This window comes from Actinomyces oris, from assembly GCF_001937445.1.
GTDB classification, from domain to species: domain Bacteria; phylum Actinomycetota; class Actinomycetes; order Actinomycetales; family Actinomycetaceae; genus Actinomyces; species Actinomyces acetigenes.
The window spans coordinates 95,349-139,695 of sequence record NZ_MSKS01000025.1 but is presented as its reverse complement, the minus strand read 5'-3'; the positions used below and the strand labels follow the sequence as shown (position 1 = coordinate 139,695).

Below are 44,347 nucleotides of genomic sequence, written 5' to 3'. Positions count from 1 at the left end.
TACTGCACGAAGGCCCCACCCACCCGAAGTACCCCCAACCCTCCTCCAGGAGCACCCCGCCCTCGTGCAGTGCATCCAGACGACGCCGGCAGCCACCACAGTCACCGGGCCGGCCCCCTCCGACAGGCCCAAGCAGCAGCTCTCCCCTCCTCCAGACCCACCCCACCGGTGTCTTGAGATGCCAAGACATCCGAAACTCCCAGAAGACATGAGACAACACAGTCGTGAGCACCTACCGCCTGACCCCGGCAGGCACGTGTAGCCCCGTCGCCCGGCGGTCACTCCCCGACATGTCACACGCAGGCAACATGGTGCGTCCCTAGGATCGTCCTGTAGTGAGAACCCACCAGGAGGAACCATGATCAGGGTAGCGATCAACGGATACGGCAACCTCGGCCGCGGCGTCGAGCAGGCCATCACCAAGAACGCGGACATGGAGGTCGCCGTCGTCTTCACCCGACGCGACCCGGACAGCGTCACCACCCAGGGGGCTCCCGTCGCCCACGTCGACGACATGGCCGCCTGGGCCGACAAGGTCGATGTCTGCCTGAACTGCGGGGGCTCGGCCACCGACCTGATCGAGCAGACCCCGGCCGCCGCCGCCGTGTTCAACACGGTCGACTCCTTCGACACCCACGCCCGCATTCCTGAGCACTTCGCCGCCGTCGACGCCGCCGCCAAGGCCTCCGGCCACGTCGCCCTCATCTCCGCCGGCTGGGACCCGGGCCTGTTCTCCATGCTGCGGGTCCTGGGTGAGGCCGTCCTGCCCGACGGCGTCACCACCACCTTCTGGGGGCCCGGCGTCTCCCAGGGGCACTCCGATGCCCTGCGCCGCATCGACGGCGTCGTGGACGCCAAGCAGTACACCCGCCCGGTGGAGGCCACCGTCGCCGCGGTCAAGTCCGGTGACGACGTCGAGCTGACCACCCGCTCCATGCACACGCGCGACTGCTACGTGGTGGCCGAGGAGGGCGCCGACCTGGCCCGCATCGAGCGGGAGATCGTGGAGATGCCCAACTACTTCGCCGACTACGACACCACCGTCACCTTCATCACCGCCGAGGAGCTGGCCGCCGAGCACGCCGGGATCCCGCACGGCGGCTCCGTCATCCGCCGCGGGCACACCTCCGAGGGCGTGGCCGAGACCGTGAGCTTCGAGCTCCAGCTCGACTCCAACCCGGAGTTCACCGGCTCGGTCCTGGCCGCCACGGCGCGCGCGGTGGCCAGGCTGGCCGCCCGCGGCGAGACCGGTGCGCGCACCGTCTTCGACGTGACGCTCGCCGACCTGTCCCCGACGAGCCCTGAGGAGCTGCGCGCCCACTACCTGTGAGGCGGGCGGACAACCCGAGGCGTCCCGCCGTCGACACCGCGCCGACGGCGGGACGCCCCGGCTCCGGCTGAGTCAGTCGCGGATGAGGGGGACGTTGACGTCGGGCAGCTCGCCGCGGCGGGCGGCACGCAGGAGCCTCATCCCGTCGCGGGTGGCCTGCGCCGCTGTGATGAGCGGGCGGCGAGTGCTCAGGAGTTGGCGCCTGCCGCCGCGCAGGACGATCTCGCGGGCGGCCCGGCCCGCCGTGGCCACCCACCGGCGCTGCGTGGCCCGATCCAGGTGCAGCCCCGCGTACAGCAGCCGGTTGCGCACGTTGTAGTAGTAGTAGATGTCCGACTTGGCGCGGTCGGACTGGGCGTCCTCGGAGTGGGTGCCGCCCTCATCGTGGACGGCGACGGCGTCGCGCACCAGGGCCAGGCTGCCCCCGGCCGCCAGCACCCGGGCCGAGAAGTCCACGTCCTCCCAGTACAGGAAGTAGCGCGCGTCCAGGCCGCCAGCGGCCTCGAACAGGTCGGCGGACAGCGCCAGGCAGGCCCCCGAGAGCCACGGCTGGGTGCCGCCGGGAGGAATCGGGCGCGGTGAGCGGCGCGAGCGCATCGAGCCGTCGGCCAGGCACACGACGATCCCGTCGGAGACGACGCGGCCACTGGAGTCCTTGAGCACCGGCGCCACCAGGGCGAGCCGGTCCGCGTGCGCCCTGGCCGCCAGGCGGATGAGGCCGCCCCGGGCGATGACGGCGTCGGGGTTGAGCAGGACCAGCAGGTCGGCGCCGAGCTCGCGGGCCCGGGCCGCCCCCAGGTTCATGCCGCCGCCGAAGCCGGTGTTCGTCTTAGGCAGGACCGTCTCCCAGCCCCGCGAGGAGGCCAGCGCCACCAGCTCCTCGCGGGCGGCGGGCGTGGAGTAGTTGTCGACGACGATGATGCGGGCCTCGGGGGAGTCCTCGGCCACGCGCGCCAGGGTGCGCTCCAGCAGCGCCGCCGAGTCGTAGCTGACGACGATGACCGCCGTGCGCGAGAGCAGGTCGCCGCCGGAGAGAGCCTCGGGGGCCTCAGTGATCTCGACGGCCTTGGCGGGGGCGCCGGTGGCGGGGCCGGTCGGATCGGCGGCCTCGGGGGTCTCGGCGCCCTGGGCGGGGTCGGGGGTGGCGGTCATCGGAGCAGGAGCCTTCCGGGTGCGGGGCGACGTCGTGGCTCGGGTGCTCCCGCCGTGGGGCGCACCCGCTTCGTGATAGTACCGTTAGACCCTGATATCACGCCGCGATCCGCCGGCAGGCGGGAGGAAGGACGGGGCTGGACGTGCACCTGACCATCGCGATGCTCACCTATCGTCGTAACGACTACCTCGCGCAGGTGATCCCCGAGCTGCTGGCGCAGGCCGACGACGTCTGTGACGTACAGACGACGGCGAGCGTGCTCATTGTGGACAACGACCCGCAGGCCGGGGCGCGGGCCGTCGTCGAGGCCGCTCGGGCGGCGTTGGTGGGCGAGCCGCCGGAGGCGGCGGAATCGTCCGGAGGGTCCGAGCAGGCAGTGCTGTCCGAGCCGTCCGGGTCGGCTGACTCGGACGCGGCGGCGACGTCGCGGCTGGTCTACGTTCACGAGCCTGAGCCGGGCATCGTGGCCGGCCGCAACCGGGCCCTGAGCCAGGCCCACGGCTCGGACGCCCTCATCTTCATCGACGACGACGAGATCCCCTCACCGGGTTGGCTCAAGGCCCTCGTGAGCACCTGGCGCGCCCAGGGCTGCGCCGCCGTCACCGGCCCCACGCCGCCGACCTTCGAGGTCGCCCCCTCGACGTGGGTCACCGCCTCGGGCGCCTTCGACTCCTGGGAGGCCGCCGACGGCGCCCAGGTCCGCAGCGCCGACACCGGCAACCTGCTCCTGGACCTGGCCGTCGTCGAGGGCCTGGGGCTGCGCTTCGACCCGCGCTACGGGCTCACCGGCGGGGAGGACTCCCTGTTCACCCGCCAGCTCACCCGCGCCGGCGGCGTCATCCGCTTCGCGGCCGGGGCGGTGGTCACCAAGCGCGTGCCCGCGGCCCGCGCCCGGCGCACCTGGGTGCTGGAGCGTGCCCTGCGTTCGGGCTCGTCCTGGGCCCGGGTGCGCATCGACACGGCCGGTCCCGCCGACGGCGGTGCCTCCGGCCGGCTCGCGCGCCTCAGGCTGCGCCTGGGCTATGGCGCCAAGGGACTGGCCAAGGCCGGTGTCGACGGGGCGCGCGCCGGCGTGGCCCGCATCCGCGGCGACGTGCCCGCCCAGGCCCGCTACGAGGTCTCCTCGCGCGGCGGACTGGGCATGGTGGTGGGCGCACTGGGCGTCCACGTGCGCGAGTACGGCCGCCCCCGCCGCAGGCGGAGCACGGTGCCGGCCGGCAGGAGGAACGCATGAACCGGCTGACGATTGCCATCCCCACCTTCCGCCGCCCGCAGGACCTCAAGCGGGCCGTCAGCGGGGTCCTGGAGCAGGCCCGGGAACTGGTCGGCGGCCTGAGCCCCGAGGCCCGCGAACCCGAGGGCGATGCGGTGGGTGCGGCGGATGCGGACGGGGGCACCGGGAGGGGCGTGAGCGACATCGAGGTCCTCGTCATCGACAACGACGCCCAGGGCACCGGGCGCGAGACCGCCCTCGCCGCAGCGGCCGACGTCGGGGTACCGGTGCGTTCCTCAGCGGAGGCACCGGAGGAGTCCGGGGGCGTGGGGCTGCGCTACGTCGTCGAGGAGCGGCCCGGTGTGGCGGCAGTGCGCAACCGTGCCCTGGATGAGACCGGCGGGCGCGACCTGCTCGTCTTCATCGACGACGACGAGGAGCCCGAGCCCGGCTGGCTCGCCGCCCTCGTGGGGCTGTGGGCCTCCACCGGCTGCCAGGCGGTGGCCGGGCCCGTCATCCCCGTCTACGACGTCGAGCCGGAGGCGTGGGTGCGTCAGGGCGAGTTCTTCGTGCGCAGGACCTGGCCCACCGGCACGGTCCGCCCAGTGGCCGCCTCCAACTGCCTGCTGCTGGACCTGGGATTCGTGCGCCGGGCCGGGCTGCGATTCGACGAGGCCTTCGGCGCCACCGGGGGAGAGGACACGCTCTTCACCCGCCGGCTGAGCGCCGCCGGCGGCGTCATCCGCTGGTGCGACGAGGCGCGCGTGCGCGACCACGTGCCGGCCTCGCGCCTCACCCGCCCCTGGATTCTGCGGCGGCAGCGCTCCCACGCCGCCACCTCGGTGCGCGTGGAGCTGGCCCTGGCCGGTGGTGGGGCTCAGCCGGCCATCCGGGCCCGGGCCGCCGCCGGTGGCCTGGCGCGCATCGTCGTCGGCGGCCTGCGGACAGCCGGCGGAACCCTCATCGGCAGCCCCCGGCACGCGGCTAAGGGGGCCCGGCTGCTGGCCCGCGGCCGCGGCATCCTGGCGGCCAGCGTCGGAGGCGGCGTCCACCGCGAGTACGACCACTGAGCGGCTGTCGAGCACCCCAGTCTCTTCTCTCCTTCCACCTTTGTGCCGAGCCGGGCATTTTTCGCGTGCCCCAACAGAAATTCCGTGGGGCTACGCGAAAAATGCCCGGCTCGGCGGCGGGGCAGGCGGCACCACCGCCCTTGCGGGGGGGCGCGTGGAGCCGGAGGGATCGGCTGCGGTTCTGAGGGGGCTGTACCTGGAGGCTTATTCACGGTTTCCGTCGAAGGTACTGTGACCTGCGAAGATGCTGGCATCGGCTGACTCTGTGAATCAGCCCCAAGGTGTTCTACGATCCCGACTTCGTGGAGTTCGACTAAAGGTCGGTTTGATCTGTGGTGGTTGGGTCTTCGGGTAAGGACTCAGCCGTGAGGGCCGCCGGAGCGGCACCGACGGGCTCACCACCCGGCTCGTCGTCGATGCCCAGCTGGGCGGCCTCGCGCAGGGGAGGTTGCAGGACGGCGGCCCCCAGCACGATCGGCAGGTAGGCGGGCAGCACCGTCCAGGGCCCCACGAACACGTTCTGCACCACGGTCAGGGCCGCGAAGAACAGCCAGGGGGTGGCCTTGAGTCGCCCCAGGTCACGCATCATCGCCGCCAGCGCCATCCCGGCGATGAGCAGCAGCAGCAGGCCGCCCGGGATCGAGGCCGCCGCCCACATGTCCATGACCCCCGAGTGCAGCTCGATGCGGCCGCCGAACATGAAGTTCTCCACATACCCGTTCTCCGGGTCATAGCCCAGGGCCGCCATGCCGCGCTTGGCCACCCACAGGTCCTCGAAACGGGGCTTGACACCGGCGCCGTACCCCCAGGGTCGGTTCTGGAACAGGGCCCAGGAGGCCCCCAGCTCGGGGCGGGCGGACAGGAGCAGCCCCGCCGAGCTCGAGGACTGGGCGATGGTCCGGTTCTGGGCGTCCTCGCCCAGGGTCCCGGACTCCGAGGCCATGACGACCCCGACCATCGCCACGATCCCCACGACCGCCAGAACGAGGATCTGGGAGACTGCCAGGCGCCGAGGAGTGGGCACGTGCCACCGGGCCCAGGACGCGAGGGCCTGCCAGATGACCGTGCCCAGGATGATGGCCAGGAAAGCCAGGGTGGAGCGCGAGTCGGAGACGAGGAAGACGGCGCTGAGCACCAGCAGGGCGGCGATCTGCACGAGCCGGCGCCGGTCGGCCACGAGGCTGAGGACCATGATCGTCACCGCCGCACCGACCCCGAACTTCCACGGGTTGGTGCTGGTCTGCAACAGGGGCAGTGAGTCCAGGAACATGCCGAAGCCGACCGCCAGGGCCGCGTGCCTGGTTCCCAGCCGGCGCGCCCCCCACACGAAGACGGCCACCGCGCAGGGCACGGCCAGCAGGCTCAAGGTGGTGACGCGGCGGGCCCAGGCCTCGACGGCGAAGCTGCTCTCGGCCAGCAGGGACATGATGTAGGCCGTACCCGCCGCCAGGATGGACATCACGAGCAGCAGCGAGAACCGGTGCGCCTTGCGTACGGCCGTCCAGGTGATGGGGACTGAGGCGAGCGCGACACAGTCCCCGACGCTCAGGGCGGCCGCCAGCTCGCGGCGCACACCCACGCAGACCAGCAGGACGACGGCGATCGCCATCTCCAGCCGGCGCCATGTCGCCACCGGTTTCCGGCCCGCCCCGGGATCCGTGTCCGACGGCGTCCGCGAGCCCCGGTGGGAGAGGGCCTGCGACCATGTCTGGGCCACGGCCGGTCAGGCGTCTTCCCGAGAGCGACGACGCCCGATGATGAGCAGCGGGTCCTCGACCTTGTCCTGCGGGTTCTTCTGACTCAGGAAGTACAGCAGGATCGCCATGATGGCGCCGGCGGCGAGCCCGATGGCGGTCCCGATCAGCGCGGTGGACACGGCCGACAGGCTCGAGGGGGAGGAGGGGGTCGTGGGGGAGTCCACTACCTTGAGGGTCGCGGTGGTGTTCCCCGCCTGCCCGGAGCTGGACAGGTCGCGGGCCACCGAGTCCAGGGCGGTCAGCTCGGCCTCGGCAATCTTGTGGGCGCGCTCGGGATTCGTGCTGGTGCACCGGATCTCCACCAGCGTGGTGCCGGTCTTGCTGGTTACCGACACGGACCTGCGCAGCTCGTCCTGGCTGATCCCCGTGTTCTTGGAGACCTCCGCGAAGGTGCTCTCCGAGGTCCCGATCTCCACCAGCGTCGGCATGACGGAGGTCAGGTAGTTGAAGGTGCTGGGGAGGTTGGCCTCACCGTTCTCCACGTACAGGTTCGCGTTGGCAGTGGAGGTGTACTGCGCCGGCGTCAACAGGCCGAAGACAGTGCCGATGATGGTGCCCAGCACAACGTGCATGACCACCAGGACTGCGTTCTTGCGCAGCGCGATGATGAGGGTTTCCGGGTCCATGGGTTCCGTTTCGGTGATTGCGGGAGCAACAGAATAGCGCGCGGTATGGAACGAGAGCCGGGCGCGGGAAGTGACTCACCTCCTTCCCGGGCACTTCTCAGAACTCGTTGGGTCGTTGAGGCCCGAGGATTGCAGGCACTCGCAGGGCGATCGACCGGTCGGGTAGTGATCAATGCGACGGACCTGCGCCAGGCGGAGCAAGACCGACGACGACGCGGGTGTGAGTGACTTCGGGGCGGCGCTCAGGGCTCGTTGGAGCCCTCGGTGCGCGAGTCGGTCCTCGGCTCCGAGGCGCTCTCGGAGCCGCTTGAGTCGCCTGCGGGGCCGGAGTGAAGGGTGGGTCTGGCCTTCATGCCGCGCAGGCCGTTCCAGGCGAGGTTGACCATGTGGGCGGCCACCTCCTCCTTGCTCATCGAGCGGTTCTCCAACCACCACTGAGCCGGCATGGCCACGATACCCACCAGCATCTGGGCGTACAGCGGGGCCGTGCGCGGGTCGAGGTCGTGGGCGGCGAACTGCGAGGCGAGGATCCCGGAGACCTCGATGGCGACGTCGGCCAGCAGTGTGGAGTAGGTGCCGGCTGCGCGGTCCGAGCCGGCAGAGAGGATGCGGAAACCGTCGGGGGAGTCCTCGATGTAGGTCAGCAGGGCCAAGGCGGCCCGCTCGGCGATCCGCGAGGCCGAGCCGGAGGCGTCGGATCCTCCTGGTGCGTGCCGGTCGGTCTCCGGCGCCGCCGCGGCGTCCGCGGCCGGGTCTGCGATCGCCGAGGAGATCGCGGCCGAGATCGTGGTGATCTCGCGGTCGACGACGACGGCGTACAGGCCCTCCTTGCCACCGAAGTGCTCGTAGACCACCGGCTTGGACACCTGGGCGCGGGCCGCCACCTCCTCCACGCTCGTGGCGTCGAAGCCGCGCTCGGCGAACAGCCCGCGGGCCACGGCGATGAGCTGCTCGCGCCGCTCGCTGGCACTCATGCGGGTGCGCTTGGCCGCCATGGTCTAGACCTCGCTGCTGCGGTCGGCCGGTCGGTCGGGGTGACGGCGCTGGGACCACCGGGTGAAGCGCGTCGAGGCCAGCGCCCCGGTGCGGCGGGCCAGTCGGTGGCTGGGGGCCTCGATGTAGCGCTGGAACAGCCAGGTCAGTGGCGCTGAGGCCAGCGGTGCCAGGACGAGCACCCACCACGGCGATATCGAGTGCGTCAGCAGCCGCAGCGAAACCACGACCGGTTCGTGCACCAGGTACAGGGAGAAGGACATGAGCCCCAGGTACTGCACGGTGCGCGAGCGCAGCAGGGCGCGCAGCGCTCCGGCCCGCACCACGAGGTGGACCAGGTAGGCCGCCGCCGCCAGGGTGACCGCGTTGGCCAGGCGCTGGGCCGTGTGGCTCTCCATCCCCGGCCACCAGGCCAGGGTGATGAGCAGCAGGCACACCAGGGCCTGCGTCGTCGCCCAGGGCCGGGGGCTCTCGGGGACCGGGGCGGGGTTGTGCCCCCAGGCCCAGCCCATGACCGCGCCGACGGTGAAGACCGGCAGATAGCTGCCCGAGCCGGGGCTGGCGGTGATGACCGGCACCGCCAGGGCAGCTGCGACCGGCAGCCAGGAGACCCGCCAGCGGGCGCACAGGGCCACGCCGAGGATCATCAGGGGCAGCACGAAGGAGAAGATCGCCTCGGCGTGCAACGACCACAGGACTGTGTTGCGGTAGGCGTGCTTGGGGATGAGCAGGTACTCCATGAGCATCTGGCGCGCCCCGAGCCCCGGGGGGTGAGTGTCGGTCATCCAGCGCCCCAGCGCTGGATCCTCCGAGCGCGGCACGAGCAGCATCGCGATGACCGCGAAGGTCGTGGAGGCAGCCGCCGGCAGCCACAGGCGCACGAAGCGCCGCGGGGCGTAGTCGACCCAGTCGAAGCGCCGCCCCTGGGCGTGGCGGCGGGCCACCGGGTAGGTCAGGGCCACGCCGGACAGGACGAAGAAGATGAGGACGGCCTCGTGGCCCGCCCACAGCAGGTGGAGGGGGCTCTGGGTGAGGATCCGGTTGAAGGTGCCGGTGGGCACGGTGCCGGGCCGCGCCCCGACCTCCGCCAGTGCGGGCACGGTCTCCAGGGCGTGGTGGATGAGCACGACGACGGCCGCCAGCCCACGCAGCCCGTCGAGCTCGATGAGGCGCACCGCTGCCGGCTTGCCGGAAGAGGGAGGGGGAGCGGAGGGGGAACTGGACATGCCCCCATCCTGCCCTGTCCTCCCGGCCGACCGCGAAGTCCGAGGAGTGTGGCATGCGCCCCGTGCAGGTGCGAGGCCCGGTGCCGGGCGCGACCGGGGCGCGCTGAGTTGCCGCGAAGGTGCCGAGTGCGACCGGGACGTGAGAGACTGTCCCGGCGTCTCGCCCCTCGCCGTCGGGCCCGGGCCGGGATGTGTCCTTCCGCCCTGGTGTAGCGGCAGCACGCAGGCCTTTGGAGCCTTGAGGCCCGGGTTCGAATCCTGGGGGCGGAGCGGCGTAGCATGAGCGGCGTTGGGGTTCCCTCGCTCTCACGCCCGACTGCGGTCATCCGGTCGCCGGCGGGATACGCGCCAACCGTCCATCCGTACCTGATTTCAGAAACCGTTGGAGTCCGTCCCCGGCCTCCGCCCGGTCATGGCCGGAGACGTCGGGAGCCCGGGCGCGAACCTGTGAGAAGAGGACACGTGACGCCAACCGCACCCGCCGCCGTCATCGTCATGGCCGCAGGCAAGGGAACTCGTATGCGATCGGTCACCCCCAAGGTCCTGCACCGGATCGGTGGTCGCAGCCTGGTGGACCACGCCGTCACCGCAGCCAGGGGGCTCGAGCCCCAGCACCTCGTCGTCGTCGTGCGTCACGAGCGCGACGCCGTCATCGCCCACCTCGCCGAGGTCGCCCCCGACGCCGTCCCGGCCGACCAGGACGAGGTCTCCGGCACCGGGCGGGCCGTCGCCTGCGGGCTGGCCGCCCTGCCCGAGGACCTGGACGGGCCCGTCGTCGTCACCAGCGGGGACGTCCCGCTGCTGGACACCGCCACCCTGAAGGAGCTGCTGGCCCAGCACAACGAGCGCGGGGATGCCGTCACCCTGCTGACCACCGAGCTCGCGGACCCCACCGGCTACGGGCGCGTCGTGCGCGAGGCCGACGGCACCGTCTCGGCCGTCGTCGAGCAGCGCGACGCCAGCGAGGCCCAGCGCGCCATCCGCGAGATCAACGCCGGCGTCTACGTCTTCGACGCCGCCCACCTGCGCACTGCCCTGGCGACCCTGGGCACGGACAACGACCAGGGTGAGGTCTACCTCACCGACGTCGTCGCCCATGCTCACCGGGCCGGGCGGTCCACCAGTGCGCTGGTCGTCGCCGACCACTGGCTCGTCGAGGGCTGCAATGACCGCGCCCAGCTCGCCGAGCTCGGCGCCGAGCTCAACCGCCGCGTCCTGGCCGACTGGATGGCCCAGGGCGTCGGCGTCGTCGACCCGGCCTCCACCTGGGTGGACGTCACCGCCGAGCTCGCCCAGGACGTCACCCTCGAGCAGGGCGTCCTCGTGCGCGGAACCACCCGGGTCGGCCAGGGTGCCCGCGTGGGCGCCTACGCGATCCTCACCGACGCCGTCATCCCGGCCGGCTGCGTCGTGGCCCCTTTCAGCCAGCTCGACGCCGACGCCGCCCAGGCCTGAGGCATGAGCGCTCCGCAGCTTCGGCCCCGACCGGTCGGGCTCTCACGGCCCTGCCGGCCGAAGCGATCACTGACCTTCACCTCCGTCTCCAACAGTCACATCGAGGGCCGCACCGGCCGTGAGAAGGGAACCACGTCATGACGGGCATCATTACCAAGGGTGAGAAACGGCTGGTCGTCGTCTCCGGGCGCGCCCATCCCGAGCTCGCCCGGGACGTGGCCAGTGAGCTCGGCACCGAGGTGCTGTCCTCCACGGCCTACGACTTCGCCAACGGGGAGACCTACGTCCGTTTCAACGAGTCGGTGCGCGGCTGCGACGTGTTCGTCGTCCAGTCCCACGGCGACCGCGTCAACGACTGGCTCATGGAGCAGCTCATCATGGTTGACGCCCTCAAGCGCGCCTCCGCCAAGCGCATCACCGTGGTGGCCCCCTTCTTCCCCTACGCCCGTCAGGACAAGAAGCACCTGGGGCGTGAGCCCATCAGCGCCCGCCTTGTGGCGGACCTCTACAAGACCGCCGGCGCCGACCGCCTCATGAGCGTGGACCTGCACACCTCTCAGGAGCAGGGCTTCTTCGACGGCCCCTGGGACCACCTGTGGGCCCAGCCGGTGCTCGTGGACTACGTGCGCACCCGCGTCGACCCCGCCAACGCCGCCGTCGTCTCCCCCGACGCCGGCCGTATCCGGGTGGCCGAGCGCTGGGCCAACCAGCTGGGCGGCACCCCGCTGGCCTTCGTCCACAAGACCCGCGACGTCACCCGCCCCAACGAGTCGGTGGCCAACCGCGTCGTCGGCGACGTCGAGGGGCGCTCCTGCGTCCTGGTCGATGACATGATCGACACCGGCGGCACCATCGCCAAGGCCGTCCAGGTGCTCCTGGACTCCGGCGCCAAGGACGTCATCGTCGCCGCGACCCACGGGGTGCTCTCCGGGCCGGCCGTGGACCGGCTCTCCACCTGCGGGGCCCGCGAGGTCATCGTCACCGACACTCTGCCGATCCCCGCCGGCAAGCGCTTCGACCAGCTGACCATCCTGCCGATCGCGCCGCTGCTGGCCCGGGCCATCAAGGCCGTCTTCGACGACGGCTCGGTGGCCTCCCTCTTCGACACTGTCGGCGTCGCCGGCGCCTGAGACCGGCAGGTCCGTGCGGGTCTCAGAACCCGCATGAGCCCGCCGCGCACCGACTCCGGCCTTCGTGATCCCGCCCTCGCCGGCCCCTGACCGGGGCCCGGTGAGGGCGTCTCATATGGAGCTAGCTCACCATGGCGGTGAGTCGTGCTCAGGGCGTGGAACACCCTTCAGATAACGATTATGTTGCAATCCGACCCTGTGGTCGCGTAGCGTGGTGCCGTCATCGATTTGTGTCCTTTTCGTTCTCTCTTCGTGTTCCGCATGAGTGGACGTGCTCCCAGAACTGACAGGCGCTACCAGTTAAATTAATCGTTATCACAGGCATTTGACCGGCGACTCAAGTGAGTCTTATTCGCCCTGATGCCAACGGTGTGCCGTGATCCGCCTGCGCGTTGCTCGCCATATGTACCGGAGGTTTCCGTGCGTCGTCTCTCCACCATCCCTCGTCTTGCCATCATCCTGTCCCTCCTGCCGCTGCTGCTCGCCTCGATGGTCGTCCTGACTCCCGCCGCACCGGTGGCCACGGCTCAGGAGGCCGACGCCGATGTCGATGGGAACGACCAGGGTGACGGCTCCGGCAATGTCGGCGACAACGGGGGCGGCGGTGCTGCGGGTACCGACCCCTCCGGTCAGTCCTCCCGGGAGCCCGCGTACACGGCCGCGCCCCTGCCCACGGTGCAGATCGACGGCGTCGCCTGGGGACAGCTCGTCGTCGGCGACGTGGTCTATGTCGTCGGCAGCTTCGACAACGCCCGCCCGGCCGGCGCCCCCAAGAAGCAGCAGCAGATCGCGCGCTCCAACATCCTGGCCTACGACCTCAACACCGGCAAGCTCATCGAGGACTTCGCCCCCACCCTCAACGGGCCAGGACGCAGCCTGGCCGTCTCCCAGGACGGCAAGACCCTCTACGTCGCCGGGGAGTTCGACAAGGTCAACGGCGAGTGGCACAGCCGCCTGGCGGCCTTCGACCTCACCCAGGGGCACGGAACCCTCATCTCCTCCTTCAGGCCCATGTTCAACACGACCGTCAAGGATATTGCGGTCGCCGGCGACACCCTCTACGCCGGGGGCTACTTCACCAAGGTGAACGGTCAACCGCGTGTCAGGCTGGCCGCCCTCAAGGCCTCCACCGGTCAGCTGTTGAACTGGACGGCCTCCGCAGAGGGCCCCAACGCCCAGGTCTACGCGATCGAGGTCTCCCCGGACCACTCCAAGGTCGTCATCGGCGGCTCCTTCTCCTCGGTCAACGGCTCGAGCAAACCCGGCTACGGGATGGCGCTCCTGAGCGCCTCCACCGGTGAGATGCTGCCCATGCCCGTCAACGACACCGTGCGCACGGCCGGTGAGCACGCCGCCATCTTCGACATCGCCGTCGACGACGACGGTTTCTACGGCACCGCCTACTCCGCCGTCGGACGTCTCGATGAGGCCAACCTTGAGGGGAGCTTCAGGGCGGACTGGGACGGCAACCTCATCTGGCTCGAGCCCTGCCACGGTGACACTTACGGGATCGCCCCCACCAAGGACACCGTCTACACGGTGGGGCACGCCCACTCCTGCGAGACCATCTACGGGTTCCCCAACATGCCCGAGGTTCGCAAGGACGGTCCGCACCCCCTGTACGTGCGGGCCATGGCCTTCACCAACAGCGCCGACATCACCATCCGCCACCAGGGCGTCGTCAACGGCTACCAGGACTGGTCGACGTCGGGCTACAAGAGCCCCACGATCATCGGCTGGTACCCGGATTTGGAGGCGGGCAAGTACACGGGCATGTCCCAGGCCGCCTACAAGATCGACGTCACCGACTCCTACATCCTCATGGTGGGTGAGTTCGTCGAGGCCAACGGCACGACCCAGCAAGGGATCGTGCGCTACCCCAGACGTGCGGGCCAGCCCACGCTGCCCCCCGAGGGCAAGGCCGAGACCCTGGCCGCCAAGGCGGAGGTGACGACCTCGGGCTCGGTGAGGGTCGGGTTCAAAGCCACCTGGGACCGCGACGACCCGACCCTGACCTACAGCCTCTACCGGGATGACGAGGCCACGCCGGTGGCCACCGAGAAGATCAGCGACACCCGCTGGGCGCTCAAGAGCCACAACCTGGAGGACACCACCTGCTCGCCTGGCGATCACACCTACCGCCTGGTGGTCTCCGACCCCAGCGGCAACACCATCACCGCCCAGATCCCGAGCGTCGCGGTCCCTAAGACGGCGCAGAACAACAAGGAGAAGCAGGACAAGAAGGCGAACGCCGAGAACGCGGACCAGGGCGGCAATAAGCAGGCCGACGACGACCAGGCCGACGACGAGGACGACAACTGAGCGGCTCGGGGCGTGGCCCCTGGCCGGGACCTGTTTAGCGGTTCGCTGCAGACGTCAAGGGCGGGTCCGATGTTTCAAGCATCGGACCCGCCCTTGACGATGGTACCGGTGGCCGGCTCACCAGGAGCGGCGCGTTGACTGCCTGCGGTGACCGGCTGAGGCCGCGGAGGCCGCCGAGGCTGAGGCGGAGTGCCGGGCCGCTGAGGAGGCCGAGGACGCCGAGGCCATCTGTTGGCTGGGCCGGATCGACGGCGGCGGAGGCGGCGGCGGGGCGTCCGGCGGATCAGGACTGCGGTGGCGCCCACCCGCCGACGCCGACACCGGCGTGAGATGGCGGGTCTGCTCGCTGGAGGACTCCTCGGACAGCGGCGTCACGAGAGTCAGCCGCGGCTTGGACATCCGCCGGCGTCGAGCCAGGGTCTGCCGGCGCGAGGGCGCCTGCTGACGCATCGACGTCGAAGGGGCGGTGGGGGAGCCGGTCTCGGAGGCCGGGGCCTGCGTGCGCGCCGCGGCGCGTGAGTCCTCAGCGCCGGCTGCGGGCTCGAGGGCCGAGGAATCCGCCTGGACCCGGCGCCGGCCCGTCGTCGTGGGAAGGGAGGAGGCGTCTTGCCAGCCGGTCGGCGACGCCGGGCGGTCTGCCGACGGCGAGGTGATGCGCCGCCGAGTGGGCACGCTCGGCGCGGAGCTCGACGTCGGCGCGGAAACACGCCGACGGCCGGTGGTCGGCGTGGAGGTGAGGGAATCGGTGGGGGAGGACATCGGGGCAGGTGCCTGAGTCGATGCCGGCGCCGGAGGGTACTGGTAGGAGGACCCCGCCAAGGGGGCGGAGGAGGCCGGGGAGGCAGAGGAGCCGGAGACGGTCTGCCCGGTGGGCAGGGCGGTGCTGCGGCGGGTGGGGCCGTCCGGTGCGCCCGGGAAACGGTGGCTCCCGGAGGCCGGGGCGGCCGTGTAGGGCTGCACCGCGATCGACGGGGAGGCCGGCACCGTCAGGTCGGCGGGGGTGGGCTGCGGCGGGGGTAGTGGCGCGTGCCGGTAGGGGGCGGTGACCTCAGAGGCCGACTGGGATGAGGCGGTCCCGGCCGACATGGTCCCGGCCGGGGTGGCCGGCGCGGGCCGGTCGGCCTGCTGACGCTGCATGGCGGAGGTGATTCCGGAGGTGAAGCTGTGCGCGGGGGCTGGGGTGGGGCCCTGGGTGGGGGGCTGTGTCGAGGACTGATCGGAGACCGAGGCCGCCGAGGCCGCAGACAGCGGCGCCGCACTCATGGAGACGGGGGAGTGCGTTGACGACGTGGCGGGCACCGGGAAGGCCTGAGGCGGCGTCGGCACCGGGGAGTCGACCGGCTCTTGTGCGGAAGACACCGGCTCCTGGGCGTAGGGCACTGGCTGGGCTGCCGAGTACGCGGAGTCGGAGAACGCGGGCATTGCGGTCGTCTGCTGCGGCGACTGCGGGGTCGGGAAGGCCGGGACCGGTGCGGATGAAGCCGTCGGTTGAGACGCCGGTGCCGGGGGTGCCGGGGTCGACGTCGAGGCTGGCAGCATGGGCGCCGAGACGGGAGACGGCATCGAGGTGGGGGCCTCCTGTGGGGCCATGGTGCCGGGAGCCTGGATGCCAGAGACCTCGGAGGAGGCCGGGACCTGGGATGGGGCCGGGAGCTGCTGATACTGGTAGGGCGGCTGCGCCTGCATCTGAGGCTGCGCGGGCGGCTGCTGGCTCGGTCGCAGCAGGTCCGAGGTCTTCTGCCTCAGGGTGTTCAGTGCGGCCGCCATACGCCCGGGACGGTTCTCGGCGCCACTGTCGCCGCCAAGGCCGCTGTCACGACGGTGACGGAACATCGCATAGGACACGGAGGCCAGAAGACCCAGCAGCAGCCCGGAGATCGCCGCGGCTCGGGCGCCGGGACGCTCCATGGTGGTGTTGGCCGTGGTGGCGGGCGAGGTGGTGCTCGTCGTCATGCCCAGGGCCTGCTTGCCCAGCAGCTCACCGGAGGAGAGCTCCTTGTTGAGCGAGTCGGCCGTCGCCTGGGCCATGTCGACAGCCTCCTGCTTGCTGCCGGCCTTGGCGGTGATGGACAGGACCAGGGTCTCGGGCGGGTTGGTGACCGTCAGCGCCTGCGCCAGATCGGTGGTCTCCATGTTCAGGTTGGCCGCCGCCGGATCGAGGACCTTCGGGCTCGTGGAGAGCTCCACGAGGGTCGGCATGAGGTCCTTGGCCTGGGTGGAGAAGGACGGGGTCTCCTTGGACTTGGGCTGGATGCCCAGGGTCGTGGTGGCCACTGCGACCGGCTTCGTTGCCAGGGCCACTCCCAGCCCGGTCAGGATGCACACGAGCAGGATGACGAGGCAGGCGACAAGGTTCCTGCGGATGGCGTGAAGGATCTGCGACGGCTGCACGCTGCTCCTCATCTGGTCTGGGGATGATCTGGATCTGATCGGTTCCGGCGGCCCGTTGGACACCGTGGGCCGTATGGCCCGGCGGATGCTGAAAGGTTACGGCCCAACCCTAACTGTAAGATCACGCTGAGGTCTCGGTGACTGTAGTAGCCTTCGCTGCGCCCCCGGCCACGCCTGGAATCCTCAGACGCGGGGGAGCGGGTGATGTGGTGAGTCTTTCACCGGAACCGTGTGACGGGCGAGGGCCCTGAGGACCCCCGCCCCAGCAGTGAAGAAGGCATCGGGGTCGGCCCTGCCGGGGCGACGTCGTCGGACTTCTTCCGGTTGCACCTGACCTTGGTCAGGGCCTCGGAGGCTCTCCCAGCATCTTCCCGGGTACTTCTTACGGCGGTCCTGTGGCGGCTCGCCGCCGTGCAGCTCCGTCCGCCGACAAACCACCTATCGACCACTGATTCGGCCGCCGTGACATCACCGCGGCCATGACAGGACAAGGGAGGAACGATGTCCTTCGCCAGGACCCTGTTCATCGTCCTCCCCATGGTGGCCTCCGCCCTGGCGGTCCTCATCTTCGTGGCCGACCGCATCCACCGCCGCCCCATCGTCGGGGCCGGCCTGGTCATGGGCGCCATCGGTTTCGTGCCGGTGTGGGTGATGATCCCCTTCGAGCCCAATGTGCCTCCGGCCACCCTGGCCTGCTTCCTGGTGATCCTCGCCCTCCTGCCCGGTTTCTCGTGGCGGCTGACCAGCGGTGACTTCATGGTCGCCACCGCCTGGTGCCTGGTGGGCCTGTCCGTCGCCGCGGGCTCGCCGCTCAACTACGTCCTGTCCGACGTCGTCTTCGGTGCCCTGCCCGCCTACCTCGCCGGACGGCTGCTCGTGGAGCGGCTCGGGCTGCGGCGCATGGCGGAGGTCCTGGCGGTCGTGTGGATCGCGGTGGCCGTGCTGGCGCTGTTCGAGGCCGTCACCACCATCAACCCCTTCAGCTACATCACTATCGACAACAACCTCTACGAGGAGTGGGCCCCGCCCCTGGCCCGGGGCAGCTTCACCCGCGTTGAGGGGGCCTTCGGGCACCCCATCGCCCTGGGAGTGTGCCTGGCGGCCGGGATCCCGCTCATCCTGGCCACGCGGTGGAGGCCCGGCTACCGGATCGCGGCCGGCGCCCTCGTCCTGGGGGCGACCATCCCGACCTTCTCCCGCTCGGCGATCGCCTGCGCCGTCATCGCCGTCATCCTCAGCCTCATGCAGGTGCACATCAATATCCCCGCCCTGTGGCGGATGAGCTTCCTCATGGTGCTGGTCGGTGTGGGCAGCGTGCTGCTGCCCTACGTCCTGGGTGTCTTCGACTCGGCCGGCCGCGAGCAGGAGGACTCGGCCGGCTACCGCGGCGACATCCTCGTCCTGGTGCGTCAGCTCAAGCCACTGGGACTGTCCCCGGTCTACCAGAAGGCAGGGGACTCGGTGTCCTGGGGCGGCTACAGCTCCATCGACAACGACCTGCTCCTGAGCGCGCTGCGCTTCGGCTGGCTCCCCGTGGTGCTCCTCATGGTGGGTCTGCTGGTCTACGGCGCCAGGGCCCTCACCCAGCGCTCCAACCCCGCGCAGATCGCCCTGCTCAGCCTCATCCCGGCCTACGGGACGGTCGCCTTCATCACTCAGATCGGCACCGTTGTGTGGCTCATCGCCGGCATGGCGGCCTCGGCGCAGGTCTCCGTCCTGCTGGAGAGCCGCAACCACACCGTGGGCGGGGGCGTGGGCGTCGTCGCCGGGAACGCCAACCCCTGGAACCGGATCCGCAGCCGGGACTGGTCCCGCCGGGCCTTCGCCGGCCGGCCGGTCCGGTCCACCAGTGGTGCCGAGGCGGGGAGTCACTAGACTCGCGGCCGTGCTTCTGACTGCGCTCCTGCCTCCGCTGCTCGCTGACGCCGACATCGCCCGCACCGTTCGCGCCGCCTCCTCCCGCTCGCGCACCGACCGCAGCCTCGTCGTCGCACCGGGCGCCCGGCCCGCCGTCCTGGCCGCCATGGCCCTGGGAGAGGAGGGCGTCCAGCGGGTCGCCGGCGGCGGCGCGCCGTCGGCCGGCTCCGCCGAGGCCTCCGGCACGCCGCTGCTGGTCGTCACCGCCACCGGCCGCGAGGCCGAGGAGACCGCCCTGGCGCTGCGCAGCTACCTGCTGGCCGACGACGTCGCCGTCATGCCCGCCTGGGAGACCCTGCCTCATGAGCGCCTCTCGCCGCGCGCCGACACCGTCGCTCAGCGCCTGTCCGTCCTGCGCCGCCTGGCCCACCCCGAGGAGGGCGGGGCGATCCGCGTCCTCATCGTCCCCGTGCGCGCCCTGCTGGCCCCCGTCATCGCCGGGCTCGGCGAGCTCGAGCCCGTCCACCTGGCCCCCGGCCTGGCCGTCGGCCTGGAGGAGACCGCCCGCCGCCTGGAGGCAGCCGCCTACACGCGCGTCGACATGGTCGAGTCCCGCGGCGAGTACGCCGTGCGCGGAGGCATCCTCGACGTCTTCCCGCCCTCCGAGCCCAGGCCGGTGCGCGTGGACTTCTTCGGCGACGAGATCGACGAGGTCTCCTCCTTCGCCGTCGCCGACCAGCGCACCATCGAGACGCTGGGTGCCGTCACCGCCACCGCCTGCCGCGAGCTGGTCCTCACCGACACGGTGCGCGAGCGCGCCGCTGCCCTGGTCGACGCCGTGCCCGGCGCCGCCGACATGCTGGAGAAGATCAGTCAGGGCATCGCCGTGGAGGGCATGGAGTCCCTCGCCCCGGTCCTGGTCGACGCGATGGTCCCGCTGCTGGACCTCGTCGGCGACCGGCTCACGGTGCTCCTGGAGCCCGAACGGGTGCGCAAGCGCGCCGAGGACCTGACCGCCACCACCACCGAGTTCCTCGCCGCCGCCTGGACCTCGGCGGCCTCCGGCGGCACGGTCCCCGTCGACCTGTCCGCCGCCGCCTTCGCCCACCTGGCCGAGGCCCGGGCCCTAGCCCTGTCCTCCAACCGCGGCTGGTGGTCCTTCACCGCCCTGGCCGCCGGCCCCGACACCACCCGCCTGGACCTCAGCGACCCCCACACCTACCGCGGCGAGCTCGAGCGGGCCGTGGCCGACCTGGGCCGGCTGGCCCGCCAGGGCTGGACCGTCGTCGTGGCCACCGACGGCCCCGGACCCGGCCGACGCATGGCCCAGCTCCTGGGCGACGGCGACGTCCCCGCCCGCATCGTCGACCAGCTCTCCGAGGTCGGCGAGCTCGGCCGCGACGGCGACTGGGCCCCCGCCCCGGCCGCTGTTGCTGATGACGCCGACGGCTCAACTGGTGCCGATGGCGCCCCGACGGCGGGCCCCGGCGACGGCGTCGTGCGCGTCACCCAGGCCAGCGCCGGCCACGGCTTCCTCGCCGAGGGCCTGCGCCTGGCACTCATCGCCGAGTCCGACCTCACCGGGCGGGCCGGCGCCGGCCCCCGCGAGCGCCGCAGCCTGCCGGCCCGTCGCGCCCGCCGCTCCGTGGACCCCCTGTCCCTGCACGCCGGGGACCTCGTGGTCCACGCCCAGCACGGGGTGGGGCGCTTCATCGAGCTGAGCCGGCGCACCGTGGGCGGAGCCCGCTCCTCGGCCACCCGCGAGTACCTCGTCATCGAGTACGCCCCCTCCAAGCGCGGCCAGCCCGGCGACCGCCTTCTGGTGCCCACCGACGCCCTGGACCAGGTCACCAAGTACGTCGGCGGCGACAGCCCCGCCCTGAGCAAGATGGGCGGCGCCGACTGGGCCAAGACCAAGTCCAAGGCCCGCAAGGCCGTGCGCGAGATCGCCGGCGAGCTCGTGCGCCTCTACGCCGCCCGCGCCGCCACCACCGGTCACGCCTTCAGCCCCGACACCCCCTGGCAGACCGAGCTGGAGGAGGCCTTCCCCTACACCGAGACCCCCGACCAGCTCTCCACCATCGACGAGGTCAAGGCCGACATGGAGAAGGCCCAGCCGATGGACCGGCTCGTGTGCGGCGACGTCGGCTACGGCAAGACCGAGATCGCTGTGCGCGCCGCCTTCAAGGCCGTCCAGGACGGCAAGCAGGTCGCGGTCCTGGTGCCCACGACCCTGCTGGTGAGCCAGCACGCCGAGACCTTCACCGAGCGCTACGCCGGCTTCCCGGTGACCGTGGCGGCCCTGTCCCGCTTCCAGGACGCCGCCGAGTCCGCCAAGGTGCTCGAAGGGCTGGAGAAGGGGAGTGTCGACGTCGTCGTCGGCACCCACCGCCTTATCACCGGCCAGGTGAAGTTCAAGGACCTGGGCCTGGTCATCATCGACGAGGAGCAGCGCTTCGGGGTGGAGCACAAGGAGACCCTCAAGGCGCTGCGCACCAACGTGGACGTCCTGTCCATGTCCGCCACCCCGATCCCGCGGACCCTGGAGATGGCGGTCACCGGCCTGCGCGAGATGTCCACCCTGGCGACCCCGCCCGAGGACCGCCACCCGATCCTGACCTATGTGGGCGCCTACGAGACCAAGCAGGTCTCCGCCGCGATCCGCCGCGAGCTGCTGCGCGACGGGCAGGTGTTCTTCGTCCACAACCGGGTCGAGGACATTGACGCCACCGCCGCGCGCCTGGCCGAGCTGGTGCCCGAGGCGCGTGTGGCCACCGCCCACGGGCAGATGAACGAGCACCAGCTCGAGGCCGTCATCGACTCCTTCTGGCGCAAGGAGACCGACGTGCTCGTGTGCACCACGATCGTGGAGACCGGGCTGGACGTGTCCAACGCCAACACCCTCATCGTCGACCGCGCCGACCGCATGGGCCTGTCCCAGCTCCACCAGCTGCGTGGGCGCGTGGGGCGCGGCCGGGAGCGGGCCTACGCCTACTTCCTCTACCCCTCGGACAAGCCGCTGACCGAGACGGCCCTGGAGCGCCTGCGCACCATCGCCACCAACACCGACCTGGGGGCCGGGATGCAGGTGGCCATGAAGGACCTGGAGATCCGCGGCTCGGGCAATCTGCTCGGCGGCGAGCAGTCCGGGCACATCGCCGGGGTCGGCTTCGATTTGTACGTGCGCATGGTCTCCGAGGCCGTGGCCGCCTACAAGAAGGCCCTGGCCCGCTCCGGGAAGGCCTGCGCCGACGCGATCGGCTTCGAGGAGGGCGATGAGGAGGACGTCGAGCTGCGCATCGAGCTGCCCGTGGACGCCACCGTCCCCGAGGACTACATCCCCCACGAGCGTCTGCGCCTGGAGGCCTACACGAAGTTCGCGGCGGCGCGCTCGGGGGAGCAGGTCGACGACGTCCTGGAGGAGCTGGCCGACCGCTACGGGCCCGTGCCCGAGGCGACCGCCCGCCTGGCGGCGCTGGCGCGCCTGCGGGCCCTGGCCGCCCAGCTGGGGGTGCGCGAGATCGTCGCCCAGGGAAAGTCGGTGCGCTTCGCCCCGGTGGACCTGCCCGAGTCGGCGCGCATGAAGGTCACGCGCCTCTACCCGGGCACCGTGCTGAAGCCCGCTACGCGCACCATCGTGGTGCCCGCCCCGGGCACCAACCGCATGGGCGGGGCGGCCCTGTCCGGCGAGGAGGTCGTGCGGTGGGCCGAGGTGCTCCTGCGCGCCGTCGTCCAGGGCGACGCCTCCTACGAGACCGAGGCCACCACCTACCGCAAACGCCGCTGACGCACGTGCTGATGACAAGGGGAGCCTGATCGTCTCAACCGGTCATCCGGCCGTCCTGCATGGTCAGGACCCGGTCACAGGCCTCAGCCACCCGCGGATCGTGCGTGGCGATGATGAGGCAGCCGCCGTGACGAGCGCTCTGGGAGATGAGCAGTGACGTGACCTCCAGGGCGGTGACGGAGTCCAGCGACGCCGTGGGCTCGTCGGCCAGGATGCAGCGCGGCCGGTTGACCAGGGCCCGCGCCACGGCCACACGCTGACGCTCCCCACCTGAGAGCCGCGGGGGCGTGCTCGCCTCGGCCCAGGCGATCCCGACGTCGGCCAGGGCCTGTCTGGCCCGCTCGTGCCTGTCCCTGCGTCTGGTGCGGGGCCTGCTGTACTCCAGGGAAGGGCGACATTCGCCAGCACGCTCAGGTGGTCGATGACCGCGCCGCTCTGAGGGATGAGGCCCAGTAAGCGGTTACGGGTCCGGGCTCGCCCGTCCGAGTCGGAGGGGGCGGGGACGCCGTTGACGAGGACGCTCCCCGAGGTCGGTGGGATCGTCAGCCCCAGCACGCCCAGCAGCGTCGACTTGCCGCACCCGGAGGGGCCCATCACCGCCACCGACTCGGACCGGCCGATGGCAAGTGACACCGAGTCGAGTGCGTGGACCGGCTGACCGCCACGGTGGTAGTCGACGCTGACCTCGATCAGCTCCAAGGCCTGCGTCATCGGAGTCTCCCGGATCGCGCGAACTCGATTCGCACACGGCGGACCGTCGTCATGAGAAAGACCAGGTAGATGATGAGGAGGGCGCCCCCGGCTGCTGCTGCGGCGCCCCTCAACAGACTGCTGGCTGCCAGGGCCAGGAGCGTCAGGGCCGGAAGCACCAGCATGGTGACGGCCAGGAAGGCTGCCAGGCGCGTGGTGAGCTGAGCCGACGTCGCGCCATAGAGATGACGCAGCAGCAGGTCGGCTCGCTCGCGGCGCAGCACTGACCGGATGGAGGCGCTGTAGGCGATGGAGACCAGGGCGGTCAGCCCCAGCAGGCCGACGCCGTGCATGGCAGCCCACACCAGGAGCTTACGGAAGCGCTCGGGCTGATCGGCGGCCAACCGGTGCGGAACCAGGGCGAGCCGGTCCTGTCTGGCAGCCGTGATGAACTGCTCGGTGTCGTCGTCGGTGGCGCAGAGCAGAACCGTGCGCCACACGGCCTCCTCCTGCTCGGTGCCATCCAGGTGATCCAAGCTCGAGGGCGGCAGCGAGATCAGCACCGACCTGTCCAGGTCGATCCCCACCGCAGCCGGGTCGAAGAGCGTGGCCGACGACGGCGTTCGGCCTGCTACCGGCACGCTGCGACCTCCGATGTGCAGCGGTCCGTCCACGGGATGAGGGACCTGGTCCCCGACCATGGCGCAGGGCGCCGGCGAGCAGAGCCTGGCTCCGGTCATGGCGTTCTGAGCGGCCTGCCCGACGACGACCACCACTGGATTGCCCCCGGCGAAGGAAGGGTCGTTGACTTCCACGTTGCCTATGACCATCGTGTAGGCCGAGCCCGAGGCGATGCGGTCACCCAGGTCCTCCATCAGACCGGGACTCGGATCGTTGTCCAGATCCCCGAGGTAGTAGGGCGTGAAGGTGGTGGCGTCGAGCTCGCGCAGGCGCTGGGCCGCCACGACCACTGACGTCTGGGTCATCACCTCGGCCAGCGTCATGGTGAGGATCACGCTGACCAGCGTGAACATGAGAGCGATACCCGCAGTGCTCCAACGGTGGCGCCATGCGGCGCCCAGAGCGCCCGCGATCTCGGTGTGGATCATGCCCCCGGCACCTCTGAGCCCGAGACGCAACCAAATGGCGAAGGTGAGCAGGCGTGCCATCCACAGCACGGCACCGCCCACCACCGCCCCCACGACCAGGACCCCCAGCTCCGGTGGCGAGAGCGGAGCCTGGGCGACCAACGCCGCCGCAGCGCCTGCACCAAGCGCTCCGGATGCGGTCCCCGCGATGACCCGAAGCAGCTCCCGACCACAGCGCTCGCGGACCAGTGCCGCCTCGGTGGCGCCGACCATGCGACGCAGCCGGATCTCTCCGCGTTGCTCAGGTAGCGACAGCGCCAGGGACATGACGGTGCAGACGATCCCCAGGGCGGCGAACAGTGCGGCCGTGGCCACTGTTGTGTCGCGCACCAGCGACACCAGCGCCGGTTGGCGCTGGGTGCTCTCGACTGTCAGCCCGGACTCCTCCAACACAGAGCTGACACGTGCGATCAAGGCCGGGTCCGTTGTTCCCAGGAGCAGCTCCCCGGTGCCCAACGGTGCGCTACCGAGCAGCTCCACGAACTGCAGGCTGCTGGTCGAGGGTGTGACTCCCGGGATGCTCACGGTACCGAGGACGGTGCGTCCGGCAGGTGCCAGCGGGGCCTGTCCGCGTGTCCTCCATACAGTGCTCGAATAGGTCCCGCGGATCGCAAAGAGACCAGAGCGCGAATCGGTGTTCAGTGGGCCGGTCCAGTCGATGCGCTGCTTGGGATCGAGGACTACGAGGATGGGGTCGCCATCGCCCTGAGAGGTCTTGACCATACTGACGCCCTCCTCAGTGAGAAGTGCGCGCAGCTGCCGGGCGGCTGTGAGCTGCTGTTCCTCGGTTGCGGGGCGAGCGGAGCTGGACAGCGTGAGAGTCGTCGTTGGCCCGGGTGTGCCGTAGGTCTCGGTTGACCGAGTCTGCCCCCACCACAGCGCCGCCAGAGCCAGGAAGGCGACCAGCATCCCGTAAACGACTGACAGTGCCCCGCCTGCCGACCTGCTGGCATGCGGGAGGAATCTGTCCCTTGTGCTCGCCAGTCGGGGAACGGACAGGCTGCGATCCTCACAGCCGGCGATTCTGGTGGCCGGGCTGATGAGCGAGTACCTCCCTGATGGTTGACCCGAGTACTGACGGACAAGTGGCAGGCGTGTGACCACAGTGCGGCCGGTCAGCCGTGACGGCTCCCATGCCTCACCTATATCTACGGTGCCGTGTCGATCTCAGTCGCGCAACCGCTGGCCACTGCACGAGGGTCGGGGGCTACTGGGGGAGGAATGGGTGTACTCCACGTAGGTGGGGCTATCGTGCAGTACGCACAACCCCCGGCCAGTAGATCCCCACCCTCGTGGAGTAGGCCGACCCTCGTGCAGGACGTCTGCAGTGTGTCCGGAGCCGCGTCGGTGGGCGGCGGCGGACCGGCTGCGTGCGTCGTCGCAGGCGGAACGGTAGGGTCAGGGGGCAGAAAAGTTGTGACACCATGTCGCCCTCCGGCGTCGTCCCCTTCCAGGAGCAGACCGTGACCCGAAGCCTTGCCGCACGCACGCGCGTCCTCGCCGCCAGCGCTGCACTCCTCCTCGCCGTCGGGGCGCTCGCCGGCTGCTCCGACCACCCCGGTCGGGTGGCCGACATGCACTACACCGGCCTGGACGGGGCCCGCCACCCCGTGGTCGTCACTGAGAAGGACGTCGACGTCGTGGTCAAGGAGCTGGACTCCGCACTCGGCCGGGAGAACCTGGAGCATCAGGGTGTGAACCGGTCTCAGATCGCCAGGCTCCTTGTTCAGGCCCCCATCATGGTAGAGGTCGGCCGGGCCCACGGAGTGACCGTCACCGACGCGCAGACCGTGCAGTGGTCCAAGGAGCATCTGAGCTTCGAGCCCCGCCAGGCGGCAACGATCACCTACCTGCGGGCGATTGCCCTGTCTGGCGAATACCAGGAGCTCTATCAGCAGGGGCAGCAGGGGCAGGCCGTGATCGGCGAGCTGCAGAAGATCTATAGCACGCTCGACGGTGATTTCTCCCCGCGCTACTCCGACAAGGCTCGGGCCTGGTCGACCCAGACCGATCCCCGTCTGGCATCCGGCAACAACCCCTTCGGAGGCGGCCTGCAGCAGGCCCCTCAGCAACAGCAGCAGGCCCCCCAGCAACAGCAGCAGGCCCCGCAGCAAGGTGGCCAGCAGGCTCCCCAGCAGCAGCCTCAGCAACAGCAGCAGAATCCCCAGCAGGGCGGCCAGCAGCCCGCCGACTCCGGCCAGACCGACGGACAGGGCCAGACCGGTCAGGCCGACGGTGCTGCGGGCGAGGGCGGCCAGGGCACCGAGCAGCCCGAGACCAACGGCCAGTAGGGCCGCTCAGCGCCCAGGACGACGACGGAACCGGGAGGCCGCCGCCCGTCCAGTGTCGTCCAGTGTTTCTCGCCGGGCGTGAACACTGTGCATTCCTCAGGACCATGGCCCTCGTGGTGGGGGTGCGGGCCCGCTAGGCTGGACCTGCATTCGGCAGTCGCGCGCGAGTGTGCCCGACGCCGACGACCGCATCACGACCCCCTCAGCAAGGAGCACCAAGTGGCCCTCATCGAGAACGTTCACGCCCGCGAGATCCTCGACTCCCGCGGCAACCCGACCCTCGAGGTCGAGATCCTTCTGGAGGACGGTGCTTCCGCTCGCGCCGCCGTCCCCTCGGGCGCCTCCACCGGTGCCTTCGAGGCCGTTGAGCTGCGCGACGGCGACAAGAGCCGTTACGGCGGCAAGGGAGTGGAGAAGGCTGTCGCCAACGTCAACGACATCATCGCCCCCGAGGTCATCGGCTTTGACGCCGCCGACCAGCGCGGCCTCGACCGGCTCATGATCGAGCTCGACGGCACCCCCAACAAGGGCAAGCTCGGCGCCAACGCCATCCTCGGCGTCTCCCTGGCCGCCGCCCAGGCCTCCGCCGAGTCCGCCGGCCTGGACCTGTTCCAGTACGTCGGCGGCCCCAACGCCCACGTCCTGCCCGTGCCCATGATGAACATCCTCAACGGTGGTTCCCACGCCGACTCCAACGTGGACATCCAGGAGTTCATGATCGCCCCCATCGGCGCCCCCACCTTCCGTGAGGCCCTGCGCATGGGTGCCGAGGTCTACCACGCCCTCAAGGCGGTCGTGAAGGAGCGCGGCCTGTCCACCGGCCTGGGCGACGAGGGCGGCTTCGCCCCCAACCTCGACTCCAACCGCGAGGCCCTCGAGCTCATCGTCGAGGCCATTGAGAAGGCCGGCTACAAGCCCGGCAAGGACGTCGCCCTGGCCATGGACGTCGCCTCCTCGGAGTTCTTCGACGACAAGACCAAGACCTACCAGTTCGAGGGCGAGGCCCAGGACACCGCCTCGATGGTCGAGTACTACAAGCAGCTCATCACCGACTTCCCGATCGTCTCCATCGAGGACCCGCTCTCCGAGGACGAGTGGGACGACTGGAAGCACCTCACCGAGCAGATCGGCGACAAGGTCCAGATCGTCGGCGACGACTTCTTCGTCACCAACCCCGAGCGCCTCGCCAAGGGCATCAAGCTCGGCGCCGCCAACGCCCTGCTGGTCAAGGTCAACCAGATCGGTTCCCTGACCGAGACCCTCGAGGCCGTCGAGATGGCCCACCGCGCCGGCTACAAGACGATGACCTCCCACCGTTCCGGTGAGACCGAGGACGTCACCATCGCCGACCTGGCCGTGGCCACCAACTCCGGTCAGATCAAGACCGGCGCCCCCGCCCGTGGCGAGCGCGTCAACAAGTACAACCAGCTCCTGCGCATCGAGGAGGCCCTCGGCGACGCCGCGGTCTACGCCGGCGCCGGCGCCTTCCCCCGCTTCCAGGCCTGAGCCTGACAGCGACCTGCCGACATCGAGCCGCTGACTGACGCGACGCCTCAGCCGCGACTCGACGACGACGCACCCCACCGCTTCGGGGCAGACGGGTTCTCCCGCCTGCCCCGAAGCGTTGTCTACGGAACGGTGTCGTTGCGCGTCCATCAGGGGGCGAGTGATGAGTGGGGCGTGAGCAACGCGCCCGGTGGGGTGCGTCCTCGTGCGGCCCCCGGTGAGGCAGGATGCCGGTATGACTCCACGCCGCCCCTCCTCCAGCCAGTCCGGGACGCGCCGTGTCGCTGGCGGCGCCCGGCCCCGTCAGGTTCCGGCCGAGCGGGCGGCCTCCGCGGCCGGGTCCGGTTCCGGCTCGGCCGCCTCCCGGCCCCGAGGCCTGCCGACGACGGTGCCCGGGCGGACCCTGCCGCCCAGGGTCGTCATCCTGGCGGTCGTGTGCCTGCTGGCCTTCGTCGTCATCTTCACCTCCCTGCGCGCCTACCTGTCCCAGCAGGCCCAGTACGACGCCGTCGTCGACAAGATCAAGGAGGCCTCCGACACCTCCACCACCCTGGAGAACGAGCTGGCCCAGTGGAAGGACGACACCTATGTGCGCTCCCAGGTGCGTGAGCGCCTCGGCTACGTCATGCCCGGCGACACCAGCTACGTCGTCGTCGGCGCTGACTCCATGAAGGAGACCGAGGCCGGCGGCGGGGCCACCCCGGGCTCCCAGGACGCCCCCTGGTACCAGGAGCTCCGGGACTCCTCGCGGGCCGCCGGCCAGGCCAGTAGCACCGCCCCGGCAGGATCGAAGGACGGGGTGGACGGCAAGACCCTCAACCCCGCCCAGAAGGAGCTGCCGACCGGCGAGCCCAACCAGACGCCGTCGGATCCGCCCAAGACCACGCCGAAACCGGCCGTCACCCCGCAGACGAAGGAGACCCCGTGAGCCCCACCCCCCAGACGCAGGAGCCGGTGTCGTCGGCCGACCTCGAGGCCCTGGCCGAGCAGCTGGGGCGGGTGCCGCGCGGAGTCGTCGCCATCGCGGCCCGCTGCGTGTGTGGGCGCCCCACGGTGGTGCGCACCGCCCCGCGCCTCGACGACGGCACTCCCTTCCCGACCAGCTACTACCTCACCCACCCGGCCGCTGTGAAGGGCTGCTCCACCCTGGAGGCCGAGCACCTTATGGAGACCTTCAACGCCGACCTGGCCGCCGACGCCGAGCTGGCCGCCGCCTACGCCGCCGCCCACGCCGACTACCTGGCCCGCCGCGCCGAGCTCGGGCAGGTCCCTGAGATCGAGGGGGTCTCCGCCGGCGGCATGCCCACGCGCGTCAAGTGCCTCCACGCCCTGCTCGGGCACACCCTGGCCGCCGGGACCGGCGTCAACCCCATCGGTGACCGCACCCTGGAGGTTCTGCGCGAGCGCGGACTGTGGGATCCTGAGCGCTGCTCCTGCTAAGCGGCAGGGACACCCTGTTCCTTCCTTCCCGACCCAGCCCAGGAGGCCGCCGCCATGACCCGCGTCGCCGCAATCGACTGCGGCACCAACACCATCCGTCTCCTCATCGCCGAGGCCGACCGCGACGACTCCGGGCGCCCCCGCCTGGAGGTGCTGCGCCGTCGCAACGAGATCGTGCGCCTGGGCCAGGGCGTGGACCGCACCGGCCTGCTCGACCCCGAGGCCCTGGAGCGCACCCTGGCGGCCGTGGCCTCCTACGCCGCCGACTGCACCGAGCTGGGCGTCGCCCCCGGGGGCGACGTGCGGCGCTTCGTGGCCACCTCCGCCACCCGCGACGCCCGCAACCGCGAGGACTTCGTGGCCGGGGTCAGGCGCCTGCTGGGCATTGAGCCCGAGGTCGTCAGCGGCCAGGAGGAGGCCCGCCTGTCCTTCACCGGCTCGCTGTTGGGCGCCCGCGGTGGCGAGGACGACCCGGCAGCGGGGCGGGGCGGGTGCGCGCCGGCGCGGCTCGTCGTCGACCTCGGGGGCGGCTCCACCGAGCTGGTCCTGGGAGTGGACGCCCCCAGCGCCGCCATCAGCCTGGACACCGGCAGCGTGCGCATCACCGAGCGCTTCCTGGCGGGCGGCGTCACCCCCGAGGCCGAGACCGCCGCCCGGGCCGAGGTACGCGGCCTGCTCGATGAGGCCGAACGGGCCGTCGACCTGTCCGCCCCCGGGCGGCTGGTTGGCCTGGCCGGCACCATCACCACCGTCACCGCCCACGCCCTGGACCTTCAGGCCTTCGACCCGCAGGCCCTGAATGGTGTCGAGCTGAGCCCGCAGACGGTCCTGGCCTCCTGCGAGGCGATCATCCACTCCACACCTGAGCAGCGCGCCTCCTGGGGCTACCTGGCCCCCGGCCGCCGCGACGTCATCGCCGCGGGAGCCCTCGTGTGGAGCGAGGTCGTCACCCGTGTCGTGGAGCGGACCACCGCCGCCGGGCGCCCGCTGCAGCGGGTCACCACCAGCCTCTACGACATCCTCGACGGCATCGCCCTGTCGCTCGTGCCCGAGCCGGGGCCGGCTGAAGGGGCCCGGGCGTGAGCGCGACGCCGCTGACCTGGGGCGGACGCAGCATCCCCGGCCCCGGCGGCCTGCCCGCGGTGGCGGTCTCCCTGACCGGGCCGAGCCTCGCCCAGGTTCGGACCCAGGCCCGCCGCGCCGTCGACGCCGGTGCCGACGTCCTCGAGCTGCGCGTCGACCTGCTGGAGGAGGCCGGCGCCCTGGCCGCCCCCGGCCCGCTGGACGCGGCCACGGCCGCCGCCCAGGTCCTGGAGTGCCTGCGGGGGCTGGGGGAGGCCATAGACGGCGCTGACGCCGACGGTGTTGACGCCGATACCGGCGCCCCGGTGCTGCTCACCTGCCGCACCGCCGCCGAAGGGGGCCGGGCCCACCTGGATGACGCCGCCTACGGCGCCCTCCTGCGCTCCGTCCTCGACGGGCTCGCCGACTGGGCGCCCGAGCGCCTCCCGGCCGCCATCGACGTCGAGGTCCAGCACGGCTGCCTGAGACAGGCCTGCGAGCAGGCCCACGGTCTGGGGATCGGCGTCGTTGCCTCTTTCCACGACTTCGAGGCCACCCCGTCCGATGAGGTCCTCGAGGAGGTCCTGGCCCGCATGGCCTGTCAGGGCGCGGACCTGGCCAAGATCGCCGTGTGGCCCACCAGTGCCGACGACGTTGCCCGCCTCCTGGGCGTGTGCGCGCGGGCCACGACCGGCGCGGGGGAGCGCGGCGGCCTGGGGGTGCCCGTGGCCGCCATGTCCATGGGGGCGCTCGGGGCGGTCAGCCGTGTGGCGCCGGCCTTCGGGTCGGCGCTGACCTTCGCCGTCGTCCCCGACGAGCAGGGACTGGCCCGGGCCTCCGCTCCCGGCCAGCTGCCGATCCAGGACGTGCGACGCTGCCTGGAGCTCCTGCGGGCCTGAACGATGGTCCGCACCCGCGCGTTCATGGTGGTATCGGTTGGCCTGCCGCCCGAGTTCGTAGGGTAGGTCGTGCGTTCGGGGGGTAAGGGTACGAACGCAACCCCTACGGTACGAACGCGTGGAGCTGGCGGTTGTCCTATAGACCCTCCTCCCAGGCCAGGATCGTGCGAGCCATGAGGCCGGTGTTGCCGGTCTGGCAGTGGCTCGCCGCGCTCTCAGCCCGGGTGAAGGTGCGAGTGGTCACCGAGCGGGCGGCGGTCAGGCGCTCGGCCTGACGAACCATCTGGTGGCGTGGTACGAACTCGTCCTCAGCGCCCTGCATGAGCAGGACGTCCCCGGTGACCCTGGGGGAGACATCGGCTGTGGAGAAGGTGGCCGCTGTGCGCAGGAACTCAGCGGGCGAGTGCGTCCCCGTGACGTGCATGCCCTGCCACACGCCCCACCAGGTCACCGGGCTGCGGCGGGCTTGCTCGGTCAGGACCCGGTTGAGAACTCTCGTGGGAGTTCGGGCGATGAGCGGTTCGAGGCGTGCGAGAGACCGCCCGGCACTGCGCGTCAGAGCCGGCGGAAATGCCTGGGAGACGAGGACCTCCAGGAAGTCGTCGAGCACGTCCAAGGCGACGACACGCCTGGATCGGGGCTCACCGGCGGCGGCGTGCATGACGAGCCCGCCTCCCAACGACATGCCGATGAGCGTGGCTTCATCGACGTCGAAGTGGTCCAGGACTGCGGAGACCGGCGACGCCCACTGTGCGCGCATCGTCAGCCTCTTGCTCCTCCTGAGGCTGGGCGTCGTGCCTAGCTCCAGATCGGCATCCAGAGTGCCGCCCTGCCCAGGTCCCTCAAAGGCGATGACCCTCCGTCCGCGCTTGGCCACAGCGGCCAGGACCGGGAACATCTCCTCGATATAGGAGTCGAAGCCGCCGAAGACGACCCACGTACTCCGTGGAGGCTGCGCGGCGTCGGGATCCGTCAGCTCATAGGCGGGCAGGAGGCCGCCCTCGAAAGGGACGAGATCGGGCTCCAGCGCGAAGCAACGTTGCAGGGAGGTGACGAATCTTCGACGACTCGGGGCCTTGAGCGGGTTACCGGGTTGCATGAAGAACTCCGCCCCGCGGACGAAGAAGGCCGCCTCCAGGTCGTGCCCCTGTTCCTGGACCCGATCGGCGAGGTCCAGGTAGGTCCGTACCCAGTCGGCGATCCGGGTGGTGCGCGGCAGTACCGGCAGGAAGTCGGCGACCGCCTGCTCGGTGGCGAGCCACCGGTTGGCCTGCAGGTTGAGGAAGCTGTTGCTGCTCAGGTGACGGAAACCGATAGCGGGTGCGTCCAGATCGAGTGCGTGCGTGACATCCATGAGGACCCCTTGTTCCTAAAAGCAAGAAAATTGCATTAGAACTGTAGCGTGCGACCCGCTGTCGAGGCAACCCGTTGCTCTAGGCTGGCGACATGAAGCCGAGTAGGGGAGATGAGGCGACGGAGGTGTGCGTCAAAAACGTGGTGCGCCCCCGTCCCGGCGGCCGTTCCGCACGCGTGCGTCGAGCGGTGCTGGACGTCGTCGTCGAGCTGCTTGAAGAAGGTGGGGTCCAGGCGGTCACTATCGCCGAGGTCGCCGCGCGCTCCGGAGTCAACGCCTCCTCGATCTACCGTCGCTGGCGCGGCGTTGACGCTCTCATCCTCGACGCCGCTCAGGACCTGAGCCTGGGCGCCATCGATGTGGCCGACACCGGCTCCCTCGAGGGAGACCTGTGCGCCACGACGGTATCTGTGGCCGCCTTCCTGCGCACGGACCTCGGGATCGCCATGGCTCGCGCCCTCATCCACGTGTCCCCGGAGGTTCTAGAACGCCTCTGCGACTGGCCGCAGTTCTGGCCCACCCGCCTCCGGCGCTTCGAGCCGGTCTTCGCTCGTGCCACCGCCCGCGGAGAAGTGGCTGACGACGTCGACCAGGCCGTCATCGCCTCCATTGGCGAGATGATTGCCGCACAGACGTACTTTCTCACTCTCTTCCGGCGCGAGGAGGTCGACGATGCCGCTGCTCGGCGCATCGTGCGTCGCGCACTCGTGGCCGCAGGGCTGTAGGTTCGGGCATCTGCGCGGGAGACCGCCGACTCGTTGGGAGTGCGAGCGAGCTGTCAGTCATGAGGAAGAGGGACTCGGTGGGAGTTAAACGTCGAGCCTGCGCAGGAGCTGCGCGGGCGGAAGGGCCCCGTCCTCGATGTAGGCGCGGAAGACGGGGGTCGCCTGCTCACCGGTGAAAACCTCCTCGGGGTGCAGACGCAGCGAGAAGGGCTCGGGACCCCCGTTGTCCCAGGTGATCGTGGTCCATGCCTCGGGGTTGGCAATGGGCTCTCGGGCCACGGCGTAGTGCTCGTAGGAGTCGTCCTCGTGGGTCACGCGAATCTCGACGCTCATGGCGGCCGCCGAGCCGCCGCACTGGATGAAGGTGGCCCGCGCCGGGGAGGACTCCGGGACCTCGTCCATATGCGTCATCCCGTCGGGCAGCGCCCACACCACGACGGCGAAGCGCCTCGCGCCGTCCAGGTAGGCGGGCGAGGTGAGCTTGCGAGCGACCTCCTCGGCAATGAGCCGCGGGGTCTGGGGCTGCAGGAAGACGTCGATGGGACCGTTCCTGCCGACGATGTACTGGGCGAAGTACCTCATGGTCTGCTTTCTGGTAGGCGATCGGTGTGGGCTATGAAGACAGCGTAAGCGCCGGTACGCCCTCGATGAGGGGATGTTGTTGCAACACACGCTGTCACGCCCCGGGGTGCGTCGATGTAGGAACCGGACGCCTGTGTCCTCGCTGAAACGAGCGACGAGCAGGAACAGTTGAAGCACAAAGCACCAATGTGTTTCACGTCACGATTCTGGCTTGTGTTCGTATGTTTAACGGTTAAAATATATGATAGAGTTTTAATGTTGAATGGCGTTGAGGTCGTAACAACGCTGGTGCGGGTGATATTGCCACAAAAGTCAAAGACGATGAGAATGGTCGTTTTGAAGAGCTGGGCCGGGCGCGTGGTTTTGATACCAGCGGTACTGTGACTCGTACATACACGTGGAAGGTTGGTGAGGAGCCGCCCCAGATCGATATGGACTCGTATGACGGTTCTGGAGGGAACCGGAATGATCCCGATACAGGTGATGAAAGAGGGGGGTATGGGGGCAGAAAGGTGGAATGCGTTACTCTCGTTCTACCGAGTCCTCCTGACAAAGTAAACCGCTATCCCGATGGGCGGAAGTATTAGGTCGACGTTGCTTTGGAGTAATCGATGGGTGATGGGATTCGTGGGGTGAATGATTGTCGAAGGCGAGACATTCTTTTTGTTTCTTCTACTGTGGGGGTGACTATGTTTTTGGGTGGCTGTCTCTCTTGGTTTGACAGAGGTCAGGGCGATGGGGGGCGATCGTTTCGCCAAGTTTACGGAGTACACCACTACGGAGGCGGTTGTAAAAACTGACTTGGCTGCTGTTGAGAAGCGTATGCCGGGAATTAAGGTTACGGAAGCTCATTGGGTTGGAGAGCAAAAGGAGACTGGGCGCTACGATCTCCCTGCTCCTGAACCGCGCTACTGGTTTCATCTCGTTGCTACGTTGAGCTCCGATAGTGTCGATGCTCTCGTCAAGGCTTCGACGGGTACCGTCGATGTACTGCCTGGAATCCAGCCCGACCTGCGTAAGTATGTGCCCACGCAAGACGCCTTCGTGTCCGTTCCGCAAGGGAAGGCTGACGAGATCCTTGATGTCAAACATGTTGCGCAAGGTGACGAGAAAGACTGGGAAGGAGACGCCTTTAACGTAGAGCAGTTAGTAGTCAGCTCAGCCTCCAGCGTGATGGTTCTTATTGGATGGGGTATTATGAGTTGATTGTAGAATCTTCTCTCTCGTTGGTTTGAGAGTGGTGAGAGTGGTGTCAGCGAAACGGAGTGGTGGCATCGTGGTCGAGTACAGGAGGCGCGGCGTCGTCGGCATGGGGCTCGTCGGCGGAACGGCGCTGGCACTGGGCGGGTGCGCCCCAGCGCAGGACGGTCGGTCGCGGCCGGGTGCGACGCCGACGTCGGATGGCCGTTTCGCGAGCTTCACCGAGTACGTCCCCGTGACGCTGGAGATCCGCACTGATCTGGGACGCCTCGACAGACGCATGCCGGGCGTCACCATCTCCTCGGCCCACTGGGTCATGCAGTACCAGCAGGAGCAACGCGAGGTCCTACCCCCACAGGACCGCCCGATATGGATACACGGGGTGCTGGCACTCGAACCCGCCAGCACCCGGCCGCTCGCCGAGGCCTCGAGCGGCACGGCCGATCCGCTCCCCGGTATCTACCCCGACCTGCGCCAGTACGTCCCCGAGGACAAGGCCTTCACCACAGTCCCGAAGGAGAAGGCCGATGCGATCCTCGACATCGAGCACATGATGGAGGATGACCCGAGTCGTTTTGATTCTCCCCACTTTGAGACCGAGCAGGTCGCCATCTGCGCTGACGCCAACCTTCTGATCTTCACCGCGACGGAATGGCATACGTGACGCGCCTGACCGGCTGCAGGCCTGCGGCCCGCGCGTTCGTAGGTTAGCCCTCGCGTTCGTACCCTTAACCCTCGACCGCGCGGCACAAGGTACGAACGCGCGAGCCGCTCCGGTCTGACAAGGGCTCAGCGCGCGTACCGGCTCCACGACGGGCCCCAGGTGGGGCGCCTCACCGGCTGCGTGGCTGTTCGCGCGCCCCGCCCATGGCGTAGTCTTGCCCACGTTGCCCCGGCGAGGGACGCGCCAGTACGGCGCGCATCCGTGATCGACGTGGTGGTACCTGGCGGTACTGCGCGTCGTCGCGCCCAGCCGGACCACCATCAGCCGCGGGGCACCGGGCCCCGCCTCATCCGCAAGGAGAGCCACATGGCCAACAACGCCATCACCCTCAAGGCCCAGGACCGCACCGAGTTCGGCAAGGGCTCGGCCCGCCAGGCCCGCCGCGCCGGCCAGGTCCCCGCCGTCGTCTACGGCCACGGCACCGAGCCCCGCCATGTCCTGCTCGAGGAGCACGCCACCCGCATGGCCCTGCGCAGCAACGACAACGCCCTGGTCGAGCTGGACATTGCCGGCGGCGAGACCCTCCTGGCCCTGGCCAAGGACGTGCAGCGCCACCCCATCCGCCCCGGCGTGCAGCACGTCGACTTCCTCCTGGTGAACCGCAACGAGCGCGTCGACGTCGAGGTCCCGGTCACCGTCATCGGTGAAGCCACCCCCGGCACCATCCACATGATCGAGGCCGCCACCGTCATGGTCTCCGCCCCGGCCGTCTCCGTGCCCGAGACCATCGAGGTCGATGTCACCGGCATCGACGCCGGTACCGTCCTGACCATCGCCGACATCACCCTGCCCAAGGGCGTCGAGGCCGTCGCCGACGCCGAGACCGCCGTGGTCAACGTGGCCAACGAGCACGCCGTTGCCTCCGAGGTCCCCGAGGACGCTCCCGCTGAGGGCGACGACGAGGCCGAGGCCGAGGCCGAGTGAATCGCGCGTGACTGACATGTCCAGCCACGACGACGCGCCGGCAGGCACCACCCGCGCCGCTCGCGCCGGGCTCACCCCGGGGTGGGGCGTATGAGTGAGGCCTGGCTCGTCGTCGGGCTGGGGAACCCCGGGACCCGGTACGCCCGCAACCGCCACAACGTCGGCTATATGGTGCTCGACGTCCTGGCTGAGCGCACCGGGTCCCGGTTCTCCCAGCACAAGAAGGCCCGCGCCCGTGTGACCGAGGGCCGGCTGGGCATGATGCCGGGCGGAGCCCCTGGCCCCCGCGTCATCCTGGCCGAGCCCTCGGTGCTCATGAACCTCTCCGGCGGCCCCGTGGCCGGGCTCGTCTCCTACTACGGGATCGACCCCGACAGCCGCCTGCTCGTCATCCACGACGAGCTCGACCTGCCCGCCCACGAGCTGCGCCTCAAGCGCGGCGGCGGCGAGGGCGGTCACAACGGCCTGCGCTCCATCAGCAAGTCCATCTCCACCAAGGGCTACGCGCGCCTGCGCGTAGGTATCGGCCGCCCGCCGGGACGCCAGGACCCCTCCGACTTCGTCCTGTCCGACTTCCCCGGTCGCGAGCGCGCCGACCTCGGCGTCACCCTGGAGCAGGCCGCCGACGCCGTCGAGCAGGTCGTCACAGCCGGCTTCGACGACGCCCAGCAGCGCCTCCACGCCCCCCGCTGACGTTCGGTCCCTCAGGCCATGAGGCCGGTCTCGTAGGCGACGACGACGGCCTGGACCCGGTCGCGCACGTCGAGCTTGGCGAGCACGTTGCCCACGTGGGTCTTGACGGTGGTGGCCGAGACGACGAGGTGCGCGGCGATCTCCGCGTTCGACATGCCTTGGCTCATGAGCACGAGGATCTCTTTCTCGCGCGGGGTCAGCGAGTCGATCCGCGGGTCCGAGCAGGACTGGGCCGGCGCGTCCGAGCTCGGCAGCGAGGCGGCGAACATCTCCAGCATCCGCTGGGTGATGCGCGGCGAGACGACCGCCTCCCCGGAGGCCACGGTGCGGATGGCCTCGGCGAGCTCGGTGGGCCGGGTGTCCTTGAGCAGGAAGCCGGAGGCCCCGGCGCGCAGCCCGGCGAAGGCGTACTCGTCCAGGTCGAAGGTGGTCAGGATGAGCACGCGCGTGCCCGGGCACTCCTGGGCGATGCGCTCGGTGGCCTCGATGCCGTTCGTGCCCGGCATGCGCACGTCCATGAGGATGACGTCGGGGTGCAGGGCCCTGGCCTGGGCCAGGGCGGAGGCCCCGTCGGAGGCCTCGCCGACGACAGTGATGTCCTCCTCGGCCTCCAGCACCATGCGGAAGCCCATGCGCATGAGCGCCTGGTCGTCGGCGAGCACGACGCTGACCGGGCCGGTGACCTCGCCGGGGCGCTCCGACCCGCCGGGCTGGAGGGGGTCGCTGCTGCTCACAGGGGCGTCTGCCATGAGAAAGTCCCTTCGTCATGCTCGTCCCAGCGCAGGACTGCGCGGACTCGCCAACCCGTGGGCGTCGGGCCAGCCTGTACGGTCCCACCATAGACCGATGCGCGTTCCCGCATGCCGATCAGCCCCTTACCGGATCCGTGCATCGGGCGCGTGCCGGGGGCGGCCTCGTTGTCCACGGTGAGGACCACGGTGCCGATGTGCCGTTCGACGTCGACGCTGACGGCCGGCGTCGTCGGGGCGTAGCGCAGCACGTTGGTCAGGGCCTCCTGGGCGATGCGGAACACGGTGAGCTGGAGGGCCTTGTCGTCTGGGAGCGCGGCACCCACCCACCGGTAGGTGACCGGCACCCCCGCGGCCACGAAGCGTTTGACGAGCTCAGTGATGTCGGCTTGCTCGGGGGAGGGGGCCAGGGGCAGGTCGCCGCGGGAGCGGTCGCCCGCGCCGTCGGTGGCCTGCTGGCGCAAGTTCGCGATGGGGGCGCTGGGCTCGGCCGGCGTCACCGTCCCCAAGGGGGCGAACTCGGGCACCGGCAGGTCGCGGACCTCGCGCTGGTGGGCCGACGACGGTGAGTCCTCTGAGGGGGCCGAGGCGGAGGCGTGCCCCGCGGTGACTGAGGGGTCCTCCCGCAGGACCCCCACCAGGCGGCGGGTGTCGGCCAGGGCACTGCGTCCGGCCTCGGCCAGGGTCTCCATGGCCTGCTTGGCCGTGGCCGGATCGCGCTCCACGGTGGCGGCGGCGCCGTCGGCCATGGTGATCATGACGGCCAGGGAGTGGGCGACGACGTCGTGCATCTCCCGGGCGATGCGGCTGCGCTCCTCGGCGGCGGCCAGGAGTACCGCCTGCTCGCTGGCCAGAGCCATCCGGGCCGTGCGGAGCTCCATGGCCTTGAGCCGCAGGCGGGCGGAGCGGGTATTGAAACCGATCAGGATGCCGATCAGGACGAGGAGAACGAGCATGACGGTGGTGCGCAGGAGCTCCCCAACCGACAGACCGGGAGTTGTCAGGCTGAGGTCCAGCATGAGAACCACCAGGGAGATGCCCCCCGCGGTCCATGCGGTGGCCGGCCTGCGGTGCGAGGCGACGGCGCCCAGGGCGAAGGGGAGTGATATCAGCCCCATGCCGCTGACGCCGATGGTCGCGTACAGCAGCTGCTCCAGCGTGAGATGGAAGACCCGCAGGATCGCGAACTGGTAGACCTCCGGGATGAGGAGGATGGCGGCCCAGCTCCACACAGGGGCGCGTCGGCGAAGTGCCAGCGCTATCCCCAGCAGTGCGATCGCGGTCAACGTCAGGGGCAGGAGGGGATAGGTCTTCACCGGGCTGCTGGGCCGCAGAAAAAACGTGACACCCGTGAAGAAGGCGTATGTGACGACGCCGGCAGCGATGGAGATGTCGATGATCGTCGGATGACGGTAGTACCACTGCCTGATCGTGCGCAGCAGGCCCCGTGGCTCGGGCGGGAGCTCCAGGTCGTCCTCGTTGGGCATGGTGGCGCCGTTACGGCCGGACTGAGGGGGCGGCAGCTGGCTGGACATAGGACTCAGTGTGTCGTTCCAGGGGGTCATGATTGACGTCGACTTGTGCGGCTGAGGGACCCGCTTCCGACGATGGGGGTTCTTCCCGTGCCTGTCGGAGGCGGGGGTCGCCGGACCGGGGGAGGGCGTCGCGGGTAGGGAGCGGATGAGGCTCCGCAGAAGTGCGGGGTCGGTCAGGGGCGCGGGGGCTGACATGGGCTCGCCTCCGGCTGACGGTGGGGGAGTCGCCCGCTCAGGCGTCGCGCCGGGAGAAGACGAACCAGGCTGCGATGAGTGGGATGAGCGCCCAGGCGGTGAAGACCGCGATGGCCTGGCCGTGAGTGAGGAACTGAGCGCCCTGCCCGCCCCACTCGGTGGTGCGCTGGAACGGGTCGGAGACGGCCTCGGAGACAGTACTGGGCAGGCAGCCGATGATTTTGTAGATCCAGTCCCACTTGTTGGCTGCGAGCTGGAGGGGGACGGCGACGACGAACAGGAGGGAGACGATCACGGTGATGGCGCCGGCGGTGGAGCGCAGCAGGAAGCCGAGCCCCAGAGCCATGAGGGCGATGACGGCGAAGACCAGGCCCGAGCCCCAGATATAACCGGCGTAGTGCGAGTCGGTGAGAGAGCCGGCGTGCTCGCCGATGAAGGGCTTGGAGATCGCCCAGGACAGGAAGACGGACAGGCTTCCCAGGAGGAAGGAGACGATGGCCAGAACCACTGCCTTCGATGCCAGGAGCTGCCCGCGCTTGGGGACGGCGGCCAGGGAGGACCGGATCTGACCGGAGGAGTACTCACCGGTGATGATGAGGGCTCCCAGGACTGCGACCACGATCTGCCCGAATGCCAGGCCTTGAGTGATGAGGTCCTTGGCCATGTCCTGGTACTGCTCGGACTGTCCCGAGGCGGCGGTGAGGCCGGCGCCGAACAGAACGGTCAGGGCGATGGCGATGAAGGAGGTGATCCAGGTCGAGCGCAGGGACCAGAACTTGATCCACTCCGCGCGCACGGAGCGCAGGATGGTCTGGCGGCTCTGGATGCGTGGTCCGGCTGGGCGCGGTGCGGGGTCTGCGGGGGCGGTCCCGACGGCGGTGCGCACCGGTGCGGGGCCTGCGGGGGCGGCAGAGACATGTACTGGGGTGTGGGTACTCATGGCTTGGCTGGACCTTCTGTGGTGAGACGGATGGAGCGGTCGATGGCGGGCGCGGCGCGCTGGGGCGCGGGCCTCAGCCCCGGGCGGAGCCCTGCGGCACGGCCTGGCGCATCTGGGCCTGCTGCATCTGGGGCTGGGAGGCGGGGTCGGTGCGGTACTCCACGGAGTCGCTGGTCAGAGTCATGTAGGCCTCTTCGAGGCTGGCACGGATGGTGGTGAGCTCGTGCAGAACGATGCCGCCCTGGGCGGCCAGCTCGCCGATGGTGGCGGCGGTGGTCGCGGTGGTCTCCAGGACGTTGGGGGCCACGGGCCGGGCGGCCAGGTTGCGGGAGGCCATCAGCTCGGCGAGCTGGGTGGCCTGAGGGGAGGCCACGCGCACCCGGTCGGTGGTGGCCGAGGCGATGACGTCGTCGACCGGGCCGGCCGTGAGGATCCGGCCGCGGCCGATGACCAGGAGGTGGTCGGCGGTCTGGGCCATCTCGCTCATGAGGTGGGAGGAGATGAACACGGTGCGGCCCTCGCCGGCCAGGCGGCGGCAGGTCTCACGCACCCACTTGACGCCCTCGGGGTCCAGGCCGTTGACGGGCTCGTCGAACAGGAGCACACCGGGGTCGCCCAGCAGGGCCGCTGCGATGCCCAGGCGTTGGCCCATGCCCAGGGAGAAGCCCTTGACGCGCTTCTTGGCCACCGGGGTCAGGCCGGTGATGTCCAGGACCTCGTCGACCCGCTTGGCGGGGATGCCGTTAGAGGCGGCCAGCTGGCGCAGGTGGTTGCGGGCGCTGCGCGAGCCGTGCAGGCCCTTGGCGTCCAGCAGGGCTCCGACCTCGCACAGGGGGGCCGACAGCTGCCGGTAGGGGCGCCCGTTGATCGTGACCTTGCCGCTGGTGGGCTTGTCCAGGCCCATGATCATGCGCATCGTGGTGGACTTGCCCGCCCCGTTGGGGCCCAGGAAGCCGGTGACGGTGCCGGGCTCGACGGTGAAGGAGATGTTGTCCACCGCCGTTTTCTTGCCATAACGCTTGGTGAGATTGACTGCCTCGATCATGATGTTCTCTCTTCGACGTGGGCCGCTGGCCAGGGGGTGGGTGGTTCGCCGTGGTTCTTCCAGGGGCTTGTCCCAAGGAGCAACCAGATGGCTTCAGCCTAGGAGCGCGCCGGCGTCGACGAATCGGCCGAGGTGACGAACCCGGGGCCTGTCGGGGCGGGTCCGCCAGGGGGAGGAGGGTCCTCCTGGAGGATGAGAACCGATTAGTCGATGCGAGCCGGCGGAGGTCGCCGAGGAGGCGACGGAGCTCGGTGCGCGAGTGGGGACCTCTTCCCTGAGGGCTACGTTGTGAGGGAAATGGGTTCCCCTGACCGTGCGGGGGCTGCGCATAATGTGCGCAGTTTTCGGTGCCGGCCCTTTCCGGCCGGACCGGACTGCGAGCGACGGCCTCTCCGGGCCGACGGTCCCAGCCCCCTCAGAGAGGATGAGAGGAACATGTCCAACCCCTTCTTCAGCCGAAGCACCGCCTTCAAGGCCGGCGGCCAGGCTCCCGGGACCGCCCCGGCTCAGACGTCCAACGGCTACCCCACGATGCCCGGCTACCAGGCCAGCCAGTACGGTCAGCAGGCCGCCGGCTACGGCCAGCAGTACGGGCAGAGCGCCAACCCGTATGGCAACCAGTACGGTCAGCAGACGGCCGGATACGGCCAGGTGACCCCCGAGCAGATGGCCGGTCTGGAGGCCCAGTACCAGGCGCCGTCGGCCACCAACGCGGACATGCGCCGCATGACCTACGACGACGTCATCATCCGCACCGCCGGCATGTTCGCCGTCATCCTGGCCACCGGCGCCCTGTCCTGGAGCCTGGTGACCAATGAGGCGACTCGTGGTCTGGGTGTCATGGCGATGTTCGCCGGTGCCATCGGCAGCCTCGTCCTGGGCCTGGTCAACAGCTTCAAGCGGGAGCCCTCGCCGGCTCTCATCCTGGCCTACGCGACCTTCGAGGGACTGCTGCTGGGCAGCATCTCCGGCGTCATGGAGACCCTCTACGAGGGCATCGTCGTCCAGGCCGTGCTCGCGACGCTGGCCACCTTCGGGGCCATGCTCGCGGCCTACTCCTACGGCGGCTTCCGGGTCCAGGGAAGGTTCCGTCGAGTAGTGGTCGTGGCCACCTTCGGCTACATGATCTTCAGCCTCATCAACTTCTTCCTCATGGTGACCGGCCTGACCACCGGCGCCTGGGGCCTGCGCTCCCTGACCATCATGGGTGTCCCACTGGGTGTCCCGCTGGGAATCCTCGCGGTCATCCTGGCCTCCTTCTTCCTGGCGATCGACTTCGAGTCCATCGGGAACGGGGTCCGCAACGGGCTGCCCCAGCGCTACGCCTGGGCGGGGGCCTTCGGCCTGGTCGTCACTCTCGTGTGGCTCTACGTGGAGTTCCTGCGCCTGCTGAGCTACTTCCGCGACTGAGCTCACGGCGCGGGGTCGGGGGATCGGTGCGTCCGATCCGGCCCGACGCCACCACCTCGGCTGGGGCCGGGACGCATCTGATGCGTTCCGGCCCCAGCCGTGTACTCGGTGGCTTCGGGCCTGTTCCCGTGCCTGCCACTGCCTGACCCGCTCGCTGGGTTCGCGCTGGGCCGAGGCCCGCTGCGGCGTCGAACCGGGGGCCTCACGTAGGCTCGCCGCATGATCAACACCAACATGCCCTCCGTCGAGGGCGCCAAGGGTACCAAGCCCACGCTCACCTTCCCCGGGACCGAGGCCCCCGAGGGGCTCCAGGTCCAGGTGCTCGACGCCGGCGACGGCCAGGTGGTCGAGGCCGGCGACACGATCGTGGCCAACTACCTGGGCCAGATCTGGGGCGGCAACGTCTTCGACAACTCCTACGACCGCGGCCAACCACTGAACTTCCAGGTCGGCGTCGGCATGGTCATCCGCGGCTGGGACGACGCCCTCGTGGGCCAGCGCGTGGGCTCGCGCCTGCTGCTGTCCATCCCCTCCGAGCTGGGCTACGGCGACCGCGGCGTCCCGCAGGCCGGTATCCGCGGCGGCGACACCCTCGTCTTCGTCACGGAGATCCTCGGCGTCATATGAGCCGGGCTCACCGAGCCACCGACCGTGCGAACGCAGGGTAGGTCTCCGGTTCGTACCCTGAACCCCTGTGTTGTCTCATGACTTCTGGGAGTTTCGGATGTCTTGGCATCTCAAGACACCGGTGCGGCGGGTTTCCGAGGCGTGAGAGTTGTTGCTCGCCTTGTCGGAGGGGGCCGGCCCGGTGACTGTGGTGGCTGCTGGCGTCGTCTGGATGTACTGCACGAGGGTGGGGTGCTGCTGGAGGAGGGGTGGGGGTACTTCGGGTGGGTGGGGCTTTTGTGCAGTACGCACAACCCGT

Annotated in this window: 35 protein-coding genes, 1 tRNA gene and 2 pseudogenes; 22 read left to right on the top strand and 16 right to left on the bottom strand. The window is 70.2% G+C overall.

The genetic code is table 11. The features are described 5' to 3' along the window. Positions 1-358: 358 nt before the first annotated feature. Entirely contained in the window at positions 359-1,330 is a 972-nt protein-coding gene (locus BKH20_RS08320; RefSeq protein ID WP_075390659.1) for a diaminopimelate dehydrogenase, read from the top strand. 72 nt (positions 1,331-1,402) lie between these two features. Here BKH20_RS08320 and BKH20_RS08315 read toward each other — a convergent pair whose 3' ends face one another. Next, positions 1,403-2,482, bottom strand: coding sequence for a glycosyltransferase family 2 protein (locus BKH20_RS08315; protein WP_075390658.1), 1,080 nt, complete (start codon positions 2,480-2,482; stop codon positions 1,403-1,405). A gap of 143 nt (positions 2,483-2,625) precedes the next feature. Between BKH20_RS08315 and BKH20_RS08310 the strand changes: the two genes are divergently transcribed. After that, positions 2,626-3,717 carry a glycosyltransferase family 2 protein gene (locus BKH20_RS08310; protein WP_075390657.1) on the top strand — a complete coding sequence of 364 codons (1,092 nt, stop codon included), beginning with the start codon at positions 2,626-2,628 and terminating at the stop codon, positions 3,715-3,717. Further along, the gene (locus tag BKH20_RS08305; RefSeq protein WP_075390656.1) at positions 3,714-4,766 is read left to right on the top strand and encodes a glycosyltransferase family 2 protein; all 1,053 of its coding nucleotides are present in this window, start codon (positions 3,714-3,716) and stop codon (positions 4,764-4,766) included. The genes BKH20_RS08310 and BKH20_RS08305 overlap by 4 nt, the downstream gene beginning before the upstream one ends. A 313-nt stretch (positions 4,767-5,079) precedes the next feature. On the opposite strand, the gene BKH20_RS08300 is transcribed toward BKH20_RS08305, so the two are convergent. The 4 genes from BKH20_RS08300 to BKH20_RS08285 form a co-directional block, all read right to left on the bottom strand. Continuing rightward, positions 5,080-6,375, bottom strand: a complete 1,296-nt coding sequence (locus BKH20_RS08300) for a hypothetical protein (RefSeq protein ID WP_075390655.1) — start codon at positions 6,373-6,375, stop codon at positions 5,080-5,082. Between the two features lie 114 nt (positions 6,376-6,489). Then, positions 6,490-7,149, bottom strand: coding sequence for a chain-length determining protein (locus BKH20_RS08295; protein WP_075390654.1), 660 nt, complete (start codon positions 7,147-7,149; stop codon positions 6,490-6,492). Between the two features lie 242 nt (positions 7,150-7,391). Beyond that, positions 7,392-8,144, bottom strand: a complete 753-nt coding sequence (locus BKH20_RS08290) for a TetR/AcrR family transcriptional regulator (protein ID WP_075390653.1) — start codon at positions 8,142-8,144, stop codon at positions 7,392-7,394. A 3-nt stretch (positions 8,145-8,147) separates the two neighbouring features. Further along, on the bottom strand, positions 8,148-9,368 hold the full coding sequence (locus tag BKH20_RS08285; protein WP_075390652.1) for an acyltransferase family protein: 1,221 nt from the start codon (positions 9,366-9,368) through the stop codon (positions 8,148-8,150). Between the two features lie 198 nt (positions 9,369-9,566). Here BKH20_RS08285 and BKH20_RS08280 point away from each other — a divergent pair. From BKH20_RS08280 to BKH20_RS08265, 4 genes are all read left to right on the top strand, one after another. Then, positions 9,567-9,638, top strand: a tRNA-Gln gene (locus BKH20_RS08280). 192 nt (positions 9,639-9,830) lie between these two features. After that, complete coding sequence (locus BKH20_RS08275; protein WP_141759078.1) at positions 9,831-10,823, top strand: bifunctional UDP-N-acetylglucosamine diphosphorylase/glucosamine-1-phosphate N-acetyltransferase GlmU; 993 nt, start codon at positions 9,831-9,833, stop codon at positions 10,821-10,823. 137 nt (positions 10,824-10,960) lie between these two features. Next, positions 10,961-11,953 carry a ribose-phosphate diphosphokinase gene (locus BKH20_RS08270; protein WP_070661023.1) on the top strand — a complete coding sequence of 331 codons (993 nt, stop codon included), beginning with the start codon at positions 10,961-10,963 and terminating at the stop codon, positions 11,951-11,953. A 420-nt stretch (positions 11,954-12,373) separates the two neighbouring features. After that, a complete protein-coding gene (locus BKH20_RS08265) occupies positions 12,374-14,275 on the top strand; it encodes a hypothetical protein (RefSeq protein WP_075390651.1) in 1,902 nt (633 codons plus the stop codon). Positions 14,276-14,392: 117 nt separating this feature from the next. Here the strand turns inward: BKH20_RS08265 and BKH20_RS08260 are convergent, their stop codons facing one another. Next, positions 14,393-16,666: a YveK family protein gene (locus tag BKH20_RS08260; RefSeq protein WP_256693102.1), complete on the bottom strand. Its 2,274-nt coding sequence runs from the start codon at positions 16,664-16,666 to the stop codon at positions 14,393-14,395. 501 nt (positions 16,667-17,167) lie between these two features. Here BKH20_RS08260 and BKH20_RS08255 point away from each other — a divergent pair. Then, on the top strand, positions 17,168-18,541 hold the full coding sequence (locus tag BKH20_RS08255) for a hypothetical protein (protein WP_075390649.1): 1,374 nt from the start codon (positions 17,168-17,170) through the stop codon (positions 18,539-18,541). A gap of 10 nt (positions 18,542-18,551) precedes the next feature. Then, positions 18,552-22,310: a transcription-repair coupling factor gene (mfd, locus tag BKH20_RS08250; RefSeq protein ID WP_075390648.1), complete on the top strand. Its 3,759-nt coding sequence runs from the start codon at positions 18,552-18,554 to the stop codon at positions 22,308-22,310. Between the two features lie 34 nt (positions 22,311-22,344). Here mfd and BKH20_RS14710 read toward each other — a convergent pair whose 3' ends face one another. The 4 genes and pseudogenes from BKH20_RS14710 to BKH20_RS14695 form a co-directional block, all read right to left on the bottom strand. Beyond that, positions 22,345-22,557, bottom strand: coding sequence for a hypothetical protein (locus BKH20_RS14710; RefSeq protein WP_256693103.1), 213 nt, complete (start codon positions 22,555-22,557; stop codon positions 22,345-22,347). Positions 22,558-22,560: 3 nt separating this feature from the next. Continuing rightward, a pseudogene (locus BKH20_RS14705) lies at positions 22,561-22,620 on the bottom strand (hypothetical protein); the annotation flags it as partial. Between the two features lie 134 nt (positions 22,621-22,754). Beyond that, positions 22,755-22,904, bottom strand: a pseudogene (locus BKH20_RS14700) (ATP-binding cassette domain-containing protein); the annotation flags it as partial. A gap of 113 nt (positions 22,905-23,017) precedes the next feature. Beyond that, positions 23,018-25,057 carry a hypothetical protein gene (locus tag BKH20_RS14695; protein ID WP_256693101.1) on the bottom strand — a complete coding sequence of 680 codons (2,040 nt, stop codon included), beginning with the start codon at positions 25,055-25,057 and terminating at the stop codon, positions 23,018-23,020. Positions 25,058-25,572: 515 nt separating this feature from the next. On the opposite strand from BKH20_RS14695, the gene BKH20_RS08235 reads away from it, so the two are divergent. The 6 genes from BKH20_RS08235 to BKH20_RS08210 all read left to right on the top strand — a co-directional run bounded on the left by BKH20_RS08235 (position 25,573) and on the right by BKH20_RS08210 (position 31,346). Then, positions 25,573-26,439 (top strand): hypothetical protein, encoded by an 867-nt coding sequence (locus BKH20_RS08235; protein ID WP_075390647.1) that lies wholly within the window; start codon positions 25,573-25,575, stop codon positions 26,437-26,439. Between the two features lie 219 nt (positions 26,440-26,658). Continuing rightward, positions 26,659-27,945 (top strand): phosphopyruvate hydratase, encoded by a 1,287-nt coding sequence (eno, locus tag BKH20_RS08230; RefSeq protein WP_075390646.1) that lies wholly within the window; start codon positions 26,659-26,661, stop codon positions 27,943-27,945. A gap of 235 nt (positions 27,946-28,180) precedes the next feature. Then, positions 28,181-28,873: an FtsB family cell division protein gene (locus tag BKH20_RS08225; RefSeq protein ID WP_070661044.1), complete on the top strand. Its 693-nt coding sequence runs from the start codon at positions 28,181-28,183 to the stop codon at positions 28,871-28,873. Continuing rightward, positions 28,870-29,385: a DUF501 domain-containing protein gene (locus tag BKH20_RS08220; RefSeq protein WP_075390645.1), complete on the top strand. Its 516-nt coding sequence runs from the start codon at positions 28,870-28,872 to the stop codon at positions 29,383-29,385. Before BKH20_RS08225 ends, BKH20_RS08220 begins: the two co-directional genes overlap by 4 nt. Positions 29,386-29,439: 54 nt before the next feature. Beyond that, on the top strand, positions 29,440-30,468 hold the full coding sequence (locus BKH20_RS08215) for an exopolyphosphatase (protein WP_075390644.1): 1,029 nt from the start codon (positions 29,440-29,442) through the stop codon (positions 30,466-30,468). Further along, positions 30,465-31,346, top strand: coding sequence for a type I 3-dehydroquinate dehydratase (locus BKH20_RS08210; RefSeq protein ID WP_075390643.1), 882 nt, complete (start codon positions 30,465-30,467; stop codon positions 31,344-31,346). The genes BKH20_RS08215 and BKH20_RS08210 overlap by 4 nt, the downstream gene beginning before the upstream one ends. Positions 31,347-31,482: 136 nt before the next feature. On the opposite strand, the gene BKH20_RS08205 is transcribed toward BKH20_RS08210, so the two are convergent. Beyond that, positions 31,483-32,700 carry an alpha/beta fold hydrolase gene (locus tag BKH20_RS08205; RefSeq protein ID WP_075390642.1) on the bottom strand — a complete coding sequence of 406 codons (1,218 nt, stop codon included), beginning with the start codon at positions 32,698-32,700 and terminating at the stop codon, positions 31,483-31,485. 92 nt (positions 32,701-32,792) lie between these two features. Between BKH20_RS08205 and BKH20_RS08200 the strand changes: the two genes are divergently transcribed. Further along, the gene (locus BKH20_RS08200; protein WP_075390641.1) at positions 32,793-33,425 is read left to right on the top strand and encodes a TetR/AcrR family transcriptional regulator; all 633 of its coding nucleotides are present in this window, start codon (positions 32,793-32,795) and stop codon (positions 33,423-33,425) included. A gap of 84 nt (positions 33,426-33,509) precedes the next feature. Here BKH20_RS08200 and BKH20_RS08195 read toward each other — a convergent pair whose 3' ends face one another. Beyond that, a complete protein-coding gene (locus BKH20_RS08195) occupies positions 33,510-34,007 on the bottom strand; it encodes an NTP pyrophosphohydrolase (protein ID WP_075390640.1) in 498 nt (165 codons plus the stop codon). 699 nt (positions 34,008-34,706) lie between these two features. On the opposite strand from BKH20_RS08195, the gene BKH20_RS08190 reads away from it, so the two are divergent. The 4 genes from BKH20_RS08190 to pth all read left to right on the top strand — a co-directional run bounded on the left by BKH20_RS08190 (position 34,707) and on the right by pth (position 37,548). Beyond that, positions 34,707-35,213: a hypothetical protein gene (locus BKH20_RS08190; protein WP_143224969.1), complete on the top strand. Its 507-nt coding sequence runs from the start codon at positions 34,707-34,709 to the stop codon at positions 35,211-35,213. A gap of 70 nt (positions 35,214-35,283) precedes the next feature. Beyond that, positions 35,284-35,871, top strand: coding sequence for a hypothetical protein (locus BKH20_RS08185; protein ID WP_075390638.1), 588 nt, complete (start codon positions 35,284-35,286; stop codon positions 35,869-35,871). 366 nt (positions 35,872-36,237) lie between these two features. After that, positions 36,238-36,855, top strand: a complete 618-nt coding sequence (locus tag BKH20_RS08180) for a 50S ribosomal protein L25/general stress protein Ctc (protein ID WP_070661055.1) — start codon at positions 36,238-36,240, stop codon at positions 36,853-36,855. A 90-nt stretch (positions 36,856-36,945) separates the two neighbouring features. Beyond that, positions 36,946-37,548, top strand: a complete 603-nt coding sequence (gene pth / locus BKH20_RS08175; RefSeq protein ID WP_070661057.1) for an aminoacyl-tRNA hydrolase — start codon at positions 36,946-36,948, stop codon at positions 37,546-37,548. Between the two features lie 11 nt (positions 37,549-37,559). Here pth and BKH20_RS08170 read toward each other — a convergent pair whose 3' ends face one another. The 4 genes from BKH20_RS08170 to BKH20_RS08155 all read right to left on the bottom strand — a co-directional run bounded on the left by BKH20_RS08170 (position 37,560) and on the right by BKH20_RS08155 (position 42,012). Continuing rightward, positions 37,560-38,297 (bottom strand): response regulator, encoded by a 738-nt coding sequence (locus BKH20_RS08170; RefSeq protein WP_070661061.1) that lies wholly within the window; start codon positions 38,295-38,297, stop codon positions 37,560-37,562. Then, the gene (locus tag BKH20_RS08165) at positions 38,279-39,832 is read right to left on the bottom strand and encodes a sensor histidine kinase (RefSeq protein ID WP_075390637.1); all 1,554 of its coding nucleotides are present in this window, start codon (positions 39,830-39,832) and stop codon (positions 38,279-38,281) included. The genes BKH20_RS08170 and BKH20_RS08165 overlap by 19 nt, the downstream gene beginning before the upstream one ends. A 232-nt stretch (positions 39,833-40,064) precedes the next feature. Then, entirely contained in the window at positions 40,065-40,967 is a 903-nt protein-coding gene (locus BKH20_RS08160; RefSeq protein WP_075390636.1) for an ABC transporter permease subunit, read from the bottom strand. Positions 40,968-41,040: 73 nt separating this feature from the next. Then, a complete protein-coding gene (locus BKH20_RS08155; protein WP_075390635.1) occupies positions 41,041-42,012 on the bottom strand; it encodes an ABC transporter ATP-binding protein in 972 nt (323 codons plus the stop codon). Positions 42,013-42,447: 435 nt separating this feature from the next. Here BKH20_RS08155 and BKH20_RS08150 point away from each other — a divergent pair, with 435 nt between their 5' ends. Together BKH20_RS08150 and BKH20_RS08145 are read left to right on the top strand one after the other, a co-directional pair. Continuing rightward, positions 42,448-43,422 (top strand): Bax inhibitor-1/YccA family protein, encoded by a 975-nt coding sequence (locus tag BKH20_RS08150; protein WP_075390634.1) that lies wholly within the window; start codon positions 42,448-42,450, stop codon positions 43,420-43,422. Positions 43,423-43,641: 219 nt separating this feature from the next. After that, positions 43,642-44,049: an FKBP-type peptidyl-prolyl cis-trans isomerase gene (locus tag BKH20_RS08145; protein ID WP_070661075.1), complete on the top strand. Its 408-nt coding sequence runs from the start codon at positions 43,642-43,644 to the stop codon at positions 44,047-44,049. Positions 44,050-44,347 lie beyond the last annotated feature (298 nt).

Excerpts from the sequence above, each read along its gene's own strand:
- BKH20_RS08320 (WP_075390659.1), top strand. The coding sequence starts at position 359 with ATGATCAGGGTAGCGATCAACGGATACGGCAACCTCGGCCGCGGCGTC.
- BKH20_RS08315 (WP_075390658.1), bottom strand. The coding sequence starts at position 2,482 with ATGACCGCCACCCCCGACCCCGCCCAGGGCGCCGAGACCCCCGAGGCC.
- BKH20_RS08305 (WP_075390656.1), top strand. The coding sequence starts at position 3,714 with ATGAACCGGCTGACGATTGCCATCCCCACCTTCCGCCGCCCGCAGGAC.
- BKH20_RS08300 (WP_075390655.1), bottom strand. The coding sequence starts at position 6,375 with ATGGCGATCGCCGTCGTCCTGCTGGTCTGCGTGGGTGTGCGCCGCGAG.
- BKH20_RS08295 (WP_075390654.1), bottom strand. The coding sequence starts at position 7,149 with ATGGACCCGGAAACCCTCATCATCGCGCTGCGCAAGAACGCAGTCCTG.
- BKH20_RS08290 (WP_075390653.1), bottom strand. The coding sequence starts at position 8,144 with ATGGCGGCCAAGCGCACCCGCATGAGTGCCAGCGAGCGGCGCGAGCAG.
- BKH20_RS08285 (WP_075390652.1), bottom strand. The coding sequence starts at position 9,368 with ATGTCCAGTTCCCCCTCCGCTCCCCCTCCCTCTTCCGGCAAGCCGGCA.
- BKH20_RS08270 (WP_070661023.1), top strand. The coding sequence starts at position 10,961 with ATGACGGGCATCATTACCAAGGGTGAGAAACGGCTGGTCGTCGTCTCC.
- BKH20_RS08255 (WP_075390649.1), top strand. The coding sequence starts at position 17,168 with ATGTCCTTCGCCAGGACCCTGTTCATCGTCCTCCCCATGGTGGCCTCC.
- BKH20_RS14695 (WP_256693101.1), bottom strand. The coding sequence starts at position 25,057 with ATGCTGGTCGCCTTCCTGGCTCTGGCGGCGCTGTGGTGGGGGCAGACT.
- BKH20_RS08235 (WP_075390647.1), top strand. The coding sequence starts at position 25,573 with ATGTCGCCCTCCGGCGTCGTCCCCTTCCAGGAGCAGACCGTGACCCGA.
- BKH20_RS08225 (WP_070661044.1), top strand. The coding sequence starts at position 28,181 with ATGACTCCACGCCGCCCCTCCTCCAGCCAGTCCGGGACGCGCCGTGTC.
- BKH20_RS08215 (WP_075390644.1), top strand. The coding sequence starts at position 29,440 with ATGACCCGCGTCGCCGCAATCGACTGCGGCACCAACACCATCCGTCTC.
- BKH20_RS08205 (WP_075390642.1), bottom strand. The coding sequence starts at position 32,700 with ATGGATGTCACGCACGCACTCGATCTGGACGCACCCGCTATCGGTTTC.
- BKH20_RS08200 (WP_075390641.1), top strand. The coding sequence starts at position 32,793 with ATGAAGCCGAGTAGGGGAGATGAGGCGACGGAGGTGTGCGTCAAAAAC.
- BKH20_RS08195 (WP_075390640.1), bottom strand. The coding sequence starts at position 34,007 with ATGAGGTACTTCGCCCAGTACATCGTCGGCAGGAACGGTCCCATCGAC.
- BKH20_RS08180 (WP_070661055.1), top strand. The coding sequence starts at position 36,238 with ATGGCCAACAACGCCATCACCCTCAAGGCCCAGGACCGCACCGAGTTC.
- pth (WP_070661057.1), top strand. The coding sequence starts at position 36,946 with ATGAGTGAGGCCTGGCTCGTCGTCGGGCTGGGGAACCCCGGGACCCGG.
- BKH20_RS08170 (WP_070661061.1), bottom strand. The coding sequence starts at position 38,297 with ATGGCAGACGCCCCTGTGAGCAGCAGCGACCCCCTCCAGCCCGGCGGG.
- BKH20_RS08165 (WP_075390637.1), bottom strand. The coding sequence starts at position 39,832 with ATGTCCAGCCAGCTGCCGCCCCCTCAGTCCGGCCGTAACGGCGCCACC.
- BKH20_RS08160 (WP_075390636.1), bottom strand. The coding sequence starts at position 40,967 with ATGAGTACCCACACCCCAGTACATGTCTCTGCCGCCCCCGCAGGCCCC.
- BKH20_RS08155 (WP_075390635.1), bottom strand. The coding sequence starts at position 42,012 with ATGATCGAGGCAGTCAATCTCACCAAGCGTTATGGCAAGAAAACGGCG.
- BKH20_RS08150 (WP_075390634.1), top strand. The coding sequence starts at position 42,448 with ATGTCCAACCCCTTCTTCAGCCGAAGCACCGCCTTCAAGGCCGGCGGC.
- BKH20_RS08145 (WP_070661075.1), top strand. The coding sequence starts at position 43,642 with ATGATCAACACCAACATGCCCTCCGTCGAGGGCGCCAAGGGTACCAAG.